This is a genomic window from Mesorhizobium sp. A623 (genome assembly GCF_054489405.1).
Genome location: NZ_JBTMXB010000030.1, coordinates 1 through 53,843 on the forward strand (window position 1 = coordinate 1; position 53,843 = coordinate 53,843).

A 53,843-nucleotide genomic window follows, 5' to 3' on the forward strand; every position below is an offset into this window, starting at 1 on the left:
GACCTTGACCCGACCCAGATCATCGCCTTCTTTGTTCGACGCTGGCAAATTGAAGTGACGTTCGGCGAGACACGCGCCCATCTTGGAGTAGAGACCCAACGCCAGTGGAATGATAACGCCATCATGCGAACGACGCCTTCACTCTTGGCGCTCTATAGTCTCGTGACACTGTGGGCCGGTGATCTCCTCGGCCAAAACACTCAGCCATACGCAGCGGCATTCTCAGACGCGATCGGCGCAGTGCGTCTCGTTCTGTGGAGCGATGATCTTTATCCATACTGCCCGTCAAACCCGGACATGCATAAAATACCTCCCAGTCGTCTTTTCCGAATGGCCCAGGCCCTTTGCTTCGCCGCATAATGTACAAAGTCGAGCTAAGGTGATCCGAGTTTAATGTTAGTGCATGATGGGTCATGGCGCTACGGCCGGAGTGGCCGGCGAAGCTGGTCCGGGTTGCGATTTCGGGCCGTCGCATTCAAACCTGTTTGGTGGCAAGATGGGCTGTCACAAGCTGACGCCGGTCAGACCATTGGATACGTGAGAAGGACGGTGATGCTCATCTTCGAGGCTTTCAGCGTGCTATTTTCCTATCTGTCACGTGAAATGCGGCAGGCCCTGCCCGAGACCGCTGATATCATTCGATATTCACCGCTCGTAGGCGCGCCGGAGACTCCTCGACTTTATCAACGAACTTAGCCGTGGCGAACTTCTAGCAGATGAGGAGCGCTATGACGATCTGTTCGACTGCGAGCGGGCGCTGTCGCTGCATCTGTTCGAATCATCTGCATGGTGACGGCCGCGACCGTGGGCAAGCCATGGTCGATCCCAAGTAGCTTTACGACGGGCCGGCTTCGAACCACCGCACCCGAACTTCCGGACTATCTTCCGGTAGCGCTTGAGTATCTGAGCCTGCGCGATCGCCGATTCTGCATCGGGTTTGAGCCAGCACAAACAGTCTGCCGGTCAATTCGATACCATTATCCCGAGAACGACTTGACAGGGAGCATCTCAGGCGAACGATGGGTATTTTCAGGCTATTATCGGATTCTATCCTAGGGCTACTGTGCGACAGTAGCACGCCTGCCATGCGTCAGTGGTGCTCATGATGGGCTCATCGCTTTCACGCTGGACAATGACCTACTTCGCGGCGGCGGTAACGTTTTTTGTTGCGGCGCAGATCTTGATGGTAGCCGGTTATGGCTTTCCGGGAGTACCGGTCGAGGCACCGGAAACTCTCATTGTCGTACACATGGTGACGATCGGTTGGCTCAGCCTGCTGATATGCGGTGCCCTATTCCAGTTCGTGCCGGTATTGGTCGCGCGACCGTTGCGCGGCGAAGCTTTGGTGTTGCCCACACTGTTTTGTCTGCTGGGAGGAATTGCTTGTCTTCTAGCGGGATTCCTGAAGCTTTCTGGTGTATTCGATGGCGAAATACCGCTGCTTGCGCTCGCCGCCATGCTTCTTCCGGCCGGTTTTCTATTGGCCGTAGGAGTGCTGGCCGCAACACTCTGGGGTGGTCATCTGCCGCTTCCGGCGCGCTTTGTCGCGATAGGGCTGGTTTGCGTCTTGGTTACCGCTACCCTTGGCGCATTGTTCGCATTGCTGCTATCGGGCTATTTGCCTCAGTTGGCTGGCTTTGATTTCCGAAATCATGCCCTTCCAGTCCATATCGCAATAGGGCTCGGCGGATGGCTGAGCTTCACGGCGATCGGCGTCTCATATCGGCTCCTTCCTATGTTTATGCTGTCGCCAGACAAGGAGCGCGCCAGCGGCCGCGCGGTCTGGTGGAGTGGCGTTGTTGCGTTGGCTATAATCGCATTCGCGCCTCTGACGCATGTTTTTTATAATGCAGGACTTGATGACGCTTACCCGGTGGAGACGGTAGCTATTTTGCTTTGTCTCGCATCCCTTGTCTTCTACGGGATTGATCTTGCGTTCTTCTACCGTCACCGCAAGAGGCGTGTCATCGAACTGAACAGCCGCTCTGCCCAAGGAGCCTTCCTGTCTCTCGTCTTATCTGTGGCTCTGCTGATCATTCTGGTAACCAGCGGAACTCTGGAACGCCACATTGGAGCGTTGCTCTATCTGGTCGCCTTCGGCTGGCTATCGGGACTTGGGCTTTCGCAACTTTACAAGATCGTGCCTTTCCTGACTTGGCTGGAGTGCTACGGCCCGGTGATGGGGCGCAAACCGACACCGCGTGTACAGGACCTCGTCGTCGAAAAGCGCGATTGGATCTGGTTCGCACTCTATTTTCTCGGCGTGCTGGCTGGCACTGGGGCGTTGCTTGCGGAAGCGCCCGGACTATTTCGCTTTGCGGTTGCAGCGACGCTCCTCGCCACGCTGACCATCGTTACGGAGCTCATTCTTACGCGCCGTCTCCACAATGTCACACCTGATCGACGCCTGCCCGATGACACATCACGGCCGCGACTGTTCTTGCCCGCCTTGCGCTGATGCCAACTATCTATTGTGGAGAGACTCCATGACTTCCCATTACGATCTCGATGTTCGTCCGCTCCTTCGTGAAGGAGGCGAGCCCTTCGGAGCTATTATGGAAGCTGTTGCCGCGCTGGCGCCAGGCCAGAGCCTGCGGCTGCTTGCCACGTTCAAGCCGGTTCCGCTGTTCCAGTTGCTGGGCAAGCGGGGATTCGAGCCGTCGGCCCGTGAGATCGGCGGCGGAGATTGGGAAGTTATTTTCACGCCTGTCGTGCAATCCGTGCAGTCTACCGGAGAGCTGAAGGAGCCCATAGGCACTGTGTCTACAGACGATGCTTGGCCAGAACCAATCACGGAACTCGATAATCGTGATCTTGATCCACCCGAACCGATGGTCCGAACGCTGGAAGGAGTCGAGGCGCTTTTGCCCGGCCAGACGCTAGCGGCACTCCTGCCGCGCGAGCCATTGTTTCTATTTGAAGAATTGGAAGCTCGTGGCTATCGTTGGCGTGGCGCCTTCGAGCCTGAGGGGCACTACCGTGTGACGATCCGACGTGGGTGATTCGCAGACGTCAGACGAGGCTCCTATTGGCAGTTTGCCATTCCACAAGGAACTTCTCTCGCAGAACGTCTAGATTATTCGCGTCCGAGATATGGATCGCGAGATGGACTCTCCACTCACTGACGAAATGACCATTGACGAGGTCATGCGCAGATGGCCGCCAACCATCCGCGTGATCCTACGCAATCATATGCTGTGTGTCGGTTGTCCGGTAGCTTCCTTTCATACGGTTTCAGATGCCGCCAGGGAGCACGGACTTGATGAGACGCAGTTGCGCCAAGAACTGGAAGCCGTAATCTCGTCTTGCAAGAGATCGAAGGTAATTAAGCCATCTCCAGGCGACCTTCGGCGAGCATGAGCAAGCGATGTGGTTCAACCACGGTCACTTTCTGTCGCCGGCTCTTCACGAGCCCGCTGGCTTCCCACGCGGTCATTAAACGGCTGACCGTGTGCAGGGTCGTGCCCGTCATCTCAGCAATGTCTTGACGAGAAATTGGAAAATCTATCTGGATGCCGTGCTCGGTCTGCTTGCCTGTCTGGCTCACGAGCTTGAGCAGCGCGTGAGCGACGCGCCGATTCACCTGTTCGGTCGACATTTCGACCACACGTGTATGAGCATCCTGCAAGCGGTCCCCTACAGTCCTGTAGGTGTTAGCGCCAAAGTTTGGGAATGCAGCAGCGAATTCAGACCACAGATGGCTAGGCCAGGCAAGCGCGACGCAGTCCATTGCTGCAATGGCACTGGCCGGATAGGTGGTGCGACCAAGCGCCCGAGCGATACCCATCAGCTCACCTGGGCTAATATAGCGCACGATAACCGTCCGTCCCTCGGGAGTAGTCTTCACAACGCGGACGTGGCCATCAAGCAGGATGAAGAATGAATGCGCTGCCTGCTCCTGTTCAAACACTGCCTCGCCCTTTGCAATACGTAACGAACGAGCATGGATGATAAACCCATCGAGTTCATCTGGGGTAAGGCCCTGGAACGTCGAAAGATCGGCGATCAGCGAGCGGTCGAGACGGCTCATGGTTACCTTCCTGGCCCTTCTGGCTTCATGCTCGAACTAGCGCATTTGCCGAGAGAACAATGCCACATGCAACCCATTCGCGGCAAGTTGCTCACTCTGCGGCTTTTTTCCCCGGGATAATTGCAAGACGTTCGGATACCGATCTTGTCATCCTTGATGGCCGTAGGCCAGTCCTGGAATTTTGGTGCTGATATCGGCGACCACTGATACCGTGGGCTCAGGACCTTTTGATGGGCAGTAACCGTCCGAGTATACGGAGGTCTTTCTGGCCTTGACGGAGACGCGGTCGTAGTAGCATTGGACCATACAGCAGAACAAAACCAAGGAATGCCGCCGTCCATGCGGCCGCTGATCCGTATAGGAGAGCCGACTGGCCAGGATGAAACGCGGCGCAGATACGAAGGATGGCGGCTAGCAGGATTGCTGCGAAGACAAAGCAACCGTCCGGCCCCGCCCGCAAGTCGCGGCCAGTGTGCCCCAGCGTTGCGCGCACCATGACGGCAAGTGTCATGCAGCCGACCGCGCCAACGCCAAATGCATGAAGGCCGGCCGCGGCCGGTACCGTTTGAGGGAAGATCGTGGCGAGCCCGGCTAGCAGCAGCCCAACTGGTATGAAGACGAAAGCCAGATGCAGGATCAGCGCTAACGGATCGCGCCATGTGCGGTAACCCGCCCATCGGCCAAGCCGCACGATATTCAGGGCGGAAGCCGCGATTAGTAGTGCGCCAATGCCGTCGTGTTCCGGAAGGAAAGACCAGCCGGCCAGCGCGAGCGCCGAAAGGACAATGGTCACCACATCAAAGCGGGCAAAAGGGATGGGGAGCCGGCCGGGATTTTCTCGCACAAGCCAATTGCGGGTGAAGCTTGGAATAATGCGCCCGCCTATGATCATGATCAGCAGCACAATTGCGCCGATGGCCAGCCGCCGGCTGACATTTGAAGTCCCGTCGTAATGAGCCTCGAGGTGAAACAGGAGATTAGCTGCAAACAGCACCGTCACCGGGCCAAGCACCTTGAGATTGCGCCAGTTCCGGCCTGCGATGATTTCGATGGCTGCGACCGCCGCTACGGCGAGCAAGAAAGCGCCGTCAATCGCCGCAGCAGCGATCCAGCCGATCTCACCCGAGAAAAATACCGCGAAGCGCCCTGCTAGCCACAGAAGGACAAGCGCTAGAACAGGAATGCCCTGAACAGGCAACCGTCCCGTCCAGTTGGGTATGGAGGTGAGAAGGAAACCCGTTATCACTGCGGCCACGTAGCCGAAGATCATTTCATGAATATGCCAATCCACCGGCGTGAATGCGCTTTCCGTGTCGATTCGGCCATAGAGCAAAGGCAGCCAGAATAGGATTGATATTCCTGCGTAAAGCGTTCCGGCTAGGAAAAAAGGTCGAAAGCCATAGGAAAGGACCGCCGGATAATTGCCCGGCTTCGTGCGCGGGATCGCCATATCGTTCAATATTCCGATCTGACTAGTATTGAGGCACAGAGTGATGCCGGCGTTAGGCGAATGTGCGAGTCCGCTTAGCGCCGGCGGCGATTTTTTGGATCTGGCTTAATTGCCGGCTGAGACCTTGGAGAACAGTTCGGCAAAGGCGGCCTTTGCCTTGCCCGGCTGCTTGACGGTTTTAGCCTGCTCAAGATTCGCTGGTTTGCCTACCACGATCAACGCCACCATTCCCATACCGTAGTGAGGCACACATTTGATCCCGTAGACGCCTTCCTTGTCGAGTGTGACGGTGATCGGCTTGCTGATCTCGCCCTTGAAGGCCTGTGCACCTTCCGGAATCATGCCGTTAATGCTCGCAGCATCATGACCTTTGTCCGTAGGAACGAAGGTGACCGTGTCACCTGGGGCTGCTTTGACAAAGTTTGGCTGGAAGACCATAACGCCGTGCTCGCCCTTGTTGAGCATCTGTACCTGATGGTCGGCAGCATGCGCGCCGCTGGCTGCCATCAGGACAGCGAAAGTCAGAGCGATAAAGGTAGGGTGTCTCATTTACATGTCTTTCTGTTTTAAAACGATTCCATCGTCGCTCGCTTCTATATAGGAGTTGAACTGTCAACTTTGCGATAACGCAAGTTTCGAAGGAAACGCGCTAGGCCCATGCTGCGGTCTTCAATAATAACCCACGCTGCCTGAGCAATTATGGCTCGGCGCCCATGCCAGCAAAGTCAACATTATGAGAAGGGTATTCAGCTGTAAGCCGGCGCACACGCTTGTGCAGGTAGAGCCGATAGCCGTCCATCGCTTTCCGATTGACACCCTGCATGCGGCGACCGAAATCCCCTATGGGCGCACCGGCCGTTATCCGGCTTTCGTGAAACTCCGGATGATAGCTAGGCGCTTGATGGCAATAGTAGCAAGCTCCTGAGCGCGATCGCGTGATGCTTGCGAAAGTAGGGTCTCGCCGGCCTCGAGATAGTAGTCCGCGAGCCATTCGCACAACGCATCCAAGGACCGGGGAGGCGGCGGGCCAATGGGTGCCGGATCCTGCAGCGGGTCCGATGCGAGATCGAGGGAGAGCGTCCGCGCTTCCAGCGCCAAGTCTCGAAATTCATTTCGCGTCTTGTCCATTTCCGCGCATTCCTCGAGATGCTTACAAACCTCTAACTCAAGTTTGGCCAAGTCGTAGGACTCCCTAATCGTTTGCCCACGCTGGCGCCCTTCGAAGAAGGCCTTTCGCCGTTCACGCCTGAGAATTTTGGCATGCTCCAGCTCTTCTCGCGCCATTCTTTCGGCAGCTTCCCGGATTTCGAGCGTTTCGCCATGGGCGGCGACATAAGACCAGAACGCGAATGCACGCTCCTCATTGCGGACAGCGATCGCCAAAGAACGGTAGGCGTCCACCAGTTCAGGAGAGATAAGTCCGAGGCCTTCTTCGTCGAATATACCCGGCGGTACCTCTTCTACCGGTAAGGGTTCAGCGGGATGCTGACGAATTTGCTTCGACCAACGCACAACCATTTCCATGTGGCTGTGCTCTTCATAAACTAACCGCTCGAAGACGTCGGCAAGTTCCTGCTGGCCGGCTCCACGCATGCGCTCGGCCAAATCCGTATATCTGTCAGCGGAATCCTTCTCCATCACCAACGCGATAGCCAGGAGTTCATCCATCGACCGTATCGGCACCGACGGATCGGATGTCAGGCGTATCATCGGACGTCATCTCCAGTTCCACGCTGAACCATATATGTGCTCCCGGCATTTTCGTTTGCGTTCGATCAAAGAAATGTGCGGCCAAATCACGGACATGTGCGCCCGGCAGGCAAAATTTCGAAAGAGCCTGGAGAAAGGTGCCGATGTCAGCATGCATTTCCTTACGAAGAAGGCAGTCAGTTGCCTCGTCCGAAGCGATGGAATTGCTGTTCGTCTTTCTGCGCGCTGCGGCGGTGTTGATGTGTCTTGCCTTTACAGTAGTTCAGGCAAATTCCGCCGAGACGCTTGGCGATTTCCTGTCGAGCACCAAGCCGAGCGAGCTGATTTCTGGCGCCGACGCTTACGGTGAGATGACAGGAACCCCGCCGCTTGCGACGCTGTTGTCTGACGGCAAGACGGTTGGCTATGCCTATCTCAATACCAACTACGGCAGTGCGGTGGGCTATTCCGGAAAGCCTATCCGAATCCTGGTTGGTATCGATCCCAGCGGTATCGTTCGCGGCATCAAGCTGGTCGAGCACAAGGAGCCGATCGTCCTCATCGGCATCCCGCAGGCGAAGGTCGTGGCCGCGCTCAATTCACTGGTCGGCAAGGACCTCGGCAAGGTCGCTACAGGGCAGGAACCGCTTCCGCAGGTCGATATCGTCAGCGGCGCGACGGTCACCGTGCTGGTGATGAGCGACAGCGTCGTGCGTTCTGCGGTCAAGCTGATCCGTAGCGGTCGTCTCGGTGGCGCGGGAAGAGCCGCAGCCGAGGCCTCCGTTGCCGCCCCTATCAAGGCCGTTGACCCCGCGATCTCGGAAGTCCGCAACTGGGATACGTTGGTCGGCGATGGATCGGTGCGTAGCCTGCGGCTCACCGTCGGTGAAGTGACGAAGGCTTTCACCGACGCCGGCCGCACGCAGGCCGCCGAACGCCCCGAGACAGTCAATCCGGGCGACCGCTTTATCGACCTCTTTGTCGCGCCCGTCAGCGTGCCGACGATAGGCCGCAGTCTTCTGGGCGACGTCGGCTACGACCGATTGCGAAAGGCGCTCAAGCCGAACCAGCAGGCCATCTTGGTAGCCGGGGACGGCGCCTATTCCTTCAAGGGTTCCGGTTATGTGCGCGGCGGCATATTCGACCGCATCGAACTGATGCAGGACGGCCAGGGCGTACGATTTCGCGACCGCAATCACACGCGTATCGGCGACATCGCTGCGGAAGGCGCGCCACACCTGCGCGAGATCGCATTGTTCACCGTGCCGGACGAGTTCCCGCTTGATCTTTCCGAGCCATGGGACCTGCAACTGCTCGTCCAGCGCAGCTTCGGTGCGCGCGATAAGGCGACACTGCCCTTTAATCTTGGCTACACCTTGCCGGACCGCTACCTGAAGGCGGTGCCCGTAGCCGCTGCCGCGCCGCAATCCGCGCAGCCAGCCGAAGCGGCTAAGCCTGACGCGGCCGCATCGGGTGCTGCCGAATCCTCTGCCCAGGGTTTCAGCGACGATGAGCCTCTGTGGGTGAGAATATGGAAGCTGAACACGGTGGAGATTGGCATCACCGTCGTCGCGCTTCTCGTGCTGACCGCAATCTTCTTCTTCCAAAACTGGCTGGTGCGGCGCCCGCGTCTTTTTGCCTGGGTGCGGCGCGGCTATCTGCTGTTCACCCTCGTTTGGCTGGGATGGTACGCAAATGCGCAATTGTCCGTAGTCAACGTACTGACCTTTATCAATTCCCTGGTCACAGACTTCAACTGGGAGTTCTTTCTCGCCGCGCCGCTCATCTTCGTTTTGTGGGCCGCGGTGGCCGTGGGTCTACTGTTCTGGGGTAGAGGGCCCTTTTGCGGTTGGCTTTGCCCATTCGGCGCTTTGCAGGAACTGACCAACAACCTTGCCCAATGGCTGAAGGTGCCGCAGATCAAGCTGCCCTTCGGTCTGCATGAACGCCTGTGGCCAATCAAGTACGTGATTTTCCTCGGACTGTTCGGCTTGTCGTTCTATTCCGTCGCACTGGCCGAAACCTATGCTGAGATCGAGCCCTTCAAGACGGCGATCATCCTGAAATTCGCCCGCGAATGGCCCTTTGTGATCTTCGCGCTGACACTACTGGCGGCGGGCCTCTTCATTGAGCGCTTTTACTGCCGGTATCTGTGCCCTCTGGGTGCCGCTCTCGCCATTCCCGGCCGTATCCGCATGTTCGAATGGCTAAAGCGCTATCCCGAATGCGGCTCACCCTGCCAGCGCTGCGCCAAGGAATGCCCGGTCCAGGCGATCCATCCCGAAGGGGAGATCAACGTCAATGAATGCATCTACTGCATGCATTGCCAGGAACTCTACCACGATGATCACCGCTGCCCGCACATGATCCAGGTGCGGCTGAAGCGCGAGAAGTTCGAGGCTCTGTCCTCACCCTCAACACGGGGCAAGGGCCCTGCCAACCCACCGGTCATCACGCACAAGGGCGCGCCAATAGCGGCGCCCAGATCCGACACCAGCGCAACAGGCTGACACGCCAACCAGAAGGAGACGAAGCATGTCGCAGGAAGAACAGGACAAGAAGACGATCCTGAGCAGACGCCAATTGTTGGGTACGACGGCGGCGATGGCCGCCGTCGGGGCGGCCGGCGTCGGTGGGACGCTGGCACTGAACGGTGGTGTTGTTTCGCCCGCCGCCGCTGACGAAAAGGGCGAGCTGGAGTTCGAGGTCAAGCCCGGCGAACTGGACGAATATTACGTGTTCTTCTCCAGCGGCCAGTGCGGAGAAGTCCGCATCGTCGGTGCGCCGTCGATGCGTGAATTGATGCGAATCCCGGTCTTCAACCGGTGCAGCGCCACCGGCTGGGGCGAGACGAACGAAAGCCGCAAGATACTGACGGAGGGGTTGTTGCCGGAAACGACGGAGTTCTTGAAGGACCGCGGCGGCATCTATCTCAATGGTGATCTCCACCATCCGCATCTGTCCTTCACGGACGGCAGTTATGACGGCCGATATCTGTTCGTCAACGACAAGGCCAACACGCGCGTCGCCCGCATCCGTCTCGACGTCATGAAATGCGACAAGATTATCCAGCTGCCGAACCAGCACACGGTGCACGGCCTTCGCGTTCAAAAATACCCCAGGACCGGCTATGTGTTCTGCAACGGCGAAGATCGCGTGCCGATCCCCAACGACGGCAAGATCCTGGACGACAGCAAGCAATACCATTCCATCTTCAGCGCCGTGGACGGCGACACGATGAAGGTCGCCTGGCAGGTGATGGTCGACGGCAATCTCGACAATGTCGATGCCGACTATCAGGGAAAATATGCCTTCTCCACCTGTTACAATTCCGAAGAAGGCGTCACGCTCGCGGAAATGATGGCTAAGGAGCAGGACTGGGTTGTTATCTTTAACCTCAAGCGCATTGAGGAGGCGATAAAGAAGGGCGACTACAAGGAGATGGGTGGCGTGCCGGTCATCGATGGGCGCCACGGCTCCCCTTACACCCGCTACGTACCTGTGCCGAACAGCCCGCACGGCATCAACACCGCTCCCGACGGAATCCATGTGGTAGCCAACGGTAAGCTTTCGCCTACCGTGACGGTGTTCGACGTGCGCAAGTTCGATGATCTTTTCGACGACAAGATCAAGCCGCGCGACACGGTAGTGGCGGAGCCGGAACTGGGACTCGGGCCGTTGCACACGGCCTATGACGGCCGTGGCAATGCTTACACTACGCTATTCATCGACAGCCAAATCTGTAAGTGGAACATCGAGGACGCAAAGCGTTCCTTCGCGGGTGAGGCGATAGATCCGATCCGCCAGAAGCTCGACGTCCACTATCAGCCAGGCCACAATCACACCTCCATGGGGCAGACCAAGGAGGCCGACGGCAAGTGGCTGATCTCGCTGAACAAGTTCTCCAAGGACCGCTATCTCAATGTCGGCCCGCTGAAGCCGGAGAACGACCAGTTGATCGATATTTCCGGCGACCAGATGGTGCTGGTGCATGACGGCCCGAGCTTCGCCGAACCGCATGATGCCACCCTCGTCCATCGCTCGAAGATCAATCCGGTCAGCATCTGGGACCGGGCCGATCCATTCTTCGCTGATGCCGTCAAGCAGGCTGCGGCCGACGGAATCGACCTGATGATGGATTGCGAGGTCATCCGTGACGGTAACAAGGTTCGTGTCTACATGACGTCCTCGGCGCCGGCCTTCGGGTTGGAAAGTTTCGGCGTCAAGCAGGGCGATGAAGTTACCGTTTATGTCACCAACATCGACGAAGTGGAGGATCTCACCCACGGATTCGCGATCGTCAACTACGGCATCAACATTGAGGTTGCACCCCAAGCCACAGCGTCGGTGACGTTCATCGCGAGCAAGCCAGGCGTTTACTGGTACTACTGCTCGTGGTTCTGCCACGCCATGCACATGGAGATGCAGGGCCGCATGTTCGTAGAGCCGCGAGGCGTCTAGGACGTGTTCCGTCCCCTCAACATAGCCACGATGGGAATGGCGGCGGCTCTCGCCGCCTTTTCCGGCACCACAGCGCTTGCGCTCGAGATCGCCGTGCCGCCGGGCGACATCCCCTTGCAGGTGGTGGTCGATGCTGCCGCACCCGGCGACGTCCTGCATCTGGGCTCTGGTGAACATCGTGGGCCGATCACCATCGTCAAGCCGCTAGCGCTGGAAGGCGAACCGGGCGCGATCGTTCGAGGCGATGGGCTCGGCAACGTCGTTACGATCCGCGCTGCCGACACCACGGTTAGAGGCCTCGAAATCCGTGGGTCCGGGACCGATCTCGAGGCGATGGATGCGGGAGTGTTTGCCACGGAGGCCGCATCGGGCGCACGGATCGAGGACAACAGCATTGTCGGTAATCTCTACGGCATCTATCTACACGGATCACGCGACGCGGTTGCGCGCAACAACCGCATTGAAGGGCTGCGCGAGGGACGCACCAACCGGGCGGGAAATGGCGTTTCGGTCTGGAACGCGCCGGGCGCCAAGGTTCTCGATAATCGGATCAGCTTCGGTCGCGACGGCATATTTGCCGTCAGCAGCAAGAACAACGAATTCAGGGGCAACAGCTTCCGCAATCTGCGCTTCGCCGTGCACTATATGTACACGAACAATAGCGTCATCGCCGACAATTCCTCGGTTGGGAACATCGTCGGCTATGCCATCATGTATTCCAACCGGCTCACTGTCACCGGCAACCTGTCTGATGGGGACCGTGACAATGGCCTGCTGTTCAACTACGCCAATGGCTCGGAAATCAGTGGCAACGTCGTCCGCGGCGGCCCGCAACCGATCGGCCGCTGGACCAGCAACGGCCAGCGCTTCGCTGTCGATTCAGACGTGTCGGCTGCCGACGGTGGTACCTTGCCCACGCCGCCAAGCCAGAACACACGCATCGGCCCTGAAAAATGCGTCTTCATCTATAACGCCAACAAGAACCGCTTCAGCGACAACCTGTTCAAGGGCTGCGAGATTGGGGTGCATTTTACCGCCGGCTCGGAAGGCAACGCCATGACCGGCAATGCCTTCGTGCGCAACCGCAACCAAGTCAAATATGTAGGCACCCGGTCTTTGGACTGGTCAAGCGGCGGTCGCGGCAATTTCTGGAGCGATAACCCAGCCTTCGATCTCGATGGCGACGGCATCGCCGATAACCCCTACCGGCCCAACGACGTTATCGACAAGGTGTTATGGGAGGCTCCGGCAGCCAAGGCGCTGGTCAACAGTCCGGCGGTGCAGGTGATCCGCTGGGCACAGGCGCGCTTCCCGACCGTATTTCCCGGAGGCGTGGTCGATAGCTATCCCCTGATGAAGCCTGCCGGTTTGCAGGGAACGGAGCTGCCATGAGCCTAAATGTGGAACTGAAATCGGTCGCCCGGCACTATGGTAAGGTCAAGGCGGTGGACAACGTCTCCTTCGCGGCGGGAGAGAGCGAGATAATTGCCCTCGTCGGCCACAACGGCGCTGGCAAGACCACGCTCATCAAGCTGATGCTCGGGCTTGCGCTGCCTACCGCCGGCTCAGTTGTCGTTCTGGGCCAGGACCCGGCCGCCGGCGATACTTCCGTGCGTAAGCGGTTGGGTTATCTGCCGGAGAACGTGTCATTCAATACCGCCCTTACTGGGCGCGAAACGTTGCGCTTTTATGTCCGGCTCAAGGGCGGCAAGCCGGGTTCGGAAGATGTCCTTCTGGAACGGATCGGTCTCGACCATGCCGCCGATCGGCGCATTGGCACCTATTCGAAAGGCATGCGCCAACGATTGGGCTTGGCGCAGGCCATGATCGGCACCCCCGCAGTACTGCTGCTTGACGAGCCGACCACCGGGCTTGATCCGGAGTTACGCCAGCAGTTCTATGGCATTTTGCGCAATATGCGGGCGGCGGGGGCGACCGTCCTTTTGTCCTCCCATGCGCTCAACGAACTGGAAGGCAATGCCAGCCGCGTCGTAATCCTGAACGAGGGCAATAAGATCGCCGATGGTTCCCTGGACGAGTTGCGCAACATCGCACGCCTGCCGACTAAAATCCGCCTCAAGACAGCCGAGGGTGGCGCCCAGCGCCTCAGGGACTGGATGGGCAACCCAGTTGGGCTCAGGCAGGTCAACGGCCATATCGTCGAGATGGACGCCACTCCGGAGGACAAGACCGCCTTCCTGCGCCGGGCCGCGGGCGAGGAAGCACCCTTCGAAGATCTCGACATGGTGCCGCCGGGTCTCGACGAACTCTATGCCCATTTCCTTGCGAAGAGGTCTGCCATATGAAGACGATCATGTTGATGGCCTCCAAGGAGATACGGGAGGGAATGCGCAACCGCTGGGTACTTGCGGCCACTACGCTGCTTGCCGCGCTTGCGCTCACTTTGACCTTCCTCGGCAGCGCGCCCACCGGCAGCGTGGGTGCCGGGGCACTCGACGTGGTTGTGATCAGCCTCGCCAGCCTCACCATCTTCATCGTGCCGCTGATTTCGTTGCTCATCTCGCACGACGCCATCGTCGGCGAGATCGAGCGCGGTACCATGACCTTGCTGCTCAGCTACCCGGTTCGACGCTGGCAGGTGCTTTTCGGCAAGTTCCTTGGCCATCTCGCCATACTGACCTTCGCCACTTTCGTGGGCTATGGGCTTGCCGCGCTGGCACTGGCTACGACCGGAAAGGTGACCGGAAGCGGAAGCTGGACCGCCTTTGCCACGATGACGGTCTCCTCGGTGCTTCTAGGTGCCGTCTTCGTATCGATCGGCTATCTGATCAGCGCGCTGGTCCGCGACCGCGGTACTGCCGGCGGCATCGCCATCGGTATTTGGCTCCTCTTCGTCGTACTCTACGACATGGCGCTGCTCGGCGTGCTGGTCGCCGACAAGGGGCGTTTCGTTACTGCGGGCGTACTGGATGCGCTGCTCCTGCTCAATCCAACCGACGCCTACCGGATACTCAATCTTTCCGGCTCGGCCGATATTGCAGCGGCGTCCGGCATGGCAGGCATGCTCGGCAATGCCGCGCTGGAGCCCGCGATACTGACTGCTACGCTGGCTGCATGGGTGGCGGCACCGATGGCGCTCGCCACACTCGCCTTTTCGAGGAGGACGCTGTGAGGTTGCGTTTCGGCACGATCCTGCTGGCCGCTTTGCTGGCGCTCACTGCCTGTCAGCGCGAGGCAGAGGCGCCGCCCGCGCCCTTCGCCATGACGGAGGAAGCGATGGGCCGCTATTGTGGGATGAACATCCTCGAACATGCCGGCCCCAAGGGCCAGGTCATCCTCGCCAAATATGATGAGCCGATCTGGTTCTCCTCCGCCCGCGACACCATTGCCTTCACCATGCTGCCGGAGGAGCCGAAGGATATCAGGGCGATCTACGTCTCCGACATGGCCAGGGCCACGAACTGGGCCGCGCCAGGCGCCAACAATTGGGTCGATGCCCGCAAGGCTTTCTTCGTTATCTATAGCGACGCCAGGGGTGGCATGGGAACGGCGGAGGCCGTGCCCTTCTCCTCCGAGGAGGCGGCGCTCGGCTTCGCGAAGGACCGTGGCGGCAAGATCGTGCAATTCAACGACATTCCACGCGATTACATATTAGAGCAGCAGGGCATAGGCGGTGAAGCGCCGGCACCCGGCGGTGGCCAGAGCGACTGAGGTGAGATGATGGCTGACAGAGTGACCCGACGCCGTGTGATCGGCATAAGTGCCGCCGCCGCCGGCATGGCCTTGCTTCCGCTACACAGCCGGGCGTCGCCCGAGGCGGTGACGTGGCAGGGCGAGGCCATGGGCGCGCAGGCCTCGCTCGTTATCCATCATTCGGACCGTATCAAGGCGCTGAGACTCGTGGATGAAGTCGTTTCCGAGGTGCGACGCCTGGAACGGATTTTCAGTCTCTATCGGGAGGATTCCGACCTTACGCTGCTCAATCGACAGCGCTTTCTCGTTACCCCACCGAAGGAAATGGTGGACATACTGGAAAGAAGTCGAGATATCTGGGCGCTCACCAATGGTGCCTTCGACCCGACGGTGCAGCCGCTATGGATCGCTTATCAACGCCATTTCTCGACGCCGGGCGCACCTATAACCGGGCCGTCTCCGAACATCGTTCAAGACTGCCTTGGCCGCGTCGGGCTTGACCAGGTGATCTGGTCGCTGGATCGCATTGAGCTACCGACGCCCGGCTCGGCGCTTACGCTTAACGGCATCGCGCAGGGCTACGTCACCGACCGGGTGGTCGATCTGCTAAAGGCTTCTGGCATCGAGCGCTCGATGGTGGACATGGGCGAAAGCCGAGCTATCGGCTCGGCGCCGGGAGACCGACCATGGCGCATCGGCATTGCCGACCCGATGCACTCGGGCGCTGTTCTAAGGGTGCTGGAGGTGGAAGACAGAGCGATCGCCACCTCAAGCCCGTTCGGTTTTTGCTTCGATTCGGGCGCGCGGTTCAGCCACATCATCGACCCGCGCAGTGGGATGACACCGCAGCGATATGCCAGCACTACCGTGGTTGCGAGGGAGGCCACGTTGGCCGACGCGCTCTCTACCGCCTTAAATCTGATGGACGCGCAGACCATCTCGACCACCATTCACTCTCTCGCAGATACAGAGGCCCATGTCATGTCGCAAGCTGGGCAGTGGACACGTATCGGAGTATGATGCCGTGATGTTCGCCGCCTCAATCAGGAGGTAGTGGCGGCTCCCGCTAAAACGGCAGGCCCGATGTAGTCGCGTTTTGGAGGCGTCAACTCTATACGTCCGGCGCCGATCAGTTCTAGGCAATAAGGAACGGCCGGAAACACGGCGTCGAGGCACACGTCGATGGCGGAGGGCTTTCCGGGTAGGTTTATGATCAGCGTGCGGCCGCGTATGCCAGCGGTTTGGCGGGAGAGGATCGCAGTCGGAACCTCTTTTAAGCTCGCCTGCCTCATGAGTTCCCCAAACCCGGGCAACTCCTTAGCGATGACCAGGTGCATCGCCTCGGGCGTCAGGTCGCGCGGCGACGGGCCGGTTCCCCCGGTCGTCAGAATGAGATCGACGCCATGACCGTCGCAAAGCCTTATAAGAACGTTGCGGACGCTTTCCACACCATCAGGGACCAGCGTAAAGATGAAGTCGAACGGCGTAGCCACGGCCCGGCGAAGCCAACGCTCGATGGCCGGTCCACCGAGATCTTGATATTCGCCGCGGCTGGCGCGGTCCGAAACGCTAACGATGGCGATCCGCGTCATATTTAGCTTTCTCCTCAGGCCGGCATGGCCGCCTGCGCGCCGGCTACGCCTCTGGAATAACCGTCCACAAGGGTCCCCGGCAGATCGAGGCAAGATAGCAGGAAGCGAGCGCTATCTGGATCCTGATGTCCCTCGGCAAGCTCTCTGTAGATTCTAGCTACCTCGACCATGTCGCAGCCATGAGGGGATAGTCGCAGGCGGCGGATGTTGCGTTCGGCGAATTCCGTCGGATCGACAAGGACCGCCTGCACCTGCGCAGACAGGGTTTGTACTCCGTTAATAGCCAGGAAGGACTGGTCATCGAGCGTCTCGACGACGAGGCCGTCGGGATCCTGTTCGCAGGTGAACTGGCAGGAGTCTTTGTGCAGTCCGTGAAGTCGCGCATGATAGCAACGTCCGGAAAGCGCGAGCGGCAACCGGCCGAAAGCGAAAATTTCGAACTCAGCTTGCGTACAGGCGGTGGCGATCGTGCCGATGGTAGCCAAGGATAGCTCGACGGGCGGGCAGATAGTACGCGCGCCGTGACGGATAAGGAATTGCGCCGTTGCCTCATTGTAGACATTCACGAATGGACCAGCCACGAAAGGTTTGCCGGAGCGTGCGGGCAGGGCCGTGATATCATTGATCTCGACCAGGCGTTCGTCCCCGCACAGTTCCTCGATCGCGCGGCGTTCCCGAACGGTGGTGGGGACGGCCAGCGTGGAAAGCACCACCTCCTTGCCGCCCCGTTCCAGGCGCTCGATAACCTCCGGCCAGACAGGGTCCGAGAAAGGCATTCGTTTGCTGCAGACGACCTCGCTGACATGAACGCGGTCCACCGGCGCCTCGTCGGCGATCCGAAAATAGAAATTCTTCAACCTTTCCGCGGGCCAATGGAAGAATAGGGGGCCTAACGTCAACGCGATCGATGCCACTGTCCTACCTCCAGATCTTGCGGTAAGCGCCAGTCGTCTGCCGGCCGCCCTCGGCCATACTAGCGAGAACGGCATCGATTTCGGTCGGGTCGAGGCCCTTTTCGGCGGCGTCCACCGCCTTCCTGAATGCACGTACGACCGCAGTGATGTACCCCTTGCCGCGCTGGCGCCCTTCGATCTTCAGGGCAGTGATACCAGCCGTCTTTAGAGCCAGGATCATACTTCCGGCATTGAGGCTGATGGGATCCTCAAACAGGTAGCCGGTCTTGTCACCGGCCTTGAACCTACCCTTACACAGGGTTGGGTAGCCCGTTGGTTCGCCAGCCTCATAGCGGTCGATGGTGAAACCGGACAACTGCGCGGTCGTACCATCGCTATCCTCGACATAGCTCACCGCTTCGGGCGGCGAGCATACGCCATTGAGGTTTGGCGATCTCCCCGTGGCAAAAGAGGAAAGATGACAGCGTCCTTCCATCATGACGCAGAGGCCACCAAACACGAATGCTTCCGTCTCCACCTTGATGGCCCGGTTAAGGGTAGTGATCTCTTGTACCGAAAGTACGCGCGGCAACACGACACGGCGGACGCCAAATGCCTCGGCATAGAAACCGATCGATTCGGGTGTCGCGGCAGCCGCCTGAACAGACAGATGAAGGCGCGTCTTGGGATGGTTTCTCGCCATATGGTCGAGCACTGCAATATCAGCGGCGATGACGGCATCTGCGCCGGAGGCAGCAGCTGTATCCGCTGCTCTTTGCCACGGCCCTGTATCGCCAGCACGTGCAAAGGTGTTGATGGCGACCAGCACCTTGCTGCCGTGGCCGTGCGCAAAGCGAACGCCTTCGGCTAGCTCTTGCGGAGAGAAATTGAGACCCGGAAAATTTCTTGCATTGGTTTCGTCGCGGAAGCCGCAATAGACGGCATCAGCGCCAGCTTGGACCGCTGCCCGTAGCGTTGCTGGTGTGCCAGCTGGACAGACGAGTTCCATTCTTTGCGTTTCCGTCATGCCGGCCTCGCCTCGCGTACTGAAGTGTCGGCCAGATGCCGGGCAGCACCTAGACTGCCAAGAATGCCTGCGTCAGCAAGACGGCCGAGCAGACCGCTGAGTCCGAGCAGATCGGAGGGACGAAGCTCGGCGTCCTCAATGGCGTTACGCAGGGCAACCACCGCTTCGGTCCGGCCGCTGACCGAGATAGTGCGGTGGAAGAACAATGCATCTCCGTCCAAAGTCCCGTCGAGAATGCCTAACAGCATGAGGATCGGGCCGCGAATGACAACGTCGGATGGCTCGTTTCCGCTCTTTCGCGCAACGCTCACGCGTGACAAGCGTCCGTCGGGGACTACACAGAAGGCGAAGGGAAGGTCGGTGGGGTCGATCAGATATCGAGCAGTGCGATGCTCGCCCAGGCGCTCGAACAGCTGTGGCCTACGCCTGGCCAAAGAGCGCAACGATAGTGTCAGCAACGGTCCCAGTGGCAGCCCGGAGAATGGCGGCAGAAGACGCCGAGCCAATGTCGCCAGATTGGTCTCGTCGCGCTCAACTGTCATCCTGCCCTCCAATTGGTCATGGGTAGTTCATCATAGGCAGATGTGAAGGCGGGAAGTTTGCGCCTGATCAAACGGCAACGAGAATTTTCCGGCAATGGAGTCCGCTTCGGCACATTCAATGACGGCCTTTCGGATGGCTACGTATTCATGTCCGGTGTCCGAGACCAAATCAGCCTGTTTCAGGACACAGGCGAAGGCGCGGCGACGAGCCACATCCAGCCATGACGAATTTTCAAATAGAGTTAGCGCTGAAGGGTCGGTTCGATCCAAAGGGCGCATGGAGAATATCGTGCGATCTTGTGAGCCCCGCTGGCCGCAGACGAATATCGTCTGGCGACAAGTCGTCCACATGGATCTGGTCATGAAGCGGCTGGATGTGGATATCACCACCGCTGCGCGCAGATCGGGCGGCGCAGCCATTGCCGATGCGCGTGATGCTTGTCGTGCCTGCCTGTCGCACCGCCGGTGCAGAGATTGGTTGGAACAGCGCGCCGAGCCATCCGATCTGGCGCAATTCTGCCCGAACGCCGCATTCTTCGAGGAATGCGGACGAGCGGAATGATTACCTCACGCGGCGCCGTTCCGGTAACGCGCATACGATATCCGACGTATGGATGGGAAGTACGACCCCGACCGTTCTCGTCATCCTCTTTGCGCAATCTCAACGTCGCCGTTCAACGGTTATGGCATAGGCGCATACCGGTGATCGGACCGGTGCGGAATCTTCTATGTATCAGCGCCGTCTTCCCAAGTTTGCCAGCCTTGGTCAGTTTCTGTCCTATCTGGAAGGCAAGGGCGATCTCAGGACGATCACCACGCCTGTCTCGATGCAACTGGAGATTACGGAGCTGCATCGCCGGGTGATCGCAGCCGGCGGCCCAGCGCTTCGACTGACGCAGGCATTGGATGAGCGGGGTGCCCCGTCAAGCCTGCCAGTAGTGACAAACCTGTTCGGCACAGCCGAACGTGTGGCTTGGGGACTTGGCACTGACGTCGAAAGTCTCGAAGCGCTCGGGACGCTGCTTGCCTGGCTGCGGTCACCTCGACCGCCACAGAACCTGCGCCAAGCTCAAAATTTGCTGCCTGCTGCTCGCAGCGCGTTTTGGGCGCGGACGAAGATCGGCGCCGCGCCGCGGGAGTGGAGCGACATAGGTCCAGACTTTTCGCTATTGCCCGTCCAGACCTGTTGGCCAAATGACGCTGGCCCTCTCATTACGTGGCCAGTAGTGGTGACGAGATCGCCCGGCGACGACGATCCGAATGCCTACAATCTGGGCATTTATCGCATGCAGGTGATTGATCGCGACCGCGCCATTATACGCTGGCTACCGATGCGAGGTGGCGCAGTTCACCATCGACAATGGTGTGCACGTAACCTGGAGATGCCCGTAGCCGTAGTCATCGGCGCGGATCCGGCGACAATGATTGCCTCGGTCATGCCGGCGCCGGAAGGCGTGTCTGAACTGGCGCTGTCAGGCATGATTAACAGTCAGCGTGCCGGAGTCGCGCCGTGCCGAAGTATCATGCTGCATGTGCCAACGAGCGCCGAGATCGTCCTCGAAGGCACCGTTTCTCCAACCGAAACCGCGCTGGAAGGGCCGTTTGGCGATCATACCGGATATTACAATGCGCCCGAGCATTACCCGGTCTTCAAGCTCAAATGCATGCGCTTCCGGGATCGTCCGACCTACTTAACCACCTTCACCGGACGCGCCCCCGATGAACCGTCCGTGTTGGGCTCGGCATTGCTCGAGGTATTCAAACCGCTTTTGCGCCAGCAGATTCCCGAAATCCTCGACGTCTGGCTTCCGCCCGAAGCCTGCTCCTACAGGATCGCAGTCATCTCGATCGCCAAGAAATATGCCGGGCAAGCCCGGCGGACAATGATGGGCTTTTGGTCGATGCTGCCGCAATTCTCCATGACCAAGATACTCATCGTAGTCGACGACGACATCGATATTCGTTCGTGGCCGGACGTGATGTGGGCGCTTGCCACGCGTATGGACCCGTCACGCGATCTGATGCAGATCGACCGGACCCCGATCGACCAGCTTGACTTCGCGTCTCCACTCGAAGGTCTTGGAGGAAAGATTGGTTTCGACGCAACCCGCAAGATTGGTGCCGAGACCAACCGCGAATGGGGAGAAAAGTTGAAAATGTCGACTCATATCGAAGAACAAATCACAAAACGCTGGAATGAATTATTTCCTGAAGCGCTTATCATGGAGCAGGAATGACAAACAGGATCATAGTCGGCGTCACTGGAGCGTCAGGTGCCGTTCTGGCAATGGAAACAGTTCGCCAACTCTCCAAGGCGGAAGTGGAAACTCATCTTGTCGTCTCCCGGGGTGCGACGATGACGATAGCCCATGAACTGGGCGTCGATGGTCTTGAACGCTTAAAGTCAATCGCCAGCTACACCCATTCTTGCCAAAATCTGGCGGCCCCCATCGCCAGTGGGTCGTTCGCAACCCATGGAATGATCGTGGTACCCTGCTCCATGCGGAGTTTGGCGGCAATCGCACATGGCCTGGGCGATAATCTTGTAACGAGGGCCGCCGATGTTATCCTGAAAGAGAAGCGTCGATTGGTGATCGTGCCACGCGAGGCACCTCTCCATGAGGGACATCTCGATGCAATGCTTAGACTGGCGCGCATGGGTGCGATCATCGCGCCGCCGGTGCCGCCTTTCTACACCAAACCAACGTCACTCGAAGAGATGGTCCGCGAGATCGCCGCACGACTCGTCAACTGGGTCGGCGTAGAACCTGGCCAGCAAATGACGCGTTGGGGTGAACACGATACAGTCGCTGGATAACCTTTATTCTTCTCGCTTTCCTTTGATCCCGCGCACTAAGCGTCGCACTAAGGCAAGCGACGAATGCTCTCGATCGACAGCATGAGTTTGCCGCCTAGTTGTCTCGTCCTGCGGAGGCGTGGTCGGGATGAAGGCAAAAAATGTGACAGGATGCCAGGCCATCATACGTATCACGCTCAGCTCCCTTTGTGCTCTGTCAGTCTCCATTGGACGTTACCTGCGCCAAGCTAAACACTCAGCCTATCTTGTCTCGAACTTCGTGACTTTGTCCTTCCACAAAGAGAGTGCCGATCGACTATGGTCTTCTCATTCCTGAATGAGGATATGTGAAATGGTTCGTCGGACGTCGGACAGGGGGCGCGCCAACGTACGATGTCCGCAGGCTTCCAGCTGCGAAGACGCAGTCCGCTATATTGTCAATGTTCGATGGGCTTCGACCTGGCCAGTCTTTCCGGGCGATCTGCGACTTCAAGCTGACACGTCTCAGGCGTTCGTTCGCCGGGTTCTTTGGTGAAGAACATCGTTGGACCTGTCGTCGGCGGGGGCCACGGCTTTGGCAGATCAAGATCGGCAAACCAGCCACTCCGCGAAACGGTGAATAATACGACCAACGAAGCCATGCCGCCCGAGAAGTATTTCAATATTCCGTATAGCCGACAGATATCCGCTTGAAGCTTAGGAAGCGGCCGTAAATAGCTGTCGCATCGAATTGGCCCCTACCTTGGCAGCGTTCTCTATATCTTCGAACAAGAGCGCGAGTTCCACATAAACAGTTCGATCCGGTTCAGTTAGCTCCAATTCATCAAGGTCCTTAAGGAAGGAAAGCATTACCTCGATTTTAACACGCTGGTCACGAGCCCCGAAGAGGTATTCATGTGCAGAGCGGTTGCGCTCCAGAATCGTGAAACGTGTTAGTGTATCATTGAGATCAGAACGACACTCACAATCCAGTTGTGCATCCTTTATGACGGCAGCCAGCCGCGCAACAACTTCTATCTCTTTAGTGCGCGGAGCACTGTGATTGTCGCCTTGCCATGATTCGATAGCGGACATTTCTCGACCTCCGCGAGACAGCACTTATTTGCCGTCGTTGTATGATGACGCCCAATGTTAACCGCCTCAGGTCGAAGGCGCGACGATGCCAACCCTTCGGAAGCTCGGTCTTATTATATTCCCTTCAACCGCCGTCAGTTTGCGCTGGCGCAAATATTATTAGCGTCCAATGGCATTTCTCTAATCTTCGATGATAGGTTTCTATATCGCAGTTCACCGAGGTGATGATCCGGCCTGCTGAGACAATTTGGCGCTTGGCCAAGGCGGATCCGGTTGTTTTCATGCCGCGACCGATCCCGACGCCACCCAACGCCCCGGCCATTTCGATTGTGAGAGTGCGCGGATCGATCTCGACCGCCATTTCCGTCGTATTCGAAAATTTGTTGCAGTCACGCAGAAGATCAGTCAGCGCGACAAATTCGGCCGGCTCGATGAAGGTGGGAGTGCCGCCCCCGAAATGTATTTTCTCTACCCGCAGCGGTTGCACTGCGATTTCTGCGACCCCACGGATCTCGTGCCGCACCAATCCCAGATAATCAATGATTGGCTGATCCTTCGTCGTGATCTTAGTGTGGCAGCCGCAATATCTGCACATCGAACGGCAGAAGGGGACGTGCAGATAGAGCGAAGCGGGTTCACTGTGTGGAATATTGGACAACCAGCTGGTGTAAATGTCAGCGTCGACCGAGGGCAAAAAATGTGGCGAGCTTGGATAGCTCGTAACATGGTAAGCGAGCCTCGGCGTATTTTCGCAGAATAGACGACTGCAAGAGCTGCTTCCTCATGGAGGATAAAGCTAAGCTCCAGTCGACAGCCGTTTTTCGTCTTTGCGAAGCGCCAAACAACTGGGTGGTACTTTATCTACGGCAATTGGAGTTTGCGGTGCCAGAAGCAAGAAAATTTATACCCGTCGATACATAATCCTATATGCCAGCATCCGTGCCATTCCGGCGAACGTGATGATCCAGGCCGCCAATGCGATGTAAAAGAACGCGCGTGGCAGACCAGCAAGGAAGCCGAAGTCCATGGCGCGATCCATTTGCCAGGTGCTGGCGGCGTACATACCAAGTGGAAACACCGCGCCCCAATAGAGCGGATCATATTCGAATGGGTAACGCTCATAGCCGTAGCGCCAGATGCCAAGCAAAAGAAGCATCGGTATCCACCAAGTTCCGGTTGCCCAATAGAGGATCGTAAAGCCCTTTAGGAATGGCAGTAGTGAAGTCAGATATGGTGCGTGAGGTGCGTTCAGGATCAGCAATGATCCGGCCAGGGTGGAAATCGCCATAGCGCCCATGTTGATCCAGTATGGGGGCGCGAGGTCACCGGGAGAGAAGTGGAAAAACGTATATCGGTAGAAGATCAACGACATCATCCAGATGTAGAGCATACCACCCCACAGCCACATCGACAGAGCGATGAGGTTGAGCTCCAATCGATACGGCTGACCGATATGTGCCGCAAGAATCGCGCTTGATACAGACAGTGCCTGCGTCGCCACCACAGCCAGCAACCAGCCGCCGTTGATGCCTTTATCAAGTGTGGGCTTCTCCTTTTTCACGGTGAAGGCCGTAAAGATCGCATAGGTCAGGCAAATCCATAACAGGACGGCAAAGAGCCACAACGCAATCCCCATTGCGACATTGTCGCGCAGAATCATGAACTGGCTTGCCAATATGCCTGTTCCTGCAACCGTCGTGAAATATCCGGGACCGCTTGGGTGAGAAACCAGGTCGCCGAAAAATCGGGCCGGGTATCGCCATGCTCGCAAGACGTACAACGCACAAAGCACCACGTATTGGGTGATGTTAAGATAGAACAGAATAAACGCAAGGGCTTGATATGCCATCATAAAAGCCGATAACGACACGATACCGGTAGCCATAACTAACCCGAAATACGCGGGCGACATATCTGCGAGACCTGAGGGACCTAAATGGGTTGGCTTCGATATGTTGGTTCCAGTCGGCATTGGTCGTCTCCCCTAAAATCGATGGCCATCGACATGGGCCGCGGCGGTCATGCAATCTCATCGGCCTATCAGAGGCCGGGCTGCTATTCATGAGATGATCAAGCGGTTGCTGCAACAGCACCGCAATCATGAGGAGCATGCAGTTTGCGCAAGCGCAAAGAGAATACGGTTAACATGATCTATATTTCAGCAGCCGCTGGAGGGTTCACGTCTAACGAAGGCGCATTCTCATTGAGGTCTCGGCGACCTCATATCGGTGTTGAGATCACCAAATCAGGCGTCAATGGTTTGGTTGGAACCCGGGTTTGGCCTTTGGCCTCCTTCTAGAGGCGTACGCTCGTATCTGGCCATTTCTGGGACAAATAGGGCCCATTACGTCTCACTGATGTTTCAATCGCGGGAGGGAATTGACACTTATGGCATTCATCAGCGTGCCTCCGGTCCCAGAACCCGAATTCACGATGGCGTTCCAGCCGATCATTGACTTTGATAACAACGGCGCCTTATTCGCCTACGAAGCTCTGGTCCGCGGCGTTGACGGCGAAGGAGCTAAACAGGTACTTGGGAGTATCGCCTGGGCAGATCGTCTTGCCTTCGACGCCGCCTGCCGGACAAAGGCTGTTGAATTGGCATCGTCGTTTGGTCTGAAATGCAGGCTGAGCGTCAATATGTCGGCGGAGGCGATGTGCAACCGTCGTTATGGATTGCATGACACCTTGAAGGCAGCCAGCCGAGTCGGCTGGCCAAGTGAACGTCTCATCTTTGAGTTATCAGAAAACGATCCGATCAGCCCTGTCCCTGTTCGACGGTGGATTGCGTCCTGCCGGAATCGTGGTGTCATGGTCACGTTGGACCACTTCGGTGCGGGATATGCGGGGCTTGGAACGTTGCTCGCACTACGACCGGATATCGTTAAGCTGGATAGAAATTTAGTACAGGGCATTGACAAGGATGCTGGCCGGCAAGCCTCGGTAAAGAATGTTGTGAACGTCTGTTTATCCTTCGGCGCTTCGGTTATCGCTGAGGGCGTAGAGACCAGCAATGAGTTACGAATGTTGCTGCAGCTTGGAATTAATCTCATGCAAGGATATTTGCTCTCAAAGCCGGGGGTGGGGCACCTTCCGACAATAGTTCGAAAATTGGAATTAGTTTAGCGGAAGCGGATTGGCCCTCATGTCGTACTGCTCATGCGGTGGATTGAATCTATTAAAGAGTATGGGTGACGCTCCCACAACGTGGCCAAACTACGCCTCATAATCACGAGAACGGGATTTTGGATTTGTCAATGAGTAACATACGCCAATCATCGCAAAATCGGGGACGTGGCCGCATTTACGATTCAATTATCGACACGGTGGGCGACACTCCGCTGGTGCGCCTCGACAAATATGCCAGGGAAAAGGGCATCGTCGCCAATCTTCTTGCGAAGCTCGAATTCTTCAATCCCGTCTCCAGCGTCAAGGACCGCATCGGCGTGGCCATGATCGAGGCGCTTGAGGCTTCGGGCCGCATCAAGCCGGGCCGCACAACCCTGATCGAGCCCACCTCCGGCAATACTGGCATCGCGCTTGCGTTCGCGGCGGCTGCCAAGGGCTACAAGCTTATTCTCACAATGCCGGAAACCATGTCGATCGAGCGCCGCAAGGTGCTGGCGCTGCTGGGGGCCGAGATCGTGCTGACCGAAGGCGCCAAGGGCATGAAGGGCGCCATCGCCAAGGCTGACGAACTTGCCGCCAGCCTGCCCGATGCGGTGATCCCGCAGCAATTCGAAAACCCTGCCAATGTGGAGATCCACCGCGCCACCACGGCGGAGGAGATCTGGAACGACACCAATGGCGAGGCCGACATCCTGATTTCCGGCATCGGCACCGGCGGCACCATCACCGGCGTTGGCCAAGTCATCAAAAAGCGCAAGCCTTCCTTCTACGTGGTCGCGGTGGAGCCGGAGGCATCGGCCGTGCTGTCGGGCGGCCAGCCGGGGTCGCACAAGATCCAGGGCCTGGGCGCCGGCTTCGCGCCGAAAGTACTCGACACCTCGATCTACGACGAGGTGGTGCGGGTTTCCAACGACGACGCCTTCGCCAATGCACGGCTGGTGGCCCGCCTCGAAGGCGTGCCAGTGGGCATTTCCTCGGGTGCGGCCCTGCAGGCGGCCGCTGTGGTGGGCTCGCGTTCCGAAAACAAGGGCAAGAACATGATCGTCATCATCCCCTCGTTTGCCGAGCGTTATCTGTCGACCACGCTGTTCGAAGAGATGCAGGCGTAAAGGGAACGCGCGTCAAAAGGCACTGAGAGATTTGCCACCCATAATTATACAATTGCGATAGCGTAAAACGTGCATGGCTAACAGGTAGCTGCTCCACAACACTTTTCTTCAAAGGAAGATTGCCGCATCGGCACGACCACACGGTGGATCCGACTTCGAAGGTGCATATTAGTCGGTGAATGGTTCAAATGCCGTTTGCTATTGGTCCGAAACTGGATGACTTAGGATGGCCAAGGCATCGAGTTTGTGACTAGATAACAACGTAGTTGAGCGGCTAAATTGCCCAGATCGGAGACATACTCGGCTTCAACGGGCGGATCGGCACCGATGGCTGGATCGACCAAGTGATGGCGTATGCCACTGACAACGAGCAAGATTGAGTCGATGGCGGGATGCTCACTTCGGCAGCATTGGGCAAGACGGATTCGGGATGTCCGCAGGGGTTTGAGGCGAAATGGCTAAACTCAAGGTCGACGGCAAAGAGATAACAGTATCCGATCACTACACGCTGCTGCAGGCGGCGGAGGAGGCGGGTGCGGAAATCCCACGCTTCTGTTTCCATGAGCGGTTGTCGATCGCCGGCAATTGCCGCATGTGCCTGATTGAGGTGAAGGGCGGGCCGCCCAAGCCGGTCGCTTCCTGCGCCATGGGCGTGCGCGATCTGCGCCCAGGCCCGAATGGCGAGTTGCCGGAAATCTTCACCAATACGCCGATGGTCAAGAAGGCGCGCGAGGGGGTGATGGAATTCCTGCTGATCAACCACCCGCTCGACTGTCCGATCTGCGACCAAGGCGGCGAATGCGACTTGCAGGACCAGGCCATGGCTTATGGCATGGCTTCCTCGCGCTTCTACGAGAACAAGCGGGCAGTCGAGGACAAATATATCGGCCCGCTGATCAAGACGATCATGACGCGCTGCATCCACTGCACACGCTGCATCCGCTTCAGCACCGAGGTCGGCGGCATTTCTGAACTCGGTGCGACAGGGCGCGGCGAGGATATGGAGATCACCACCTATCTCGAACGCGCGATGACATCGGAGCTGCAGGGCAATGTCATCGACCTTTGTCCGGTTGGTGCACTGACCTCGAAACCCTTCGCCTTTACAGCACGGCCTTGGGAACTGACCAATACCGAATCGATCGATGTGATGGACGCGGTTGGCTCGGCGATCCGCGTCGATAGCCGTGGCCGCGAGGTGATGCGCATCCAGCCGCGCAACAACGATGCCGTGAACGAGGAATGGATTTCCGACAAGACTCGCTTCATCTGGGATGGCTTGCGCACGCAGCGCCTCGACCGCCCCTATGTGCGCCGGGACGGCAAGCTGGTCGCCACGAGCTGGGCCGGAGCTTTTTCGGCCATCAAGGACGCCGCTTCAAAGACGTCGCCTGAAAAAATCGGGGCAATCGCCGGTGACCTCGCCGCCGTCGAGGAAATGTATGCCTTGAAACTTCTGATGGAGGCACTCGGCTCGAAGAACATCGATTGCCGTCAGGATGGCGCGGCACTTGATCCTTCGCTGGGGCGGGCAAGTTATATCTTCAATCCGACGATCGAGGGTATCGAGCAGGCCGATGCCATCCTTATCATCGGCGCCAACCCGCGCTTCGAAGCGTCCGTTCTCAACACCCGGATTCGCAAGCGCTGGCGCGCCGCCGACTTGCCCATCGGAGTCATCGGCGATGTCGGCGATACGCGCTACGACTACGAGTTGCTGGGTGCCGGCCCGGAATCGCTCAAGAATCTGGCAGACGGCAATGGCGAATTCTTCCAGACGTTGAAGAAGGCAAACCATCCGCTCATCATTGTCGGGCAGGGCGCGTTGGTACGCACTGATGGCGCGGCCGTGCTCGCCCAGGCGGCGAAGCTCGCCGGCGCGGTCAATGCAAGCCGCGCGGATTGGAATGGTTTTGCCGTGTTACATACCGCGGCAGCTCGCGTCGGTGGCCTCGATCTCGGCTTCGTGCCGGGCGAGGGCGGCAAGGATGTCGGCGCCATGCTAGGCGGGACGGAAGTTCTGTTTCTGCTCGGCGCAGACGAACTGGACATGGCAAAGACCGGTGGCGCCTTCGTCGTCTATGTTGGCACCCACGGCGATGCCGGCGCCCACCGCGCCAATGTCATCCTTCCCGGGGCGGCCTATACCGAGAAATCGGGAACCTATGTCAACACCGAAGGTCGAGTGCAGCAGACTAGTCGGGCGGGCTTTGCACCGGGCGACGCGCGCGAAGACTGGGCGATCTTCAGAGCGCTGTCGGATGTGCTTGGCAAGAAATTGCCATTCGATTCATTGCCGCAGCTTCGCGCCAAGCTTTATGTGCAGTTTCCGCATTTCGCCCGTGTCGACCAGATCGCCGCCGGCGACGAGGACGAGATCGCCAAGATAGCCAAGCTGGGCGGAAAACTGGGCAAAGGTTCGTTCACCTCGCCGGTCCGGGATTTCTACCTCACCAATCCTATTGCGCGCGCATCGGCGGTGATGGCAGAGTGCTCGGCGTTGGCCAAGAATGACTTCAGGCCGGCAGTGGAGTAGAGCATGGACACCGCTTGTCCCTCCGCCGGTCGCCGACGCTAATAGCGTTATACTGATCGTACATTGTTTCTCCTATTCTTGCGCAATGGCCAGAAAAGTTCGCGACAATGCCGTCTGAAACACACCGTGCACCACAAGCAGAATGCCGCAGCCGACACCGTGGCGGTTAACCTACCGGCGAGCGAAGTTGATTTATACGTCCCATCCGAGGATCGTAAGAGCTTGAGTTATGGTTGGTGCGAGCAGGACAAACACACCGCGTAGTTTTACACGATATTCAAGACGGCGCACTCCTTCGCGGGAATTGCGAGAAGTGAACGATGCCAGGTTTGCCGGAAGCCATTTGAGGTGCGCTATGAGGCTACCGGGTGTAGCCCAGCAATATCAGTTCGCTGGATAGGAGTATTCATGACAAACAATAGCTTCAACACACGTGACCGGCTCACGGTCGACGATACCACGTACACGATTCATTGCCTGGATCGCATCAGTGGTAGCCAGCGGCTGCCATACAGCCTGAAGGTGATGTTGGAAAATCTGCTGCGCAACGAGGATGGCGAACTCGTCACCGTCGGGCAGATCAGGGCCGTGGCCGAATGGCTGCCGGATGCGGCACCACGGCAGGAAATCCAGTACACTCCGGCGCGCGTCCTGATGCAGGATTTCACCGGCGTGCCATGCGTCGTCGATCTCGTGGCGATGCGCGATGCGATCATCGATCTGGGCGGCGATGCACAGCGTATCAACCCGTTGATACCGACCGAACTGGTCATCGATCATTCCGTCATCGCTGATGTATTCGGTCGGCCCGACGCGTTTGCGACCAACGCCGCACTTGAATTCCAACGCAATGCCGAACGCTACCAGTTGCTGCGCTGGGGGCAGCAGGCATTTGCTGATTTCCAGGTAGTGCCGCCCGATACGGGCATTTGCCACCAGGTCAATCTTGAATATCTGGCTCGGGTCGTCTTCACCCGCGACAGCCCCGACGGGCCGCTCGCCTACCCGGACACCTTGGTAGGCACCGATTCGCACACGCCGATGGTCAACGGGTTGGGAGTCCTCGGCTGGGGGGTCGGCGGCATTGAGGCCGAGGCGGCAATGCTGGGCCAACCGATGAGCATGCTGTTGCCGCAGGTTGTAGGCCTCAAGCTGACCGGCGCGCTGCAGTCGGGCGTGACGGCCACCGATCTGGTATTGACGGTGACCGAGCTGCTGCGCCGCACCGGCGTAGTCGGCAAGTTTGTCGAGTTCTTCGGTCCGGGTGTGGCCAATGTACCCCTGGCCAACCGTGCGACCCTGGGCAATATGAGCCCCGAATACGGAGCCACCTGCGCGATCTTCCCGATCGATGCCGAGACGCTGTCCTATTTGCGCTTGACCGGCCGCTCCGAGCATCAGGTTCGCCTGGTGGAAGCCTATGCCAAGGAACAAGGCATGTGGCACGACCCTGCGCACGAACCGGACTATTCGCAACGGCTCGAACTGGATTTGGCCACGGTAGAGCCGTCGATTGCTGGACCAAAGCGCCCGCAAGACCGGATCCCCTTGCGTATCGCGCCCCACGCAATCAGCGCGTTGCTGTCGGGACAAACGCAGGCCGAGGCGGTCAAGGTCGGCCTCGACGCCGCCCTGGCAGGAACATTCCCGGCTAGCGATCCGTTCGTGATGAGCAAGCCACATCCCGGCGACGGCCCACAATCTCCCTGCAACTGTGATGGCGAGCACAACTGGCCGCGCCAACCGGTGGACGTAACTCTGGGAGACGGCAGCAGATGCCGAATCGACAATGGCCATGTGGTGATCGCGGCGATTACCTCCTGCACCAACACCTCCAATCCTTCTGTGATGATCGCCGCCGCATTGCTGGCCAAGAACGCTGTCGAAAAAGGCCTGTCGCGCAGGCCCTGGGTCAAGACCTCGCTGGCGCCGGGTTCGCGAGTGGTCACCGACTATTACGAACGCGCCGGCCTGACCCGGTACCTGGATGAGCTGGGGTTCAACCTGGTCGGCTACGGCTGCACCACCTGCATCGGCAATTCCGGCCCGCTGATCCCGCAGATCGGTGCTGCGGTGGCCGAAAACGACCTTACCGTCTGCTCGGTGCTGTCTGGCAATCGCAATTTCGAGGGCCGCATCCATGCCCAGACGCGGATGAATTTCCTGGCCTCGCCACCGCTGGTAGTCGCCTACGCGCTGGCCGGCAGCCTGCACGTGAACCTGCTCAGCGAACCGCTGGGAACCGGCAGTGACGGTCGGCCAGTGTATCTACGCGACATCTGGCCATCGCCGCAGGAAGTCGAACAAACCATTTCCGCCAATCTCAAGACGCACATGTTCACCCAGGGCTACGCGGATGTGTACACCGGCGACGAGCGCTGGCGCGGCATGGATGTGCCGGCCGGCGATACCTTCCTGTGGCAACCTAATTCGACCTACGTACGCAAACCGCCGTATTTCGAAGGCATGCAACGCGACCCTGCGCCGCTCACGGACATCATCGGCGCCAGGGTACTGGCGAAGCTGGGAGACTCTGTGACCACCGATCACATCAGCCCGGCCGGTACGATCGCAGCCGGCTCGCCTGCCGGCATCTACCTCGAGAAGCATGGCGTCGAACGTAACGATTTCAATTCCTACGGCTCGCGCCGTGGCAACCACGAGGTCATGATCCGCGGCACGTTTGCCAATATCCGCCTGCGCAACCAGCTCGCGCTTGGCATCGAGGGTGGCTTCACGCGCGATTTCACTCGGGCCGATACTCCGGTCACCACCATCTACGACGCCTCGCTGAATTATGCCGCGGCAGGCACGCCGCTTATCATTCTGGCCGGCAAGGAATACGGTTCGGGCTCCTCGCGCGACTGGGCGGCCAAGGGTACCGCGCTGCTCGGCGTACGCGCCGTGGTCGCCGAAAGTTACGAACGCATCCACCGCTCGAACCTGATCGGCATGGGCGTGCTGCCACTCGAATTCACCGAAGGACAGAGCGCCAACTCGCTCGGACTGTCCGGCGAGGAGACCTTCGCGATCACCGGTCTTGCTGGTTGCGAGGCACCTCCGGCAACGGTGCAGGTGCTGGCGCGCGACAAACAGGGACAAACGCGACGGTTCGAGGCGCTTGTACGCATCGATACCCTCGTCGAAGCGGCCTACTATCGTCACGGCGGCATCCTGCAGTACATGCTGCGACGGCTGCTTGGCGATGCGCCGGAGTGACTGCCGAGCCTTACCGCGCTCCCCTACACGCCGGGGCAATCAAAGCGTTGGGATCTCACTAATAGCCTGTGACGTATTTTAGTCCGAGTATTAAAATCACGCCAATTGTCATTCCCATAAGGATCCAGCCGTTTGGCCAAGGCGATGACGATGAACCCTTCATTTTTGTCGCGTCTCTTGCAGAGTGACACCCCACGAAAGCAACCGTTGATTCTGATCACCCAAAAGAGGTTTTGCGATCATCGATCTGGTCAGTCTCACATACCTCACTGTACAATCTCCAATAGGCCGATAGTGAGGGGATCGGTCGGACATGCATGCAATTTAAGCTCGCCACAACTCATTCACCTTCATCACGGGCAGGCGATCACCGAATTATACGCGTTGAATAAGGCTCAAGAAAGCAGATGGCTGGAAGAAAGGTAGTGCTGTCAGCTGCAGGGGTGGGAGATTTCACATCGGGAAATTCCTTTGACACCAGACTCGCGGCAAGCATTCGCACGAATGTTTCCATCTGTCCTCTCATGGCTGTCAGACCGTCTCGTTCGGATGACCCGCGGCCTCGACCGTCATCGAAATCTTGGCCGTCGAAGCACGATGATTGACACGGTTTTCGATGCAAGATCGACCATAACGGCCGCCTGGCTGCCGATGCCATGGATTGCCTTCTTCACCGTGCCCGCACAATGTCTGTAGGTCATGTCGGACACATTTAGTGTCGGCATTTCAGTCTCCTTCATTCGGTCGCCACATTGGCTTGAAGTCATGATGGGGGTTCCAGTGGACAGAAGGGCCACCCCCTTCTCGATCGCGATGCGTTGCCAAAGAACCTGGCCGGCGAAAGCGGAAGGCCGTGTCCAACAATCGTAGAATTGCCCTGTCGACTCCCGGCGGTAAGCCCGCGCCGCAGGGAGAGGGTCTTTCCGTTTACATCTTTACATCATGCCCATCGGCATGAGTAACCCGTTGATGGTCTTCTTCTGGGCCTCGTCCAGGGACGCGTAGAATGGCCCGAGCGCCGCAGTGCAATCGCGGTCACCGCAGCGAGTGTAAAGAACACACCTGCAGGATGAAATATCAACAGGCTTCGTCTTGCATCTCCGTCACCCATAGGCCTCGCATTTCCTGCCAGCATCATCTACGGTCGGAAGACCACGTGCGGGTAACCTATACCGATGCTTTGAGATAGCCTCAGCGCAAAAACCATCGAAGGAAACCGCCCGAGCCTCTCAAAAGGTCGTCGGCGTGCCCGGCCTTGCACGGGCGATAACGCGCAACAAGCCGGATAACATCTCCGGCGGACTTGCATCTACCACCGCTGCGGCCAGCATGTCGCGCAGCGGCTGCAACCTTCGCACGCCGCCGATTACCGCGTGGCGCAGCGGTTGCGCCAATGCGCGGTCATCTGTGTAAAGGCCCACTACCATGCCGGTGCCGAGGAACAGCGGCAGAGCGCCTGCCCGGTGGTGCCGCTGGTAACGAGCCAACGCATCGGGGTCGGCCGCACCACGGTGTCTCGCCAGCGACCCGCCTACTGCAGTCGCGAGTCGGTCGACACTGGCGAGACCGAGGTTGAAGCCGTGTGCGGTGACTGGATGCATCCCGACCGCGGCATCGCCCGCTAGCGCGAAGCCAGGTCCGACGAATCGCTTAGCCCAGGTTGCCACCAGCGGATAGACGTGACGGGTGCTGGCGAGTTGCATCGCGCCGAGCTGGCGGTTGAGCCGCGCTTCGATGTCACGCGCGAACATCGCTTCATCCAGATTCTGCAACGCTTCTGCCTCGGCTCCGGTTACGGTCAGCACCAACGAAACCATGTGCTCGTTCAACGGCAGCAATGCGCGTGTCTGGCCACGATCGAACCATTCGCGCGCTACGTTCCCGTGTGGACGTTCGTGGTGCATTCGGCACACCAGCATGGCCTTGCCAAAATCGTGCATCGCGACCGGTACGCCCAGTTGGCGGCGCAGTTGAGAGAAGCGGCTGTCGGCGGCGACCAGCAACGGCGCGGTAAGCCGGCGCCCATCGGCCAAACGCACCGCAATGGCTTCGCCTTCGCGCTCGACCGCTACGACCTCGGCATCGGTGTGGACACGGATAGCACGTGTGTCTTGCACCGCCCGCCATGCCGCGGCGCGAATCACATGGTTGGAAACGAAGTTGCCAAGGCGATCCTTGCCGAAGACGCTGGCGTCCACCTCGAAGCCTTCATATGGGCCGTCACTGACACTTGCGCGGCGTATCGGATGAATTTCCGCTTCGGAAATCCGGCTCCATATTCCGAGGTGCTCGAGGATGCGTATGGAACCGTGGGACAGTGCGATCTCGCGCCCGTCGAAAACGGGCTCGGCCAAGGCGCCGTCGGGCTGGCGTTCCACAACATCAACCTCAAGACCGTGTGCGGCTAGAGCGCAAGCAAGGCACAGCCCGACCGGCCCGGCACCGATGATCAGCACACTGCCGGAGCTTGCGGCGTTCATGGTATAACCTCCAGATATAGATTGGCCGTCTGCGTCGCGGTACGGAGAGCCCCCGGTTCCGAAAAGCAATCCTATTGCAGCCACACGTCTCGAAGCATAATATGCATTTATAATGCCTATTTTATTATGCGTACCATGCAGATTTGTTCCTGTCAAAATTGTCACGGCGCAGAAGCACATGAACGACGAGCGTTACGTCGTCCACAGATTCGCTCGGACGAAGGACACCATTCATGGACGACACTACCCGAAACCGACAAAGGCGCTTACCGACAAGCGTCGTGAGCGGACGCGGCAACTCGACGATGGCGCCAGAGTGCTGAGCGATAATGTTGGCGGGATGCGGTGGATCACCCTGCGGCCGAGTTATCGATGTGTCATCATGCACAATTGCCGGACGGATAAATATGAATTAGAAATACGCATTAACCAGTCACGTCCCAAACCCGCGTCGCCGATAGGACATGCCTGAACACGCGTCGAAGAGTGCGATGAAATTTCCTGATTTCTTTGCGGAAGCTCCCACAATCACGCTGCGCGACCCGCTGGCGGCTTTCCTTGGCGCCTCGGAAGGCGGAGTGATGAGTTACGCTTATATCGATGTCGTGAAACTCGCCGGCCATTCCTGCCCCACAGTTGCTGGCGCCTATCTGATGGTGCGCAGTGGGCTGCGCCATCTCTATGACGATGAGATACCCGAACGGGGCAGTATTGAGGTTCATATGCGCAGCCCACGCGACAAGGGCGTAACGGGCGTTATGGCTGCCGTGGCAACGCTTATCACTGGCGCTGCGCCGGAGACAGGCTTTGGCGGTATCGGCGCGAATGGCCGTTTTGCGCGGCGCGATCTCTTGCATTTTGACGCGCCGATCGATGGCCTTCTGGCCCTGCGGCGGTGCGATAACGGCTGCGGAGTCATCCTCGATCTCGATATGTCCGTTGTTTCGTCGGCGCGCGAGATGCAGGTGCTGTTCCCTAAGGCGGTGGCCGGACAGGCTAACGAGGACGAACTGGCCCGCTTCGCAGCGCTCTGGCAAGCCCACGTGGAGCAAATACTAGTCCAGCACGCCGACGACCCCGATCTTGTCCGGGTCCGTGAGTGGAAGGATGCTGCCTGACCACGACCCAAAGGCCAACCTTCCCTGTAACCCTTATGCGGATGAAGCAGGAGATAAACAATGAAGCCGAGGCTTGAGTATTTTCCCAAGGCGCCCGAACTCATGAAGGCGCAATTGGCGCTGAACAAGGCAGTGGAGGAGAGCGGGCTTGAGCACAGCCTGCTCTGCATCTGATCAAGCTGCGCGCCTCGCAGATCAACGGCTGTTCCTATTGCGTGGACATGCACGCACATGAGGCGCGCGCCGACGGCGAGAGCGAGCAGCGCCTCTATCTTGTCGCCGCCTGGAAGGAATCGCCGCTTTTTTCCGAGCGCGAACGCGCCGCCTTTGCCTGGACCGAGGCGGTGACGCAGATTTCACATGGCGGCGTCCCGGATGAGCTTTATGCCTTGGCGCGCAAGCAGTTCTCGGAAGAGGATCTGGTGAAGCTGACCATGGCTGTCGCCGTCATCTACACCTGGAACCGGTTGAGCGTGTCCTTCCACACGATCCACCCGGTGCGCAAGGCCGAGGCGGCATGAACGCCGATGCACAACAGGTTATTTTCTTCAACCTTTCAAGGACGTGATCATGAAGCTTTACTATATGCCCGGCGCCTGTTCGCTCGCCACCCACATCGTGCTGGAATGGACCGGCGCCGCTTACGAGACAAAGAAGCTCGGTCGTGACGAGTTGAAGGGGGATGCCTATCTGCGCATCAACCCGCAGGGCATGGTTCCGGCACTCGAGCTGGACGACGGGACGGTGCTGACGCAGAATCAGGCGACGCTCGGCTATCTCGCCGACCGCCATCCAGAGGCGAAGCTCGACGGCGACGGTACACCGAAGGGCCGCGCCGAAGTCCATCACTGGATGGGCTTGATCAATTCCGACCTGCACCCTGCCTTCAAGCCGCTGTTCGGCGCGACCGCCTATCTCGGTGACGAGGCCGCGATCGACAAGACCCGGCAAAACGCCAGGAAGGTGGTGCGCCGCCTGTTCGAACTGGTGGACCGGCAGCTACATGGCCGCGACTTCATCGCGGGAACCCGCTCCATCGCCGACGCTTATCTGTTCGTCCTGGCAAGCTGGACGAAAAAGGTAGGCATCGACCTTTCCGACCTGGTCGGGATCGCGCGTTTCGAGCAGCGGATGCGGGCCGATCCAGCCGTGCAGAAGGCGATGAAAGCGGAGGGACTCGCCTGATCTGGCCATGGTGTCGATGGAGTAGCCCCGCATAGATCAACGCTGGCACGGTAAGGAGGATGGAATGGCTGAGAACAAGGAAACCCCGGACGGACCCGATCTGGCTGAGGGTATCGCCGCGGCCGAGCTTGCCGATGGCGGCATGCTTGTCGGCCATGTCGAAGGCAAGTCCGTCCTGCTCGTACGTCGCGGAGAGGAAGTCTTCGCGATCGGGGCCGAATGCAGTCACTACAACGGACCTCTGGCCGAGGGGCTGGTGGTGGGAGAAACCATCCGCTGCCCCTGGCACCATGCGCGTTTCGATCTCCGCACCGGCGAAGCGGTGGCAGCGCCGGCTTTGGCCCCGCTCGGCTGCTGGTCGGTAGAGCGGCATGACGGTAAGATCGTCGTCGGCAAGAAGAAGCTCGCCCCCAAACATGTGCTTTCCGGCGGTTCCGTGCCAGAGCGGATCGTCATTGTCGGCGGCGGCGGCGCCGCCTTTGCTGCCGCCCAGAGGCTGCGCAATCTTGGCTATGCGGGCAGCCTTGTCATGCTGAGCGAGGATGCCGACCTGCCCGTCGACCGGCCCAACCTTTCCAAGGACTTTCTCGCCGGCACGGCGTCGGAAGACTGGATGCCCTTGCGCGGGCCTGCCTTCTACGAAAAGCAGAACATCGACCTGCGGCTTGCCACCAAGGCGGCCAGCATCGACGTGGGTGCAAGCGAAGTCCGCCTCGCCGATGGCGGCACACTTTCCTACGACCGGCTTTTGCTTGCAACTGGAGCAGAGCCCGTGCGCCTGCCGATCCCGGGCATGGAGTTGCCACATGTCCACACACTGCGCTCCTTCGCGGACTGTCGGGCGATTATCACGCAGGCCGAAACGGCCGGTCGGGCCGTGGTGATGGGGGCCAGCTTCATCGGATTGGAGGTTGCGGCAGCACTACGCAAACGTGGGCTCGAGGTCCATGTGGTGGCGCCCGACAAGCGGCCGATGGAACGGGTGCTGGGCCCGCAGGTGGGCGATTTCATCCGCGCCCTGCATGAGCGGCACGGTGTCATCTTCCACCTTGAAGACACGGCAAATGCCGTCGCCGCCACCGAGGTCCGGCTTGCCAGTGGCCGCACGCTTGCCGCCGATCTCGTTGTCGTCGGCGTCGGGGTGCGGCCACGCACGCAACTGGCCGAGACCGCCGGCCTCAAGACCGATCGCGGCGTGGTGGTAGACGCCTTCCTGGAAACGAGCGCGCCCGGCATCTTTGCTGCCGGCGACATCGCCCGCTGGCCCGACCCGCATAGCGGTGCGGCGATCCGCGTCGAACATTGGATGGTGGCCGAGCGCCAGGGCCAGACGGCTGCCGAGAACATGCTGGGCGGCCGCCGTAAGCATGTGGACGTGCCGTTTTTCTGGAGCCGCCACTACGACCTGGGTCTCAATTATGTCGGCCATGCCGAGGCATGGGATGCAATCGAGGTCGAGGGCGATATCGCCGGAAGCGACTGCGTGCTGCGCTACAAGCGCGACGGACGTACACTTGCCGTGGTCACCATGGGCCGCGACCTGGAAAGCCTGGCCGCCGAGGCCGCAATGGAAGCCGAAGTCGCGGCATAGGGAATCCTGCGACCAGGACCGTGGCGTGGCTGTTGGTAAGCACCTCCGCCGCCTGGCTGCCGAGAAGAAAACGCTATAACAATCAGATTGCAATCGGGAGCCGCGGCTGCTTCAAGAATTGCGGTAGCGGGATGCTTGTTGGCCACCTGTAGCGTGCTCGCGTCGATCCCGAGCTTTCCAGCCAGAGCCGCCTTTCATGGCTTCGGTCACAACATCGCGACTGCAGTTTCGCTCGGTTCCTATCAAAGCCAGGCTCGCTGTTATTTTTGAGAGCCCACTATTTATCTTCTTCCCGCAACGCAATGATAATGCGGTCGGGCAGAAGCGGCAGATCTGTCAAGCTGGTGCCCAGCGCATGGTTGACGGCGTTGACGACAGCTGGCGCTACCGGGATGGTCGCTATCTCGCCGATGGCCTTGGCGCCGAACGGCCCGGTCGGTTCGCCTTCTTCCACCAATAGGACGTGCAAGGCCGGCATTTCCGACGCATTGACCAGCGTGTAACGGGCGAAGCTGTCAGCAATAACCCGCCCTGTCATTAGATCCATGGCAACGTCCTCGTAGAGCGCATAGCCTATGCCGATCTGGACGCCGCCGTGTATCTGGCCCTCGACCAGCATGGGATTGATGGCCCGGCCGACGTCGTGGACGGCGAGATAGTCGCTCACCTCGACCCGGCCCGTCAGCGTATCGACCTCGACCTCGGCAAAATGCGCCGCATAGGAGCCGGGATTGGCGCTGGCGCGATGGGTATAGGTGGCAGCAGGGAGGTTGGTCCCGCGCGTCCCCAGCCAGGCGGCCAATTCCGCGAGCGTCATCGACCTGTAGGCGGCCTCGACCCGGCCGCCGCGCAGCCTGATTTCGGTTGCGGCCGCGTTCAAGGCCAGCGCTGCGGCATCGGCGACGATTGCAGCGAGCGCGAGTGCGGCCCGGCGCACGGCTTCCCCGGCGATGTAGGTCATCCGGCTGGCACGGGTGCCAAGATCGTAGGGGCAGGTGTCGGTGTCCGCCGGCGCGATGACGATCTCGCTGGCACACAGCCCTAGCACTTCAGCGGCGATCTGCGCCAGAGATGTGTCCGATCCGCAGCCGAGATCGTGCAGCGCGCAAACCAGTTCGACCCGCCCGTTTGCCAGCAACTGCAGCGCGGCCGTCGTGGCTTCGTCTTCGCCAGGAAAGCAGCCGTTGATATGGGTGGCAGCGGCCATGCCGACCCCACGCCAGAACCGACCTCTCTTCACGACAGCCGCCCGCCGCTCGGCCCACTTGAAGACTTCGGCCCCGCGTGTCAGGCAATCAGCACCGCGTGCATTGCCCAGGTCCAGGTCCTGCCACGGATCCCGCGCGCCGGGCGCCACAATGTTCAAGATGCGTGCATCCACGGGGTCGATGCCGATGTCGCGCAAGGCCAGATCCAGCGCAATCTCGCCCAAAGCATGGATCTGCGGCGAGCCGTAGCCGCGAAAGGCTCCCGTTGTCAGCGTGTTGGTATAGACCGCCCGGCCTCGGTATCGTTCGGCCGGGACGGCATAGAGCCTCGCTAGCCTTTGTAGCATAGAGCCGGGCAAATAGTTGCCCCCGGTGCAATAGGCGCCGATGTCCACCACAACGTCGGTATCCCGTCCCAAGATGTGCCCGTCAGCCGCCAGGGCGATACGCATTCGCCCGCTCGTGGCGGACCGGGTCCTGGTCGCGGTGAAGGTATCATGCCGGTCGAAGGTGATACGCACAGGGCGTCCGGTTCGGTCCGCGAGATAGGCGCAGATGGGATCGAGGATCGGCTCCGCCTTGCCGCCGAAGGAGCCACCGATGGGCGCCTTGGTCACATGCAGCCGACCGGGATCCATCGCCAGCGCCTGTGCCACCACCGCCTGCACGGCAAAGACGCTCTGGCAGGGAGAATGGATTGCGATGCGTCCGCCCGCCTCGGGCCAGGCCAGGCAGACATGCGGCTCGACCGCACAATGGTGGCTGCGCGGAGTTTTAACGGCCACTTCGGCAATGTGATCGGCGCAAGCAAAGGCGGCGTCCAGGTCGCCGTGGACGAAGTTCACCTCGTCCACCGGATTGCGGTAGGTGGGACCGGCGGCATCCGCAACGGGTCCGGCATGGTCGAGTGCGGCCTGCGGTGCCAACACGGCGGGTAGGTCTTCGTATTCCACCGCGATCTTCAAGAGGGCGGCGCGGGCGAGGGCTTCCGTCTCGGCCAGCACCACCGCCACCCGGTCGCCAACATGGCGAACGATGGGAGGAAGCATGTGCTCGTCGGCGAGAGCGACTTGCCCGCAATACCAGATCGAGCTGTTGTAGCCGTTCTGGGGGGTGTTGGCGTGCCACCACACACCGATGACACCGGGAAGGCTTAGTGCGGCCGCGGGGTCGAGGCTGACGATCCTAGCGTGGGCACGCGGCGAAAGCAGCAGCGCGCCATGCGCCAGCCCTTCAACCGCCATGTCCGCGGCGAAGCTCAAGCGACCGGTGACTTTCGCGACGCCATCGATCAATGGCACCCGCTGCGAAACCTGCTCCATCACAGCGCCTCGTCGAACAGCGGATCACGTGCCGAAAGCCCGCAGAGCCGCGCGATCAGATCAAGCCCCAAGCCGCGGATCGCCTGCCGTTTCCAGCGCCAGGAAGCACGCCCGGGAATGGCGGCGGCGAACTCGTCGCTCAATGCCTGCATGAAGTCGCGCAGGGCGGCGAAAGTGAGCTGCCGGCCGGCCAGCGCGGCCCCGGCAAGGCCAAGCCGGATCGGCCGGGGGCCGAGGCTGCCCGCCACCAAACGCAGCGCACCGAACCGGCCGCTCGAGAACTCTCCCATCGCAGCCATGTTGAGCCGCGAAATCGTAAGATCGCGGCGACGTCCGAGCTTCACGAACGCGCTGCGCGGCAGGAGCTTTGCTTCCGGAAGGATCACCTCCATGATGAGGCCGCCGGCCTCGGGACGGAAATCGCCGAACGGGATCTCGGCGCTTGCACCCCCGGGCATCATCAGCCGCTGACGAGCCTCTGCCAGCGCCAGGACCGGCACCAGATCGGCGGCGGGAGCTGCATTAGCGATGTTGCCGCCGAGTGTGGCGCGGTTGCGGATCTGGACAGACCCGCATTCGGCGGCCGCCTGCGCCAGCGCCAGAAAACGCTTCGCCAAGCCGGCATGGGCCTCCAGCGCCGCGACGGTGGTGGCGCCACCGATTTCGATATCGCCGCCATCGGTCTTGATGCCGGTAAGGCCGTTTATGGCCGAAATATCCACCAGCAACCCTTGCCGCGGCAAAGGCCGTCCCGACAGGAGAAGGTCGGTGCCCCCGGCGATGAAGCTGACGGGAAGGGGACCCGCCATCAGCTGTGCGAGGGCGGCAAGGTCGACGGGCCGGGCCGGCACCAGCGCGGTCAAGTCCTGGCCCCCCCCCGCGCCGTTCCGCCTCGGCGGAGACGGCGCGCACGATATTTTCGTGGCCGGTGCAGCGGCAGATGTTGCCGGCCAACGCGCGGCGGATATCTTCATTGCCGGGAGCGGGTTTTGCCCGCAGTAACCCCTCGGCCGCAATCACCATGCCCGGCGTGCAATAGCCGCACTGCACGGCGCCGACATCGACGAAGGCTGCTTGCAAGCGTGAGAGAAGCCCGGGCCCGGCCAGACCTTCGATGGTAATGATGTCGCGCCCCTGCGCCTGAAAAGCGAGCATCAGGCAGGCGTGAACGGGCGCACCGTCCACCAGGATCGTGCAGGCGCCGCATTCGCCTTCAAGGCATCCTTCCTTAAGACCGGTCAATCCGAGACCTTCGCGCAGGACATGGCTGAGCCGCGCCAAAGGGTCGCTATCCACCAAAACCTCTCGGCCGTTGATCTTGAGTGACAGCGCCATGGATGCACTTTCCTTGGATAGGTGCCGACACCGTCGCATAGGAAACGATCAATGACAATTCATCATATAGTAAACAAAACAAGATGTGTGTTAACTAAAATCGTCATGTGATTACTATTGTCATGTAAATGATATGCCATCTATCTCAACAGATAGAGGCATTCACGGTCGGCCGAGCCGAGCAGATGCGCGTCGGCCCAACTAATGACCGGATGAATAGAAAATGGCTTGCCGCATGAAGCAATACCGCACCATGTCGAGTAGCGGCTGAGGCATTTCACGCTCAGATTCTGCCCGCGATATCTGGCCGACGTGCTCGACCTAATCTACGATCATAAGATCAATCACCTCGATGGGCTGCTTCCCTGAAATTAGTCGCCTGTCACCGCCATCTCCGCCGGGGCCGCTTGATGACAACCGTGACCCATGTGTTCAGCATCAACTACGTCGCCAAATTGCTCGATGAAGATGCCGGACTCCTTCAGGCGATCGTCAGCAACGATGACAACCTGAGCTACGGCAGCAGCATCAGTGTCTACACCGGGCCGGACGAGGCAATAACCTCGCTGACCCGCGACGGAATTGAAGAACTGGAGCAAATGTTGGCCCATGCTCGCCGTACCGATGACGAATGGGACGACTTCCTCGACGCCTTCGTCGATGACGAGGAACTCATCGCACGCATCAAAGCGAAATCTTCGCGGTAACAACCGGACGGTTATGCCGCTGCCGACCCAGGTGATGGCGGGACTGGCGATCCAGTAGCACACGTTCGTGTCGGACGAGATGTGCCTTGACACCATTTATCCGGGAGTCGGAATAATTAAAGATAGAGGTACCGCACCAAGTCGTCCTCCAAAAGCCAAGCACTCGGGCCGCAGGCCGCGATCTGACCCATGACCAGCAGATTGCCTCGATCCGCGACCGCCAGGGCGGCTTCGGCATTCTGCTCGATCAGCAGCAAGGTCGTGCCGCCGTTGCGGAGTGCGGAGACATGCCTAAATATTCGTCGATCGGCTTCAGCGACAGCCCAGCCTTAAATAGGTGGCAACTCGAACAGCTTGGCGCCATTATCTGCCTTTTCAACATAGCCGATGATACGAAACCAGCGGGTCATTGCAGGTTCTTCCAGCCAACTTCTGGAATGGATCGGCAGATTGCCGGCTAGTGCCTGAATACGACGGATATGTCGTTGGCAGAAGCGCACCGTGTGTGCAGTAAAGAAGCTTTCTCGCGCGGCGAAAATAGTCTCGGCCGCATCATCCGTCTCATGCCAAGAAATGATCGCCACTACCGTCTCGCCATCGAGCAAGGTATGGGCGCGCCCCTCCTTGAGATCCATCATCAGACTATCCTGAACCTTCTGCGGATTCTCCCCTGTCATGCCGTAGCTGGTTGACATTCTACCTGAAAGGTCTCGAAAGACGGTCTCCAGGTCGCCCGGCGTCGCAGTCCTGGCTCTCATCCTATCGCCCTCTTGCAAAAGACCATCATGCCTCGCCTCGCTCGGTTCTTGGACCCAAGTGAACCATTGTCACACCATGTCTATCGGCGCCGGCCAACTGGGTCCTGGCAACGAAGATAACAAGCCTTCCTGGTAAAAGGCACCGACATACCTACCGAAGGCCAGACATAGCCTGGCGTTCCCCAACGATTGGCCGAAAGCGTTCCGAGCGACGTGAATATCTGGACCCACGGTGCAAAACATGCGTAGACCATCAAGGAAACACAGACGCGTGAGAGTTTTGCTCGGCGCCCACGCCGCCAGCGCTGAAGCATAGCGCGATTTTGTGAGCCGTGTTTGCGCTAGCTCAATGATTCATTGCGCGTGCTGGGCTAGCGGGGGCGTGAAGTTTCGCTGCCGCCGTCGCGACACCGAAATGTCTTGGAGGGTTGCCATGAAGTCGACGTCGGATAGGCTGAAATCGGACTGGGATCCGAGGTCCGACGCGGTACTTGCCAACCAGATCAAGGCCTATGATGCGATGCGCCATCAATGTCCGGTGGCCTATAGCGACTATCTGGGCTGGTCTCTGCTCCGGCACGAAGACGTGGTTCATGCGCTGGACGATCACCACACCTTCAGCAGTGTTGTCTCCAGCCATCTGTCGGTACCGAGCGGCATGGACCTACCCCTGCACACGGCATACCGGCGGTTGATCGAGGGTCATTTCGAGCCCGGGCGCGTCGAAGCCTTCGAGCCGCTTTGCCGTACGATCTCGGCCGATCTCGTGTCCAGCCTGGAGCGGGGCGTGGAGATCGACCTTGTCACGCGGCTTGCCCAGCTTTTCGCCGTGCGTATCCAGTGCGCCTTTCTCGGCTGGCCGGACAGCCTGCACGAACCGCTGCTTCAGTGGGTACGCAAGAACCATGAAGCCACCCTGGCCAGGGACACGGCCGCGATGGCGGCCATCGCGCTCGAGTTCGACGGCTATATCAGCAGACTGCTGGAAGCACGATGCCAAGCCGGCGCGAGCGCACCGGACGACATCACCACCGACCTCTTGCGGGAAAGGGTAGGTGACCGGCTGCTGACCCATGAGGAAATCGTCAGCATCCTGCGCAACTGGACCGTCGGTGAACTGGGCACCATCACCGCCTGCGTCGGCATCCTGGGCTACTACTTGGCGGAAAAACCGCAGCTCCAACAGCAACTCCGTGAAAACCTTCACCTGCTGCCTGCAGCGATCGACGAGATATTGCGGCTGCATGCGCCGCTCATCTCCAACCGACGGGTGACGACTAGGCCGGTGGAGATTGGCGGGCGCATAATACCGGCGGGCGAACGGATCACGCTGATGTGGGCGTCGGCCAACCGCGACGAGGCGATTTTCGGCAATCCTGACGAGTTCCGCCTCGATCGCGATCCAGAACAAAATCTCCTCTATGGCCGCGGCATTCATGTCTGTCCGGGCGCACAACTGGCGCGGCTAGAACTGCGCGTCGTCATGGAGGAGCTGCTGAAGCAGACCCGCAAGATCACGCCGGCTCCCGGTCGGCAACCGGTCCTTGCCATTTATCCAGCAAGCGGGTTTTCCACGCTACCTATGCAAATATTATAGTGTGGTCGCGATCATGCAGGGACGATCCGCTCGTACGGGACGCAATCCGAAAACCCGGTAACACCAGCAACATCGGCATCATTTCAAGACTGCTGAGACAGACATTGCAGGCCTCGGCAATAGCTCTGCCGGCATCCATCCGCACTCCAGCTGGATCAAGGGAAGATTTCAATCTTCGGGAACTCCAACGATCTATTCTCATAATTCGCGACGCTCGCATGCCTGTGGTGCCGGAAGGGCGCATTCGGCGAGACTCGTTTTGTCGAGTTCCGATATGAACGCAGCCTGTGCAGCCGAAAGCTTTGACTTGAAGCGGCAACTTGGCGTGAGCAGGCACGCCCCGCCATCAGCTCGAAAACATTCGACGACGGCGTGTCGATGCTCGAGGCAACGCACGACCTCGCCCAGCGTAATAGCCGCGGCTGGTCGAGCCAGCCGGATACCGCCCCCGGCACCACGCTGCGTGAGGATATATCCGCCCTTCGCCAGATCCTGCACCACCTTCGCCAGGTGACTATAGGGGATATGCAGTTCCTTCGCGATACCGCTTGTGGTGAGTACGGCATCCGGCTTGTCGGCAAGGCGCATGAGCACACGCAGTCCGTAGTCGGTAAAGGCAGCAAGGCGCATGACGATCCTTAATTGGTATTTACAATGCGTATTAGTAAGTTTACGAATTGGCTCATGGAATACCTATTTGGCAATTTTGTGTGCTCCACCTCAAGAGCGTGGTCGGTAGGAGAGCGACGAAGCCAGGTGGGTGTCCGACGTCCATATCAACGGAGGGAAGGGGTATGTCGGCGCAACGGAACATCAGGTTCGGTCTAGCGGTTGCAGGCAGCGTGGGGAGCTTTGCACTGTCTTGGCCTTACTGGCGGAATTTCGAATATTGGGCCGAATCGCATTCTATGTGGCTTTTCTATTTCGTGTTGGGCTTTGTCCTTGCGATTTATGTATTCTACGTTTTTCTTGATAGCCTGGAAACATTGTTCGAACACGATGCGCTTGAGCGGCAAGCTCAGGTGGTCCCCGCCGAAGAAACTCCGGCAAGCCCGGAGGACGCGCGATGAGCTGCTCTCCGGGCAAACCGTGCCACGAAGGCGTGAAGCGGCGGCGTGCACTTGCTGTCCTCGGTCTGATGGCGATCATCTTCGTAGCGCTGTCGTCCGTCTCCTTCCTCGATTCGCGGGGGCAGGCGGTTCCTGCGGCCATCCATTACGCCGGCTTCGACGTCGTCCAGGGCAAGCGCGTGTTCCAATCCTACAATTGCATGGGCTGCCACACCATCGTCGGCAACGGCGCCTATCTGGGGCCGGATCTGACCAAGCTCTACGACAAGACCGGACCGGCCTGGATTGCAGCCTTCCTGCCCTCGGCGGGGAGCTGGCCAACAAGCGGGGCGGTGAAGCTGCAACTGCAGGATAAAGCGGTCGCTGCCGAAGCCGGCGTGGATTCAATCGAGGCCTACCTGGAGAAATATCCGGGCGCCGCCGAGCGCATCAGCCGCCGCGGCGGCCACACCACGCTGATGCCGAACCTACCGTTCAGTCGAGATGAGGTCGGCGAACTGATCGCCTTCCTGAAGTACACGTCGGCGATGAACACGGAAGGCTGGCCGCCGGTACCGCAGGTGAACGGGCTCGCCTTTCCACAAGCAAAGCCGATCCCTGTGTCCGAACAGGCGGCCGCCGCTCCAGCGACGGCATCTGCCGCTCCCGTCTCGCCAGGTGCCGAAATCGTCCGCGGTGAGGAACTTGCCAAGGACAATGGCTGCACCGCCTGCCATGCGCCAACCAAAGAGAAGCTCGTTGGACCTGGTTGGGGCGGCCTCTACGGCTCGACCGTCAAGTTTGCCGACGGCTCGAGCTCTGTCGCAGACGACGCCTATCTGACCGAATCGATCCTCGAGGCGGATGCCAAGATTGTCGAGGGGTTCGAGGCAGGCGCCATGCCTTCCTTCGCCGAGATACTTGGTTCTGACCAGGTCAACGACATCGTCGCTTATATCCGCAGTCTTGAGGGGAATTGAGCCATGTTCCGTATCGAATACGAGACCCAGCGCCTTAGCCTGCGTTTCTTCATGGTGATGCTGGTGCTATTTTTCTTCCAGACCGGCCTCGGTCTGCTGCTTTCTGCCCAGCACATCGACCCAATGCTGCTTGCGGGGACGCTGAACTTCAACATCATCCGCACCCAGCACCTCAACCTTGCCATCTTCTGGATTCTGTGCGGCTTTATCGGCACAATCCTGTTCGTCGGTCCGCTCTTGTCGAAGCGCGAACTGGCTGCGCCGTGGATGATCAAATTCCTGTTCTACGCGCTTCTGGCCGTGGTTGTCTGGAACCTGGGAACCCAGGTTCTGGCCCAGCAGGGCGTCGCCGGCTGGTGGATGGGCCAACCCCTGCTCCAGGAGGGGCTTGAATATCTGGAAGCCGGCCGCATCGCCGATGTGGTCATCCTGATCGGCTTCGCCATCCTGTGCTACGTCGTGCTGCGGACTTTTCCGCCTGTGTCGCAATGGAACGAGATCCACTGGGGCCTAGGCCTCGGCGTGGTGGCGCTGACTCTGGTGTGGGTCTTCGGCATGTTCTTCGTCGAGCGGTTGGACGTACAGGAATATTTCCGCTGGTACGTCGTCCACTACTGGGTCGAGGGCGTGTGGGAGGTCATCCACATCTCACTCGTCGGCTTCCTGCTGGTGCTTTTGTTCAAGGCTAACGTGAAGTCGGTCGGCTATGCCGTGTTCTGGGGCGTCTCGCTGGTATGGCTGTCCGGGTTGATCGGCAACGCTCACCACTACTTCTGGATCGGCACACCGGAATTCTGGCAGTTCTGGGGTTCGCTGTTCAGCGCGCTGGAACCGTTGCCGCTGATCTTCTGCTTTTGGCACATTTATCTCGACGCCCATCAGGACGGGAAGCCGATTCCCAATATGCCGGCTTTTGCCTTCCTGCTCGGCTCAGTGGTGCTGGAACAGGTGGGAGCCGGCATCCTCGGCTTCACCATGACGTTTGCGCTCACCAATGTATGGTCGCACGGTACCTGGGTGACGGCCAGCCACGCGCATCTGGCGTTGTTCGGTACCTTCGGGATGCTCGGCATTGCCGCAGCTTATTATGCAGTCCCGATAATGCGCGGTGCCGCGAACTTCGACCAAAGGCTGGGCAAGCTCGCCTTCTGGCTGGTCTTCACCGGTATACTGGGGCTCGGCTTTGCCTTTGCCATCGGTGGCACCGTACAGGTGTTCGTCTATCGCACGTTGGGGCTAGACTGGTTCGGCGGCGACATCGCTCCGGCGATGCTGTTTGCAAAGGTCATGGTGCCGGTCTTCGGCATCGTGTTTGCTGCGGGCGTATGCCTGCTCGTCTACGACCTGTTAACCGTCGGCTTGCGCATCCCATCCGCCTCGTCCGAAAACATGGCGATTACGACGCCCTCCGGCTGGGGTCGGCGGCTGAGTGGTTGGGAAACCGGTATATGGCTGCTCGGCATGTGGTTCTTTGGCGGAATCATCACGCTCGGCTTGCTCAGTTTCAACCTAGAGACGGTGCAGCAGGGCAACGCGCTGTTTCCTTATCTTATGGGCGGTATCGGTTATCCGGGCCTGCTTCTGGTGACACTATTCTTCGTCTGGCGCTTCTTGCGCTCGCTCGAGGCGCGCGGCCATGTCCGCCTTGCCCCCCTCGCGACGGCGGCGGTAGCGCCCGCCGGCGCGGCCTGAAAAGGCCGTGCCGGCTCTCTCTTCTCCCGATCACAAACATGGAGTTTCGACTATGACCACTCAGATCCCGGAGGCTGCACTGATCGAGCGCACGGTCGGCGACATCGCCACGACGCTACCCGGCGCCACCGCCGTCTTCCGCAAATTCAAGATCGATTTCTGCTGCAACGGCGACCTCACCCTGGGTGGCGCCGCTCAGCGGCGCGGCATCGATCTTGAGGAACTCGAGCGTGCGTTGGAGACGCTGGCTGCCGGCACCGGAGAGACTGCAGCATCGGCTGCAATGAGCAGCGACGAGTTGATCGACCATATCCAGTCCCATTACCACGAGGAACACCGTCGCACGCTACCGGAGCTTGTCAAACTGGCGCGTAAGGTGGAGGCGGTGCATCGCGAGAATCCGAAGGTACCAGCCGGTCTTTTCGATGTGCTGTGGCAGATGGAGAGCGAACTGGAACAGCACATGACCAGGGAAGAAACGACGCTGTTTCCAGCGATGCGGCGGCGCACCAACGGTCTGGATACTCCGATCGATGAACTGCGCCACGAGCATGACGACCAGGGCGCGATGCTCCGCCGGCTCGAAAGCCTCACCGACGACTTCACGCTGCCCGAAGGGGCTTGCCGCTCGTGGCAGGCGCTTTATATCGGAACGGCCAAGCTTGCCGAGGACCTGATGGAGCACATCCACCTGGAGAACAACATCCTGTTCCCACGCTTTGCTACGGCACAAAGCCGGACCTAGCCGTCCTGAGCGGCCAACTGGAGCGACGGCATGCGCCTATGCCGCGCTACGGGAAGATCTGAAACCTACGAGTTTGGTTCTTACACAGTAGCGAGGCAGGAATTGGTGAAGAAGGAACTCGGGGCGCCACAGGTAGATCCATTGCCTAGTTCGATTCAATCAGGAGACTCCCGATGCAGCCAAGATTGAAATACCGGGATTCGTCACCGGAAGGATTTACAGCGATACTGCAGCTAAATACCTATGTCGAAAGCTGCGGCATCGAGAATTCGCTGCTTGAACTGGTGAAGGCACGGGCCTCGCAGATTAACGGATGCGCCTATTGCCTCGACATGCACACCAAAGATGCTCGGGCAGCAGGCGAAACCGAACAGCGACTGTATACGCTTTCAGCCTGGCGAGAGACACCATTCTTCAGCACACGCGAGCGCGCGGCACTGGCCTGGACCGAGGCGGTCACGCGGATTTCCGATTACCACATCGACGACGAGCTCTATACAGAGCTTCGGCAGCATTTCTCCGAGAAGGAAGCAGTCGATCTGACGCTGGCGGTAATTGTCATCAACGGCTGGAACAGGCTAGCAATCTCGTTTCAGAGCGAGGTTGGCAGTTACCAGACGAATAGCGCCACAACGTGAAATTTCGAAGCCTTCTGACCGTAACAGGCAAACATTTTGCGAGGAGTGTGTTCCAGAACAATGCCTCCGCCGATGACACTGATATTGAGGCACTCTTGCAATAAGGCAGGCTAGGGGAACTTTAATGAGCGAGAACGGCGTTCAGATGGGCAGGATAAGCCGCCTTGGCGACACATTCGAGGCGCGGCTTGAGCGCTTTTTCGACCATGACAGGGATGCTGTTTGGCACATGATCACCCGGTCGGAGGCGCTTGTGCAGTGGCTCGCACCCGGAACCATCGAACCGCGCGTCGGCGGTGCCGTTCATATCGACTTTGCCGATAGCGGGATAACGATTGAAAGCACGGTGCTTGAATTGGACCCGCCACGGTTGCTCAAATATTCATGGAGCAGCGGCGATGAGCCTGCGCGGCCACTGCATTGGGAATTGGAACCGGTCGGGGAGGGGACGCGGCTCACATTGATCCTGCGACTGCCCGGGACAGAAGACGTCTCCAAGGCATGTGCCGGGTTCGATGCTCATCTGGAGATGCTGGCTGCCGCCCTTGAAGGTGTCCCGATCCGCTTCCCTCTCGACTATTACCTCGAGCGTCGACGCGTCTATCAGAGTTTACAACCGGAATGACTGTCGGCGCTGACATCTGGGCAGTTGTCGATGCCGCCGGGAAGGCATGCGGGGCGGATTGTAATATGCTGGGTGATTTTGGGCTGCTCGCTTGTGAAGTGAGGTCCGTCGGCCCGTTGGTGCGTTGGGATCGTCAATGAAGCGGAAGGTCTGAGCATGAGCGAAAAGTTGAGAGCCCATTTCGATGAGCGATTGCCACGTTATACAAGCTATCCGACCGCACCGAATTTTTCCCCCGAGATAAACTCCGCTACCTACAGCCAATGGCTGACGGATCTGCCGTCAAACACGCCAGCCTCACTCTATCTCCATATTCCCTTCTGCCGGTCGATGTGCTGGTACTGCGGCTGCCACACCACCATCACGGCCAAGGACCAGCCCATCGTCGATTATCTGAGTCTGCTACGCAAGGAGATCGATATGGTCTCCACGCAGGCCGGAGCGCCGGTACGCGTCGAGCGAGTGCATTTCGGTGGTGGCACGCCGACGATCGTCGAGCCGGCGGATTTCATCGCGCTGGCCGCCCTTCTGCGTGATCGCTTCGATTTTATAGCCACGGCCGAGGTCGCCGTGGAGATCGATCCGCGCACGCTCGCAGCCGAAATGGCGGCGGCACTGGGAGAGGCCGGCGTCGGTCGCGCCAGCCTTGGCGTCCAGAGCTTCGATCCGGTCGTGCAGAAGGCGGTCAATCGGATACAAAGCGAAGAACAGACCCTCGAAGCCGTCATCCATCTGCGCGAAAGCGGCGTGGAGCGGATCAACTTCGATCTGATCTACGGACTGCCGCATCAAACGGTTCGCTCCTGCGTGGAAAGTGCCGAGGCCGCAGCCGCGATGAAGCCCGATCGCTTCGCCGTCTTCGGTTACGCCCACATTCCTTCCTTCAAGAAGCATCAACGGATGATCGACGAGGCTGTGCTGCCGGACGGTGCTGCCCGCCATGAACAGGCGCTTGCCATTGCCGAAACGCTGGTTGCGGCAGGGTATCGGCAGATCGGCCTCGATCATTTCGCGCTGCCTGAAGACGACATGGCGCAAGCACAGGCAAAGGGAACGCTGAGGCGTAACTTTCAGGGTTACACGACGGATCGATGCGAGACGCTACTCGGTTTCGGCGCCTCGGCGATTGGTTCCATGGGGCAAGGCTATGTTCAGAACGAAGTCGGGCTTGGGCACTATGCCGATCGCATCGGCACTGGCAGACTGGCGACAGCTAAGGGATACAAGCTGACCCTGGAAGACCGTGTACGCGCAAATGTTATCGAGCGTTTGATGTGCGACTTTGAAGTCGATGTGCCTTCGATCGCCGCGCATCACGCGTTCGATCCGTCCTGTCTGTTGGAAGCCAATGAAAAACTCGAGGCGCTGGAACGTGACGAATTATTGGAAAACAAGAACGGATTCATCCGCGTGGCCGAGGATCGCCGCTTCCTGGTTCGAACGGTAGCGGCCGCCTTCGACGCCTATCTCGCCCATTCACCCCGCACCTACAGTAGAGCGGTCTGATATGCGAGCGTGTCATCCGGCGGACCTATGAATAGCCCCTAGATTTGTGGACGCCTTCCTCCCTAAATTTGAGGCAAGGAGGCCATGATGGGGACCAGCAGTTTC

Annotated in this window: 49 protein-coding genes and 3 pseudogenes; 33 read left to right on the forward strand and 19 right to left on the reverse strand. The window is 59.4% G+C overall.

Translation table 11 applies throughout. From position 1 onward, the window contains the following. The 4 genes and pseudogenes from ACX3P1_RS21955 to ACX3P1_RS21970 all read left to right on the forward strand — a co-directional run. Positions 1-360 (forward strand): annotated as a pseudogene (locus ACX3P1_RS21955) (IS701 family transposase); the annotation flags it as partial. 772 nt (positions 361-1,132) lie between these two features. Next, a complete protein-coding gene (locus ACX3P1_RS21960) occupies positions 1,133-2,458 on the forward strand; it encodes a hypothetical protein (protein ID WP_459081730.1) in 1,326 nt (441 codons plus the stop codon). Positions 2,459-2,486: 28 nt separating this feature from the next. Continuing rightward, positions 2,487-3,002, forward strand: a complete 516-nt coding sequence (locus tag ACX3P1_RS21965) for a DUF2249 domain-containing protein (protein WP_459081731.1) — start codon at positions 2,487-2,489, stop codon at positions 3,000-3,002. A 127-nt stretch (positions 3,003-3,129) separates the two neighbouring features. Beyond that, positions 3,130-3,360, forward strand: a complete 231-nt coding sequence (locus ACX3P1_RS21970; protein WP_459081778.1) for a DUF1858 domain-containing protein — start codon at positions 3,130-3,132, stop codon at positions 3,358-3,360. On the opposite strand, the gene ACX3P1_RS21975 is transcribed toward ACX3P1_RS21970, so the two are convergent. The 4 genes from ACX3P1_RS21975 to ACX3P1_RS21990 all read right to left on the reverse strand — a co-directional run bounded on the left by ACX3P1_RS21975 (position 3,326) and on the right by ACX3P1_RS21990 (position 7,190). Further along, entirely contained in the window at positions 3,326-4,030 is a 705-nt protein-coding gene (locus ACX3P1_RS21975; protein ID WP_459081732.1) for a Crp/Fnr family transcriptional regulator, read from the reverse strand. The genes ACX3P1_RS21970 and ACX3P1_RS21975 overlap by 35 nt on opposite strands. A gap of 217 nt (positions 4,031-4,247) precedes the next feature. Beyond that, a complete protein-coding gene (locus tag ACX3P1_RS21980) occupies positions 4,248-5,480 on the reverse strand; it encodes an NnrS family protein (protein WP_459081733.1) in 1,233 nt (410 codons plus the stop codon). Positions 5,481-5,585: 105 nt separating this feature from the next. Continuing rightward, a complete protein-coding gene (locus tag ACX3P1_RS21985; protein ID WP_459081734.1) occupies positions 5,586-6,029 on the reverse strand; it encodes a pseudoazurin in 444 nt (147 codons plus the stop codon). Positions 6,030-6,338: 309 nt separating this feature from the next. Then, a complete protein-coding gene (locus ACX3P1_RS21990) occupies positions 6,339-7,190 on the reverse strand; it encodes a ferritin-like domain-containing protein (RefSeq protein WP_459081735.1) in 852 nt (283 codons plus the stop codon). A gap of 197 nt (positions 7,191-7,387) precedes the next feature. Between ACX3P1_RS21990 and ACX3P1_RS21995 the strand changes: the two genes are divergently transcribed. The 7 genes from ACX3P1_RS21995 to ACX3P1_RS22025 are packed head-to-tail and all read left to right on the forward strand — an operon-like array spanning position 7,388 to position 16,304. Further along, positions 7,388-9,679, forward strand: coding sequence for a 4Fe-4S binding protein (locus tag ACX3P1_RS21995; protein ID WP_459081736.1), 2,292 nt, complete (start codon positions 7,388-7,390; stop codon positions 9,677-9,679). Between the two features lie 25 nt (positions 9,680-9,704). Beyond that, positions 9,705-11,630: a TAT-dependent nitrous-oxide reductase gene (nosZ, locus tag ACX3P1_RS22000; protein ID WP_459081737.1), complete on the forward strand. Its 1,926-nt coding sequence runs from the start codon at positions 9,705-9,707 to the stop codon at positions 11,628-11,630. A gap of 3 nt (positions 11,631-11,633) precedes the next feature. After that, complete coding sequence (locus ACX3P1_RS22005) at positions 11,634-13,022, forward strand: nitrous oxide reductase family maturation protein NosD (RefSeq protein WP_459081738.1); 1,389 nt, start codon at positions 11,634-11,636, stop codon at positions 13,020-13,022. Next, complete coding sequence (locus ACX3P1_RS22010; protein ID WP_459081740.1) at positions 13,019-13,936, forward strand: ABC transporter ATP-binding protein; 918 nt, start codon at positions 13,019-13,021, stop codon at positions 13,934-13,936. Before ACX3P1_RS22005 ends, ACX3P1_RS22010 begins: the two co-directional genes overlap by 4 nt. Beyond that, the gene (locus ACX3P1_RS22015; protein ID WP_459081741.1) at positions 13,933-14,763 is read left to right on the forward strand and encodes an ABC transporter permease subunit; all 831 of its coding nucleotides are present in this window, start codon (positions 13,933-13,935) and stop codon (positions 14,761-14,763) included. Before ACX3P1_RS22010 ends, ACX3P1_RS22015 begins: the two co-directional genes overlap by 4 nt. Then, complete coding sequence (locus ACX3P1_RS22020; protein ID WP_459081742.1) at positions 14,760-15,302, forward strand: nitrous oxide reductase accessory protein NosL; 543 nt, start codon at positions 14,760-14,762, stop codon at positions 15,300-15,302. The genes ACX3P1_RS22015 and ACX3P1_RS22020 overlap by 4 nt, the downstream gene beginning before the upstream one ends. A 21-nt stretch (positions 15,303-15,323) precedes the next feature. Then, positions 15,324-16,304 (forward strand): FAD:protein FMN transferase, encoded by a 981-nt coding sequence (locus tag ACX3P1_RS22025; RefSeq protein WP_459081743.1) that lies wholly within the window; start codon positions 15,324-15,326, stop codon positions 16,302-16,304. 23 nt (positions 16,305-16,327) lie between these two features. On the opposite strand, the gene mog is transcribed toward ACX3P1_RS22025, so the two are convergent. The 4 genes from mog to ubiT are packed head-to-tail and all read right to left on the reverse strand — an operon-like array spanning position 16,328 to position 19,338. Next, a complete protein-coding gene (gene mog, locus ACX3P1_RS22030) occupies positions 16,328-16,876 on the reverse strand; it encodes a molybdopterin adenylyltransferase (protein WP_459081744.1) in 549 nt (182 codons plus the stop codon). 14 nt (positions 16,877-16,890) lie between these two features. Further along, positions 16,891-17,790: a ubiquinone anaerobic biosynthesis protein UbiV gene (gene ubiV, locus ACX3P1_RS22035; protein WP_459081745.1), complete on the reverse strand. Its 900-nt coding sequence runs from the start codon at positions 17,788-17,790 to the stop codon at positions 16,891-16,893. A gap of 4 nt (positions 17,791-17,794) precedes the next feature. Beyond that, the gene (gene ubiU, locus ACX3P1_RS22040; RefSeq protein WP_459081779.1) at positions 17,795-18,778 is read right to left on the reverse strand and encodes a ubiquinone anaerobic biosynthesis protein UbiU; all 984 of its coding nucleotides are present in this window, start codon (positions 18,776-18,778) and stop codon (positions 17,795-17,797) included. 14 nt (positions 18,779-18,792) lie between these two features. Then, entirely contained in the window at positions 18,793-19,338 is a 546-nt protein-coding gene (gene ubiT, locus ACX3P1_RS22045) for a ubiquinone anaerobic biosynthesis accessory factor UbiT (RefSeq protein ID WP_459081746.1), read from the reverse strand. A gap of 57 nt (positions 19,339-19,395) precedes the next feature. Here ubiT and ACX3P1_RS22050 point away from each other — a divergent pair, with 57 nt between their 5' ends. The 5 genes from ACX3P1_RS22050 to ACX3P1_RS22070 all read left to right on the forward strand — a co-directional run bounded on the left by ACX3P1_RS22050 (position 19,396) and on the right by ACX3P1_RS22070 (position 22,758). Further along, on the forward strand, positions 19,396-19,563 hold the full coding sequence (locus ACX3P1_RS22050) for a hypothetical protein (RefSeq protein WP_459081747.1): 168 nt from the start codon (positions 19,396-19,398) through the stop codon (positions 19,561-19,563). Positions 19,564-19,615: 52 nt separating this feature from the next. Then, the gene (locus tag ACX3P1_RS22055; RefSeq protein WP_459081748.1) at positions 19,616-19,900 is read left to right on the forward strand and encodes a DUF6455 family protein; all 285 of its coding nucleotides are present in this window, start codon (positions 19,616-19,618) and stop codon (positions 19,898-19,900) included. 166 nt (positions 19,901-20,066) lie between these two features. After that, the gene (locus tag ACX3P1_RS22060) at positions 20,067-21,575 is read left to right on the forward strand and encodes a UbiD family decarboxylase (protein WP_459081749.1); all 1,509 of its coding nucleotides are present in this window, start codon (positions 20,067-20,069) and stop codon (positions 21,573-21,575) included. After that, positions 21,572-22,156 (forward strand): UbiX family flavin prenyltransferase, encoded by a 585-nt coding sequence (locus ACX3P1_RS22065; RefSeq protein WP_459081750.1) that lies wholly within the window; start codon positions 21,572-21,574, stop codon positions 22,154-22,156. Before ACX3P1_RS22060 ends, ACX3P1_RS22065 begins: the two co-directional genes overlap by 4 nt. 326 nt (positions 22,157-22,482) lie before the next feature. Beyond that, positions 22,483-22,758 carry a DUF2249 domain-containing protein gene (locus ACX3P1_RS22070; RefSeq protein WP_459081751.1) on the forward strand — a complete coding sequence of 92 codons (276 nt, stop codon included), beginning with the start codon at positions 22,483-22,485 and terminating at the stop codon, positions 22,756-22,758. Positions 22,759-22,831: 73 nt separating this feature from the next. Here the strand turns inward: ACX3P1_RS22070 and ACX3P1_RS22075 are convergent, their stop codons facing one another. The 3 genes from ACX3P1_RS22075 to ACX3P1_RS22085 all read right to left on the reverse strand — a co-directional run bounded on the left by ACX3P1_RS22075 (position 22,832) and on the right by ACX3P1_RS22085 (position 25,181). Continuing rightward, positions 22,832-23,209 carry a hypothetical protein gene (locus ACX3P1_RS22075; RefSeq protein ID WP_459081752.1) on the reverse strand — a complete coding sequence of 126 codons (378 nt, stop codon included), beginning with the start codon at positions 23,207-23,209 and terminating at the stop codon, positions 22,832-22,834. Between the two features lie 124 nt (positions 23,210-23,333). Beyond that, positions 23,334-23,903, reverse strand: a complete 570-nt coding sequence (locus ACX3P1_RS22080) for a radical SAM protein (protein WP_459081753.1) — start codon at positions 23,901-23,903, stop codon at positions 23,334-23,336. A 207-nt stretch (positions 23,904-24,110) separates the two neighbouring features. Then, entirely contained in the window at positions 24,111-25,181 is a 1,071-nt protein-coding gene (locus ACX3P1_RS22085) for a tellurite resistance/C4-dicarboxylate transporter family protein (RefSeq protein ID WP_459081754.1), read from the reverse strand. A gap of 416 nt (positions 25,182-25,597) precedes the next feature. Between ACX3P1_RS22085 and ACX3P1_RS22090 the strand changes: the two genes are divergently transcribed. The 4 genes from ACX3P1_RS22090 (at position 25,598) to acnA (ending at position 33,202) form a co-directional block, all read left to right on the forward strand. After that, a complete protein-coding gene (locus ACX3P1_RS22090; protein WP_459081755.1) occupies positions 25,598-26,335 on the forward strand; it encodes an EAL domain-containing protein in 738 nt (245 codons plus the stop codon). Between the two features lie 131 nt (positions 26,336-26,466). After that, a complete protein-coding gene (gene cysK / locus ACX3P1_RS22095) occupies positions 26,467-27,447 on the forward strand; it encodes a cysteine synthase A (protein ID WP_459081756.1) in 981 nt (326 codons plus the stop codon). A 454-nt stretch (positions 27,448-27,901) separates the two neighbouring features. Continuing rightward, on the forward strand, positions 27,902-29,983 hold the full coding sequence (gene nuoG / locus ACX3P1_RS22100; RefSeq protein ID WP_459081757.1) for an NADH-quinone oxidoreductase subunit NuoG: 2,082 nt from the start codon (positions 27,902-27,904) through the stop codon (positions 29,981-29,983). A gap of 408 nt (positions 29,984-30,391) precedes the next feature. Next, the gene (acnA, locus tag ACX3P1_RS22105) at positions 30,392-33,202 is read left to right on the forward strand and encodes an aconitate hydratase AcnA (protein WP_459081758.1); all 2,811 of its coding nucleotides are present in this window, start codon (positions 30,392-30,394) and stop codon (positions 33,200-33,202) included. 569 nt (positions 33,203-33,771) lie between these two features. On the opposite strand, the gene ACX3P1_RS22110 is transcribed toward acnA, so the two are convergent. Continuing rightward, complete coding sequence (locus ACX3P1_RS22110; protein ID WP_459081759.1) at positions 33,772-33,927, reverse strand: heavy-metal-associated domain-containing protein; 156 nt, start codon at positions 33,925-33,927, stop codon at positions 33,772-33,774. 504 nt (positions 33,928-34,431) lie between these two features. Continuing rightward, complete coding sequence (ubiM, locus tag ACX3P1_RS22115; protein WP_459081760.1) at positions 34,432-35,682, reverse strand: 5-demethoxyubiquinol-8 5-hydroxylase UbiM; 1,251 nt, start codon at positions 35,680-35,682, stop codon at positions 34,432-34,434. Positions 35,683-36,173: 491 nt separating this feature from the next. Here ubiM and ACX3P1_RS22120 point away from each other — a divergent pair, with 491 nt between their 5' ends. The 4 genes and pseudogenes from ACX3P1_RS22120 to ACX3P1_RS22135 all read left to right on the forward strand — a co-directional run bounded on the left by ACX3P1_RS22120 (position 36,174) and on the right by ACX3P1_RS22135 (position 39,576). Beyond that, positions 36,174-36,800, forward strand: coding sequence for a hypothetical protein (locus ACX3P1_RS22120; RefSeq protein WP_459081761.1), 627 nt, complete (start codon positions 36,174-36,176; stop codon positions 36,798-36,800). 60 nt (positions 36,801-36,860) lie between these two features. After that, positions 36,861-37,321: pseudogene (locus tag ACX3P1_RS22125) on the forward strand (carboxymuconolactone decarboxylase family protein). A 49-nt stretch (positions 37,322-37,370) separates the two neighbouring features. Next, positions 37,371-37,985: a glutathione S-transferase family protein gene (locus ACX3P1_RS22130; protein ID WP_459081762.1), complete on the forward strand. Its 615-nt coding sequence runs from the start codon at positions 37,371-37,373 to the stop codon at positions 37,983-37,985. Between the two features lie 64 nt (positions 37,986-38,049). Next, complete coding sequence (locus ACX3P1_RS22135; protein ID WP_459081763.1) at positions 38,050-39,576, forward strand: FAD-dependent oxidoreductase; 1,527 nt, start codon at positions 38,050-38,052, stop codon at positions 39,574-39,576. Positions 39,577-39,853: 277 nt separating this feature from the next. On the opposite strand, the gene ACX3P1_RS22140 is transcribed toward ACX3P1_RS22135, so the two are convergent. From ACX3P1_RS22140 to ACX3P1_RS22150, 3 genes and pseudogenes are all read right to left on the reverse strand, one after another. Then, positions 39,854-42,106 carry a xanthine dehydrogenase family protein molybdopterin-binding subunit gene (locus ACX3P1_RS22140; protein ID WP_459081764.1) on the reverse strand — a complete coding sequence of 751 codons (2,253 nt, stop codon included), beginning with the start codon at positions 42,104-42,106 and terminating at the stop codon, positions 39,854-39,856. After that, entirely contained in the window at positions 42,106-42,969 is an 864-nt protein-coding gene (locus ACX3P1_RS22145) for an FAD binding domain-containing protein (RefSeq protein ID WP_459081765.1), read from the reverse strand. The genes ACX3P1_RS22140 and ACX3P1_RS22145 overlap by 1 nt, the downstream gene beginning before the upstream one ends. A 49-nt stretch (positions 42,970-43,018) precedes the next feature. Next, positions 43,019-43,480, reverse strand: a pseudogene (locus ACX3P1_RS22150) ((2Fe-2S)-binding protein); the annotation flags it as partial. Between the two features lie 371 nt (positions 43,481-43,851). Between ACX3P1_RS22150 and ACX3P1_RS22155 the strand changes: the two are divergent. Continuing rightward, positions 43,852-44,148, forward strand: coding sequence for a hypothetical protein (locus tag ACX3P1_RS22155; protein WP_459081766.1), 297 nt, complete (start codon positions 43,852-43,854; stop codon positions 44,146-44,148). Between the two features lie 116 nt (positions 44,149-44,264). Here the strand turns inward: ACX3P1_RS22155 and ACX3P1_RS22160 are convergent, their stop codons facing one another. Together ACX3P1_RS22160 and ACX3P1_RS22165 are read right to left on the reverse strand one after the other, a co-directional pair. After that, positions 44,265-44,405 (reverse strand): hypothetical protein, encoded by a 141-nt coding sequence (locus ACX3P1_RS22160; RefSeq protein WP_459081767.1) that lies wholly within the window; start codon positions 44,403-44,405, stop codon positions 44,265-44,267. Between the two features lie 72 nt (positions 44,406-44,477). Next, the gene (locus ACX3P1_RS22165; RefSeq protein WP_459081768.1) at positions 44,478-44,906 is read right to left on the reverse strand and encodes a hypothetical protein; all 429 of its coding nucleotides are present in this window, start codon (positions 44,904-44,906) and stop codon (positions 44,478-44,480) included. 433 nt (positions 44,907-45,339) lie between these two features. Between ACX3P1_RS22165 and ACX3P1_RS22170 the strand changes: the two genes are divergently transcribed. Continuing rightward, a complete protein-coding gene (locus ACX3P1_RS22170; RefSeq protein ID WP_459081769.1) occupies positions 45,340-46,503 on the forward strand; it encodes a cytochrome P450 in 1,164 nt (387 codons plus the stop codon). Positions 46,504-46,701: 198 nt separating this feature from the next. Here ACX3P1_RS22170 and ACX3P1_RS22175 read toward each other — a convergent pair whose 3' ends face one another. Further along, complete coding sequence (locus tag ACX3P1_RS22175; RefSeq protein WP_459081770.1) at positions 46,702-47,133, reverse strand: RrF2 family transcriptional regulator; 432 nt, start codon at positions 47,131-47,133, stop codon at positions 46,702-46,704. Positions 47,134-47,297: 164 nt separating this feature from the next. Here ACX3P1_RS22175 and ACX3P1_RS22180 point away from each other — a divergent pair, with 164 nt between their 5' ends. The 7 genes from ACX3P1_RS22180 to hemN all read left to right on the forward strand — a co-directional run bounded on the left by ACX3P1_RS22180 (position 47,298) and on the right by hemN (position 53,738). Continuing rightward, complete coding sequence (locus ACX3P1_RS22180; RefSeq protein ID WP_459081771.1) at positions 47,298-47,573, forward strand: hypothetical protein; 276 nt, start codon at positions 47,298-47,300, stop codon at positions 47,571-47,573. Continuing rightward, positions 47,570-48,532, forward strand: a complete 963-nt coding sequence (locus tag ACX3P1_RS22185; RefSeq protein WP_459081772.1) for a c-type cytochrome — start codon at positions 47,570-47,572, stop codon at positions 48,530-48,532. Before ACX3P1_RS22180 ends, ACX3P1_RS22185 begins: the two co-directional genes overlap by 4 nt. 3 nt (positions 48,533-48,535) lie before the next feature. Next, positions 48,536-50,224 carry a cbb3-type cytochrome c oxidase subunit I gene (locus tag ACX3P1_RS22190; RefSeq protein WP_459081773.1) on the forward strand — a complete coding sequence of 563 codons (1,689 nt, stop codon included), beginning with the start codon at positions 48,536-48,538 and terminating at the stop codon, positions 50,222-50,224. A 52-nt stretch (positions 50,225-50,276) separates the two neighbouring features. Then, positions 50,277-50,969, forward strand: a complete 693-nt coding sequence (gene ric / locus ACX3P1_RS22195; RefSeq protein ID WP_459081774.1) for an iron-sulfur cluster repair di-iron protein — start codon at positions 50,277-50,279, stop codon at positions 50,967-50,969. A 173-nt stretch (positions 50,970-51,142) separates the two neighbouring features. Continuing rightward, entirely contained in the window at positions 51,143-51,607 is a 465-nt protein-coding gene (locus ACX3P1_RS22200) for a carboxymuconolactone decarboxylase family protein (RefSeq protein WP_459081775.1), read from the forward strand. 124 nt (positions 51,608-51,731) lie between these two features. Continuing rightward, positions 51,732-52,232, forward strand: coding sequence for an SRPBCC family protein (locus ACX3P1_RS22205; protein ID WP_459081776.1), 501 nt, complete (start codon positions 51,732-51,734; stop codon positions 52,230-52,232). A gap of 156 nt (positions 52,233-52,388) precedes the next feature. Then, positions 52,389-53,738, forward strand: coding sequence for an oxygen-independent coproporphyrinogen III oxidase (gene hemN / locus ACX3P1_RS22210; RefSeq protein ID WP_459081777.1), 1,350 nt, complete (start codon positions 52,389-52,391; stop codon positions 53,736-53,738). Positions 53,739-53,843: the final 105 nt, after the last annotated feature.

What these genes read in the sequence shown, in the direction of transcription:
- ACX3P1_RS21960 (WP_459081730.1), top strand. Translation starts at nt 1,133, where the DNA reads ATGACCTACTTCGCGGCGGCGGTAACGTTTTTTGTTGCGGCGCAGATC.
- ACX3P1_RS21965 (WP_459081731.1), top strand. Translation starts at nt 2,487, where the DNA reads ATGACTTCCCATTACGATCTCGATGTTCGTCCGCTCCTTCGTGAAGGA.
- ACX3P1_RS21970 (WP_459081778.1), top strand. Translation starts at nt 3,130, where the DNA reads ATGACCATTGACGAGGTCATGCGCAGATGGCCGCCAACCATCCGCGTG.
- ACX3P1_RS21975 (WP_459081732.1), bottom strand. Translation starts at nt 4,030, where the DNA reads ATGAGCCGTCTCGACCGCTCGCTGATCGCCGATCTTTCGACGTTCCAG.
- ACX3P1_RS21980 (WP_459081733.1), bottom strand. Translation starts at nt 5,480, where the DNA reads ATGGCGATCCCGCGCACGAAGCCGGGCAATTATCCGGCGGTCCTTTCC.
- ACX3P1_RS21985 (WP_459081734.1), bottom strand. Translation starts at nt 6,029, where the DNA reads ATGAGACACCCTACCTTTATCGCTCTGACTTTCGCTGTCCTGATGGCA.
- ACX3P1_RS21990 (WP_459081735.1), bottom strand. Translation starts at nt 7,190, where the DNA reads ATGATACGCCTGACATCCGATCCGTCGGTGCCGATACGGTCGATGGAT.
- ACX3P1_RS21995 (WP_459081736.1), top strand. Translation starts at nt 7,388, where the DNA reads ATGGAATTGCTGTTCGTCTTTCTGCGCGCTGCGGCGGTGTTGATGTGT.
- nosZ (WP_459081737.1), top strand. Translation starts at nt 9,705, where the DNA reads ATGTCGCAGGAAGAACAGGACAAGAAGACGATCCTGAGCAGACGCCAA.
- ACX3P1_RS22010 (WP_459081740.1), top strand. Translation starts at nt 13,019, where the DNA reads ATGAGCCTAAATGTGGAACTGAAATCGGTCGCCCGGCACTATGGTAAG.
- ACX3P1_RS22015 (WP_459081741.1), top strand. Translation starts at nt 13,933, where the DNA reads ATGAAGACGATCATGTTGATGGCCTCCAAGGAGATACGGGAGGGAATG.
- mog (WP_459081744.1), bottom strand. Translation starts at nt 16,876, where the DNA reads ATGACGCGGATCGCCATCGTTAGCGTTTCGGACCGCGCCAGCCGCGGC.
- ubiU (WP_459081779.1), bottom strand. Translation starts at nt 18,778, where the DNA reads ATGGAACTCGTCTGTCCAGCTGGCACACCAGCAACGCTACGGGCAGCG.
- ubiT (WP_459081746.1), bottom strand. Translation starts at nt 19,338, where the DNA reads ATGACAGTTGAGCGCGACGAGACCAATCTGGCGACATTGGCTCGGCGT.
- ACX3P1_RS22055 (WP_459081748.1), top strand. Translation starts at nt 19,616, where the DNA reads ATGGAGAATATCGTGCGATCTTGTGAGCCCCGCTGGCCGCAGACGAAT.
- ACX3P1_RS22060 (WP_459081749.1), top strand. Translation starts at nt 20,067, where the DNA reads ATGTATCAGCGCCGTCTTCCCAAGTTTGCCAGCCTTGGTCAGTTTCTG.
- ACX3P1_RS22065 (WP_459081750.1), top strand. Translation starts at nt 21,572, where the DNA reads ATGACAAACAGGATCATAGTCGGCGTCACTGGAGCGTCAGGTGCCGTT.
- ACX3P1_RS22075 (WP_459081752.1), bottom strand. Translation starts at nt 23,209, where the DNA reads ATGTCCGCTATCGAATCATGGCAAGGCGACAATCACAGTGCTCCGCGC.
- ACX3P1_RS22085 (WP_459081754.1), bottom strand. Translation starts at nt 25,181, where the DNA reads ATGCCGACTGGAACCAACATATCGAAGCCAACCCATTTAGGTCCCTCA.
- ACX3P1_RS22090 (WP_459081755.1), top strand. Translation starts at nt 25,598, where the DNA reads ATGGCATTCATCAGCGTGCCTCCGGTCCCAGAACCCGAATTCACGATG.
- cysK (WP_459081756.1), top strand. Translation starts at nt 26,467, where the DNA reads ATGAGTAACATACGCCAATCATCGCAAAATCGGGGACGTGGCCGCATT.
- nuoG (WP_459081757.1), top strand. Translation starts at nt 27,902, where the DNA reads ATGGCTAAACTCAAGGTCGACGGCAAAGAGATAACAGTATCCGATCAC.
- acnA (WP_459081758.1), top strand. Translation starts at nt 30,392, where the DNA reads ATGACAAACAATAGCTTCAACACACGTGACCGGCTCACGGTCGACGAT.
- ACX3P1_RS22110 (WP_459081759.1), bottom strand. Translation starts at nt 33,927, where the DNA reads ATGCCGACACTAAATGTGTCCGACATGACCTACAGACATTGTGCGGGC.
- ubiM (WP_459081760.1), bottom strand. Translation starts at nt 35,682, where the DNA reads ATGAACGCCGCAAGCTCCGGCAGTGTGCTGATCATCGGTGCCGGGCCG.
- ACX3P1_RS22120 (WP_459081761.1), top strand. Translation starts at nt 36,174, where the DNA reads ATGAAATTTCCTGATTTCTTTGCGGAAGCTCCCACAATCACGCTGCGC.
- ACX3P1_RS22130 (WP_459081762.1), top strand. Translation starts at nt 37,371, where the DNA reads ATGAAGCTTTACTATATGCCCGGCGCCTGTTCGCTCGCCACCCACATC.
- ACX3P1_RS22135 (WP_459081763.1), top strand. Translation starts at nt 38,050, where the DNA reads ATGGCTGAGAACAAGGAAACCCCGGACGGACCCGATCTGGCTGAGGGT.
- ACX3P1_RS22140 (WP_459081764.1), bottom strand. Translation starts at nt 42,106, where the DNA reads ATGGAGCAGGTTTCGCAGCGGGTGCCATTGATCGATGGCGTCGCGAAA.
- ACX3P1_RS22155 (WP_459081766.1), top strand. Translation starts at nt 43,852, where the DNA reads ATGACAACCGTGACCCATGTGTTCAGCATCAACTACGTCGCCAAATTG.
- ACX3P1_RS22165 (WP_459081768.1), bottom strand. Translation starts at nt 44,906, where the DNA reads ATGAGAGCCAGGACTGCGACGCCGGGCGACCTGGAGACCGTCTTTCGA.
- ACX3P1_RS22170 (WP_459081769.1), top strand. Translation starts at nt 45,340, where the DNA reads ATGAAGTCGACGTCGGATAGGCTGAAATCGGACTGGGATCCGAGGTCC.
- ACX3P1_RS22175 (WP_459081770.1), bottom strand. Translation starts at nt 47,133, where the DNA reads ATGCGCCTTGCTGCCTTTACCGACTACGGACTGCGTGTGCTCATGCGC.
- ACX3P1_RS22180 (WP_459081771.1), top strand. Translation starts at nt 47,298, where the DNA reads ATGTCGGCGCAACGGAACATCAGGTTCGGTCTAGCGGTTGCAGGCAGC.
- ACX3P1_RS22185 (WP_459081772.1), top strand. Translation starts at nt 47,570, where the DNA reads ATGAGCTGCTCTCCGGGCAAACCGTGCCACGAAGGCGTGAAGCGGCGG.
- ACX3P1_RS22190 (WP_459081773.1), top strand. Translation starts at nt 48,536, where the DNA reads ATGTTCCGTATCGAATACGAGACCCAGCGCCTTAGCCTGCGTTTCTTC.
- ric (WP_459081774.1), top strand. Translation starts at nt 50,277, where the DNA reads ATGACCACTCAGATCCCGGAGGCTGCACTGATCGAGCGCACGGTCGGC.
- ACX3P1_RS22200 (WP_459081775.1), top strand. Translation starts at nt 51,143, where the DNA reads ATGCAGCCAAGATTGAAATACCGGGATTCGTCACCGGAAGGATTTACA.
- ACX3P1_RS22205 (WP_459081776.1), top strand. Translation starts at nt 51,732, where the DNA reads ATGAGCGAGAACGGCGTTCAGATGGGCAGGATAAGCCGCCTTGGCGAC.
- hemN (WP_459081777.1), top strand. Translation starts at nt 52,389, where the DNA reads ATGAGCGAAAAGTTGAGAGCCCATTTCGATGAGCGATTGCCACGTTAT.